Here is a 55,302-nt window from a genome sequence, read left to right as displayed (position 1 = left end):
GAGCTGGCGGATGGGGGCATAGGCTTCCCGGGTCGAAATCTCGGCGATAAAGGCCCACTCGGTATCGAATACCTTCACCTGGGTGTAGGCGGCCAGCACCTCGTCTTCATGGTAGGAGAGAAACTGGCCAACCCCCTGCTCGCCGGAGAGGGCCTTGGTGACAAGGGGGGTCTGCAGTGGCCGAAAGTGGGGGCTGAAGCTGTTCTCGACGCTGAACTCGGGGGCCAGCCAGGCATCGGCGCGCATCCGTTTGTCGGGGCCGATGAGGATGGTCTCACCGGTCTCCCCCAGCCCTTCCCGCTCCGCCATGATCTGGTTGAGCTTGTCCGGCAGCAGCTCGAAGATCACCACGCCGCGCACATAGTCGTACTGCATCACGGGGGCAGCCAGGTAGGCGACCACCTGGCCGGTCAGCTCGTTGCGACCAAAATCGGTGAACTCGAAGATCTGCTGCGGCTTCTGGCCGCCGTCGAGGCGACGCTTGATCTTGGCGAAGGTCTGGCCGAGGCCGCTGCCCTGATAGGGACCGGAGAGCAGATTGGTGGCGAAGTTGACCTGTTTGGTGACCGAATAGACCACATCACCATTGAGGTCCACCAGAAAGATGTCGCTGTAGTCGGATTTGCGCACCATGTCGGCATAGCCGCGGTGAAAGCGCTGGTGGACCCGGCCATACATCTCGTCGGCCAGGATCAGGGCGCTGATGGAGGGCTCGGTATTGACCTTGGGGTCCGGTTTTTGCAGTTGATCCCAGGATCCGGGCACATAACGGGACTGGGCCCGGGTACGCGCCTCCTGGGAGCTGGTGCCCAGCTTTTCGAAGGCGCCGGTAAAGCCGTAGAAACGGCCGATACTGTTGCCCGCGAAGTCCTGCTGGGAGAAGTTGATGATCTGCTCTTTGAGGTTTTTGAAGTAATCCTCGAGCTGACTCTTCTTGATGTTGCGAACGGAGACCAGATGGTTGGAGGTCTGGGTGGTGAGATCCTTGCCGTGGCTGTAGAGGAAGAAGAGAGTGATGACCAGGAAGGGCACCATGCCCAACATGAAAAAAGCCAGCATTAACCGCGGTCTGAGTCCACGCAGCGTGAAGATCCATTTCATCTTGTGATTTTCAATTGAGAATCCGGTTACTAAGCTGTGCCAGTCTCGAATGAAAGCATAATCATTTCAATGGCTTTATCCCAAATTCGCTTGTCTGGTCACAGCCTGACGGGGAAAATTTCAGCAACCCGTTTAAACCCTGAGCAAACAGTCGCGGGCGGGGTTAAAAGTGCGAAAAAAGGGTTGTGCTGACGCTCGGGGTACGTATAATGCGCCTCGTTGTCAGGCAACTGGCAAGAAAGCAGTGACGCGGGAATAGCTCAGTTGGTAGAGCACGACCTTGCCAAGGTCGGGGTCGCGAGTTCGAGTCTCGTTTCCCGCTCCAATTTTCCATCGCACCAACGGTGGATATCACTCTCAAGACAATCAGTCTTGTCAGCATGGCGCGTTAGCAAAGCGGTTATGCAGCGGATTGCAAATCCGTTTAGTCCGGTTCGACTCCGGAACGTGCCTCCATCTTCTTCCTGTCTTATCTTTATTGCACCATGCCGCGGTAATCGATCCAAGTTCAATACCCTTGTTGCATCAGCAGCTGTTCGCAGCCCATCTGCTTCCATTCGCGCTGCAGGTAGTGGGTCACCTCCGTCATATCCTGTCCCCGATATTGAAACTGTATGTCTGCCCTGTGCGCATCTATATCCGCCATTCGCTGTTTCAGGGTGCCGCATTGCCATACGCTGACGGCGGGGGCACCCTTGTAGGCGAGCTCGATGGCATCATCCCGGTTCAGTTGCCAGTCCTGCCACTCTGACCAGAGCAAGATGCCCATGATCCCAATCATCACCACTTCTGCGGGTTTCATCGTACCAACTCCATTTTGACGACCAGCATATTAACTCTGGTCAAGGGTGGCCGTTTTGTCAGCTTTTGTTGTTTTTAGGTTAAGCAATGTAACTTAATTTCAATTTGTCATTTATGGTGCATTAATTGAGAAAAAATGAACAAATTGATGTAGTAATCCTACAAATTGTGGAGTAATCTTTACCCAGTGGTCTTACCAGTGAGGCGTCATATCATGTTTCATCCTTATTCCCTGACTCAGATTATTCTTCGTCGCACCTTTGTGCTGCTGGTTGGCATCCTGGCGTTTCCCGTGATGTTGTTTCGTCGCGATCGTGCGCGCTTTTACAGCTATCTGCACCGGATCTGGAGCAAAACCAGCACCAAGCCGGTGTGGCTCAAGATGAGTGAGCGGGGCAACCGGATCTTCTACTAAGGCCCACCTTGATGACAAAAGAGACAGCTTCGGCTGTCTTTTTTGCATTTATGGCCTCTGGAAGCGCAAATCGTGCCCAAAAGGGGGGGAGGGGAGGTCTGTATGGCGCCCTTGAAGCGTTTGGATCGATACCAGTCAGAGGCGGGCGAGTGGCGCAGCGGTACAATCCGGCCTGCGGGATCCTGGGTAGAGTGGCGACTCATTCATCCGAGGAGCTTTTTATATGTCCGATATTTTCAAGGCCGCATTCATCTTCGTCGCCCCGGGGGCGGATCCTGCCGAGCACACCTCCTGGGTCAAGACGGATAAGGTCCATGTGAAGACGATCGCCGTGCCCGACTACCAACGAGGCTGTGAACTGCTCGATGAGCTCTATCGGGAGGGGATCCGGGCGGTGGAGCTGTGTGCCGGGTTCGGCCACCTGGGGGTTGCCGCCATGGTCGAGGCGGCGGCAGGGCGCATGGAGATCGGCGTGGTGCGCTTTGATCGCCATCCCTGTCTCAATCATGTCAGCGGTGATACCCTCTTCCTGTCCGCGTCTGAACCGAGCCAGTGAGAAACATCACCTTTCATCATGCAGTGCCGTAAATTTCAGCCCGCTCCCGATCTGGCTCCCTGGCTGGCGCAAGGTTGGGAGTGGCGCCTTGGCCAACATCAGCCGATGCCGGAGATCTTCCCCGGCACCGGAGCCGAGATCCTGTTCAATCTGGGGGATCCCCTCACCATCACGAGCCTCTCGCCGTCAAGCTTGCCCCGCACCGTTGTCGTGGCCACGGGGGCGGCCGTGTTGCTCTGCCCACGGCATGTGCGCCTGCGCTTTGCCGCCCACGGTCAAATTCATCTGCTGGGGTTGCGGCTGCGCTCTTCGGCCTGCTTCGACCTGTTTGGCGTGCCTATGGAGCATCTTTGCGATCAGGTGCTGTCGCTCGATGAGCTGGGGATTGATGTCCCTGAGGTTGAGCCCTTGGTGGAGCAGGGGCATGGGGCTCTGGGCCACTGGCTACGCCAGCGAGTCGCAAGGCGCTTGGAGCGGGATCTTGCGTTGGTGCGAGCCATAGAGCGGCTCTATTACGGCACGCCGGCGACCGAGTTGCAGCAGCAACTGGGGATGAGTCCGCGCACCTTTCAGCGGCGCTTGCGCAACCATGTCGGGGTGGATGCCCGCTATTTTCTGCGCACCGCCCGCTTTCAAAGAGCGCTGCGCCAGCTGTTATCGGGCGCTCCGTCGCTCGATACCCTGCTGGAGCAGGGGTATTGCGATCAGTCCCATTTCATCAAGAGCTGTCACTTCTTTACCGGTCGCTCGCCCGGGCAACTGCTCACCCCGGAGCACAAGCGTCTTAACCACTACAACCCACAGGTAAACCGGCTGGCTGGTTATCTTTAATGAGCGCTGATCGTTCGGCGCTTTCTCGTATGTTTCATCTTGCCCGTTCGTTTTACCTTGTGACCTTGTCACCTCTATTCGCACTGCGCTTGCCAGGATGTGCTGGCAGACCCGTTTTGGGATGGCCGGGGATGCCGTCCTATTTACCTTCCCGGTGGTAATGCCAGCACCTTGGGTGTCGTCTGCTTGTTAACGGCCCAGAGTAATCAAAAATCAGCATATTCCTTTTAAAACAGCGTGTTGCTTATTGTGTTTTTTGTAGATGTCTTCGTTTTGCATTTTTTTTGAAATCTTTTGCCCGCCACGCCGGTTCTATTGCAGGTAACCGGTCACGACAGGCTGGAGACATCACACTCAACAACAAGGAATAGCAACATGAACGTTAAAAAAAGCACTGCCATTGCCTCTGCCATGACTGGCTTGCTGGTACTCGGAACCCAGTTCATCGCGGCCCCGGCGATGGCGGCCGAGGCAAAGGAGAAATGCTACGGCGTGGTCAAGGCCAGCAAGAATGATTGCGCCACCAAGACCAGCTCTTGCGCCGGCACGGCCAAGGAAGACGCCATGGGTGATGCCTTCGTGGTGATGCCAAAAGGGCTGTGCGAGAAGCTGGTCGGCGGTTCGCTGCAACCCAAGTAAGCGCCATGCGGCAGGGGGCTTCGGCCCCCTGCGTTTTCTCTGGCAGGTGAAAGCGAGTGTTGCCATGAATCCTTTGATTGGAATCGGATTGAGAACCCCCCATTACGACGGGATCCGGCAGACACTGCCGGCGGTCGGCTGGTTGGAGGTTCACAGTGAAAACTACTTCGAACGCCACAGCCACGGCTTTCAGGTACTAAGCGAGCTGGCCAGGCACTATCCCGTCAGTCTGCATGGGGTCGGTATGTCCCTGGGCTCGGCCGACCCGCTCGACCGACGCCACCTTGAGCAGCTTGCGGAGCTGGTTTCGGCCATCAAGCCGGTCAGGGTGTCCGAGCATCTGAGTTGGGGCAGCATAGACGGGCGTTATTTCAATGACTTGCTGCCAGTGCCCTATACCCGGGAAGCGCTGGCCAGGATGAGCGACAAGATCCAGCAGGTGCAGCAGACCCTGGGTTGCCAACTACTCATCGAGAACCCTTCTTCCTACCTGCAACTGGCGGGCGAGATGAGCGAATGGACGTTTCTGGCCGAGCTGCAGCAGCGCAGCGGCTGTGGCATCCTGCTCGATCTCAACAATCTCTACGTCAGTGCCTTCAACCACGGTTTTTCCTGTGACGACTACCTGGCGGCCATCGATCTCGACACAGTTGGCGAGATCCACCTGGCCGGGTTTACCGAGAAAAAGCTGCCCGAGGGCTCTCTTTACATAGATACCCACAGCGCCCCCGTGGTTGCCCCGGTCTGGGAACTTTACCGCGATATCTGCCGCCAGCGGGCCATTCCCACCCTGATCGAATGGGATCTGGCAATCCCGCCGCTGCCGCAATTGTTGGCAGAGGCCCAACGGGCCAGCGACATACTGGCGCAGGCGCAAACCGTGACGGCCGCCCGGGAGGTGTGTCATGGCTGAGCTGGCGCAGGTGCAACAGCTGTTCGCCGAGGGCCTGCTGGGGGAGGCGGAGGGGATTGCGCCCCATATCTCGTCGCGGCTCTTTTCGGCCGAGTCGGTACTGCAGGTTTATCGCAACCACTTCATCCTGAGCCTTGGCGAGGTGCTCGCCAGCAGCTACCCCGCGGTCAAGGCCATGGTGGGGGAGGAGTTCTTTGCCGCCGCTGCCCGCGGTTTCGTGCTGGCCGAGCCGCTGGAGGAGGGAAGCGTGATGCACTATGGCGCCGGTTTTGCCGACTGGCTGGCCGCCCTGCCGACCACAGCGGCCCTGCCCTGGCTCGGGGAACTGGCCCGTTTCGAGCGGTTGCTGGAGCGGGGGAGTCTGCTCCCGCTCGACTTCCGCAGCTGGCCCGCCGACCGTATCGCCAGCCTGAGTGAGCATGACTGGGAGAGGCTGGTGTGCCTGCCCGCCAGTGATCTGCTGCTGATGGCGAGCGATTATCCGGTGCTGGATCTCTGGCAGATGGCCATTCATGAGGGGGCCGAGGTGACTGCGCTCGATGCGCCGGCCTGGCTGGCGCTCAAGAAGCAGCCTGACTGCCGGGTGATGCCGCTGTTGCTGGCCGCCGGTGAGTGGTCCCTGCTGCAGGGCTGCCTCACGGGCCGGCGGCTGATTGAGCTGCTCGAAGACGATCCCGGGGCGAGCGAACATCTGGCTCGCCTGATCACCCTTGGTTTGCTGGTCGATGTGGAGGTGTTGCCATGATGGCAAACAAATGGATGCCGATCGCGCTGGGCGATCGGGAGTTACCCGGCTGGCTGATCGGTGTCGTGTTGTTGCTGGCCAGATGCTGGGTGGCCCTGGTGTTTTTCAATGCCGGCTGGCTCAAGCTGACGAGCTGGGACTCCACCCTCTATCTGTTCGAATTCGAGTACCAGGTGCCTCTGCTGCCCTGGTTGTGGGCGGCCTGGCTGGGCACGGCGGCGGAGCTGGTGCTGCCGCTGTTTCTGCTGGCCGGCCTGCTGACTCGTCCGGTTGCCCTGCTGCTGTCTGGCTTCAACATCATGGCGGTGATCTCCTATCCGACCTTGTGGGCCGGGGGCTTTCACGATCACCAGTTGTGGGGCTGGATGTTGCTGACGCTGGTGATCTGGGGGGGCGGCAGCCTGAGCCTGGATAGCTGGCTGAGCAGACGCAGGGGGTGACCCTTCTCACAATTCTGCCATGACAAAGGGCGCCATCAGGCGCTCTTTGTCATGATGGCGCGGGCGCAAGAGGCGGCAGGCAAGATCGGGTGGCAAGGAGAAAGAGATGAACATTCGTCAGGCAAGAGCGGCGGACATTCCCGCCCTGGTGAGGCTGCGCATGGCGCTGTTTTGCGAGGTGGGGGAGCTCATCTCACCCGACGCGGATCCTTCTCTCTTTCACGCCACCCTGGATTATTTCACCCGTGTCAGTGAGGAGGGGAGCGCCCTCTCCTGGGTAGCGGAGTTCGATCATCAGATAGTGGCCGCCGGCACCCTGGCGCTGTTTGTGCGCCCGCCCTATCCCGGCAATCTGGTGGGCAGGGAGGCTTATCTGCTCAACATGTACACCCTGCCGGCGTGGCGAGCGCGGGGGAGCGCCACCGCTCTGCTCGACGCCATGACGGCCCATGCCCGGGCAATGGGACTTGGCAAGGTGTGGCTGCATGCCAGCGATGCCGGGCGTCCTCTCTACGAGCGGATCGGTTTTGTTGCCAATCCGGCCTATATGGAGTGGCAATCGCCCGCAATATGAGGTATCAAGCTCCCCCTTGTTTCCCGTGGCGCTGACGGTTGGCACGACCTCGCAGGCAAGGTATCGGATAAGCGGGCGACTATGCTGATGGAACAAACTGCCACCCTCTCAACTATCGATTGCGATATCCACTGAGAGGTTTGGCCGGGTGGGGCCAGTCTGGAGGATAATTTTCGATGTTCAATAGAAAACTGAAAGCCGAGCTGCTGCAGTGCCGGGAGCAGCAGCTGGAGCAGCAGGGATTTTTCGAGGCGGTGCATGACAGCGTGGCCACCATCACCTTCACGCCGGAGGGCACTGTGCTGGCGGCCAACGATCTCTTCCTCGACGTGATGGGCTTTGCCGAGTCAGAAGTGGTCGGTCAGCATCACAAGATGTTTTGCGATAGTCACTATGTCCAGAGTACCGAATACCAGCAGTTCTGGGCCGATCTCAAGCAGGGGCGTACCCGCTCCGGGGTGTTTATGCGCCTCAACCGGCGGGGTGAGCCGGTGTGGCTGGAGGCGACCTATTTTCCGATGAAGCTGCGGGGTGTGGTGACCCGGGTGATCAAGATAGCCAGCGACGTGACCGATCAGCATCAAAAGTTGCAGAGTCAGCAGGCAGTGGCTGCGGCCCTGGAGCTTTCTTTGGCAGTCATCGAGTTTACCCCGCAAGGGGAGGTGCTGACCGCCAACAGCAACTTCCTGAACACCATGGGCTATACCCTGGCGCAGATCAAGGGCAAGCATCACAGCCTCTTTTGTGACGATGCGTTCTTGCACGAGCATCCCCACTTCTGGGATGAGCTGGGGCGTGGCCAGTTCAAGTCCGGCCTCTTCTGCCGCCTCAACAGCCAGGGTGACAAGGTGTGGCTGGAGGCGACCTACAACCCGATCCTGGATGAGCAGGGCAAGGTGGTGAAGGTGATCAAGTTTGCCAGCGACGTCACCGAGCGGATCAACCAGAGCCACGCCGTGCGCGAGGCCACCATGCTGGCCCACGAGGCGGCGCACGAGACCCTGAGTCGTGCCGAGCGGGGAGCGAGCCTGCTCTCTGGGGTAGTCGATACCTCCAACCTGATCGCCAGCCAGCTGGCCCACAGCATAGAGCTCATCAACCGGCTCAACGAGCAGTCACGCAGCATAGAGGCTATCGTCGCCACCATCAGCAGCATTGCCGATCAGACCAATCTGCTGGCCCTCAACGCGGCCATCGAGGCGGCCCGTGCCGGGGATCAGGGGCGAGGCTTTGCCGTGGTGGCAGACGAGGTTCGCCAGTTGGCGGCGCGCACCTCTCTCTCGACCGACGAGATTGCCAAGGTGGTACAGAACAACCGCGATCTGACCAGCCGGGTCACCGCCGAGATGAGCGGGGTGGCCGACAGCGCCGAACTTGGCAAGCAGCAAGTCGGCGAGGTCAACCAGGTGATGAGCGAGATCCGCCGGGAGGCGAACAACGTCTCCCGCACCGTCTCGGATCTCGCCATCTGATCCCGTCTCCGGATTAAGGGCTGACCAAAAAAACATCGGTCAGCCCCTCAATCTGAACGCCTCCTGTATCGCCTCCTGATTGAGAATTGTCCTCCTGCCATGGCTTGATTAGGCTTGCGTCCTCATTAATCCGGAGCAGGAGAAGAACAAGATGGCGTTACAACGCAAAGGGCGGGCAATGGCCCTGTTGGCAGTGGTTGCAACCATGGGGCTGAGTGGCTGCATGGGGCAGATGGGTCTATCCAGTATGGTGACCAAGGGCAACCTGAGCGTGGTGGATAACCGCTACGGCCGCGCCGGCGTCTTCATCCTGCTCTCCCCTGTCTATGGTCTGGCGGCCACCGCCGATCTGTTCGTGTTCAACACCATCGAATTCTGGACTGGCAAGAACCCCATCACCGGCAAGTCGCCGGCCCTGGTGGATCAGAAGCTGGATGCGGTGATCAAGGTGAACCAGCATCTGGACTCATCCCTCAAGACGGTGCCGCTGGCCATGCTGCCGCAAGGGGTGAGCGAGGTGGAGATAAGCTACCTGGACGAGACCACCGCCCAGATGGAGGTTCACTATCTGGATGGTCGCAGCAGCATGATGCGCGGTGAAAAGCGCGGCGAGCAGCTGGATATCTACTTCGATGGCCGTCTGGTGTCGACCCTGAGCCAGGCCGAGCTGGAGAAGATGAGCGCCGCCCAGAAAGCCGCCGCCTGATCCCGGCGCTAGCCGACAAGCGGGCACCTGGCCCGACAAAAAAACGCCCCGCTGTTGCGGGGCGTTTTGCATGGTGACTAGCGGGTATGCTTGCGGTGGGGCGGGGTGAGGATCAGCCCCAGCAGGCGGCGCAGATGGGTGAGCTGTTCGGTCAGCTGGACATTGAGCCAGAGGTAGCCATTGATGGCTGCTTCGTCGTTGGCGGGCAGGGCTATCTCGCGAGCCACCTGGTGCAGCCGGGCGATGGCGGCCTCGGCGCCGCGGCCATCGCCGCTTTTCACCATCAAGGATAGCTGGTGGAGCACCTCCTCGGTGGCCTGGTGACAGGCCTGCAACTGGGCCGTGCTCTGCATCAGAAAGTGGCTCTGGCGATCGTTCCAGTAGGTGTTGGCCAGCATTTCCAGGGTGCAGAGCAAGTTGCGCATGCTGGTCTGCACCGCCTCGAACAGCGGGGCGCCGAGGCGGGTCTCCTTGGCCGCAGGGGCCAGCAGGGGGCGCAGCCCGACCATGGTGGCCAGCAGTTTGGAGTGACTCTGCTTGAGCCTGGGTCGCTCCAGCACGTTGGGAGAGAGGTGGGTGTGATAGAGGCGACCGGATTGCTGCAGGATCTGGTGCATCTGCAGTCGCCAGTGGCTGTAGGCGCGCTGGGGGTAGATGCTGCAAAACAGCAGCGCCAGCAGGGAGCCGAGCACCACGTCGCCGCTGCGCCACAGGGCGGTCTGGATCTCCCCCGGCTGGGCCCCGATGGTGACAGCCAGGGTGATGCCGATGAGCAGCCCCACATAGGGGCGCTTGCCAAGCGCCAGATAACCGCACAGGAACATGATGGCGCCGCACCAGGCCAGGGTCAGCGGCAGGGAGTAGATCTCCAGATAGAGCGCCACCACACCGCAGCTGGCGCCGAAGATGGTGCCGATGACCCGCTGCAGGGCGCGGGCCAGCACATTGCCCCAAAAGGAGATGGGTCCCATCACCACCACCAGGGTGATAAGGGGCCAAGTGCTTTCGGGCAGTTCCAGCTCGCGGGTCAGCAGGAAGGTGAGCATGAAGGCGAGCGCGATGCGCAGGCCGTGGACGATGCGATAGTGGCCATAGACAAGGATGTCGAGGCGGGAGAGGGGAGTATCAAGACGCACTGTCAGTCTCGTATCAGGTTGATGGCGGGGCCCGGCTCCTCCCTGCTGCGGGCCCCGCAATTGTTCAGGCCAGCCGGCCCTGGAGCGGGTGGATCCAGACCCGCTCCCCGATGGCGATCCCGGGTTGGGAAGGCACGATTTCGATGAGGCAGTTGGCATCGCTCATGGAGCTCAGGATGCCTGAGCCCTGGGGCCCTGTGGTGCGTACCCGAAGCTCTCCATTGCCATCCTGATGGAAGACGCCGCGCAGAAACTCGGTGCGCCCCGGTCGGCTCTTCATCCGCTCGCAGGCGAGGGCCGACAGGCGCAGCGGTTGCCAGCTGCGCCCCTGCAGGCGGGCGATGGCGGGCTCGACAAACTGCAGGAAGCAGATCATGGCCGCTACCGGGTTGCCCGGCAGGCCGAAGAAGGGGGTATCCCCCAGCTTGCCAAAGGCCAGCGGGCGGCCGGGGCGCATCTGGATGCGCCAAAAATCAATGTGGCCGAGCTCTACCAGCACCCCCTTGATGTAGTCGGCGTTGCCCACCGAGACACCCCCCGAGCTCAGCACCAGATCGGCGCTGGCGGCCGCCTCGGCCAGCCGCTGGCGCAGCACGGCCTGATCATCGGGGATGATGCCAAGATCCATCACCTCACAGCCGGCGCCGCGGATCTGTGCCATCAGGGTGAAGCGGTTGCTGTCAAAGATGTGGCCGGGGGCGAGCGTTTCGCCCGGGGCCTGTACCTCGTCCCCGGTACTGAACAGGGCGACCTTGAGAGGCGAGCGCACCGGCAGGGCGGCCTGACCCAGGGAGGCCGCGAGCCCGAGCTGGGGAGCGCCGAGGCGGGTACCGGCCGGGATGGCGACGGCCCCTTTGGCCAGATCCTCTCCGGCCTGGCGTACGTTCTGCCCCGCCTTGATGGGGGCCTGAATGGTGACCCAGCCATCGGCCATCACCGTCTCTTCGCGCATCACCACGGTGTCGACTCCGGGAGGCACGGGGGCGCCGGTCATGATCTGCACCGCCTGACCCGCCAACACAGGTTCGTGGTGCTGCTGGCCTGCCAGCACTTCCCCCACCAGTTGCCAGCGGCCGGCGGCGAGATCGTCACTGCGCAGCCCCACCCCGTCCATCGCCGAGTTGGCGTGGGGCGGTACATTGATGGGGCTCACCAGATCGGTGGCCAACACGGCACCGTGGCACTGCGCCAGCGGCGTGAGGGTGCAGCCACTGCTCGGCGTCAGGGCCGCCAGTATGGTGTCGCGGGCGGCCTCGACCGACAGGAAGCCGTTGCCGGCACCCTGCTCCCGGGTCTGGCAGCCTGCCAGGTAGTCGCAGACGAAGTCGGCGATGGCATCGAGATCATTGATGTCGAGCCTGGGCAGGGTGGTGTCTGTCGGTTGATCGCTTGCCACGGCGATGATGTCCCTGTCCTCGGGGAACAGCAGAGGCTTGCCGATCGCCGCCCGATGCAGCTCTATCTTGGGGAAGTGCTCGTGTTTGAACCCTTCCACCAGCAGCAGATCGAGGCTGGTCTGATCGAAGCTGGCCAGCAGCTCGCGAAAATCGGCCTCTGCCAGCTCGGTCTCAATGATGCGTGCATGACGGCGGCGGGAGGCGACCATCATCTGGTTGGCCCCTGCCTTGCGCAGGCGATGGCTGTCCTTGCCCGGCTGATCGATATCGAAGTCGTGGTGGGCGTGCTTGAGCACTCCGAGGCGCAGGCCCCGTGCCACCAGCAGGGGGATCAGCTGTTCCAGCAAGGTGGTCTTGCCGGTCCCGCTCCAGGCGGCGAAGCCAAGCAGGGGGAGGGTCGGGGCTGGGGTCATTGGGCGGCTCCTTGTTGGGATTCGGTGGCCGGGGTCAGCAGGCGCGTCTCGTAGGCGGCCAGTTCGGCCGGGCTGTTGAGGTTGATGAAGGCATCCGGCTGATCGGCAAAGCTCACCACTGCCATCTGGTGGCGGGCGAACCAGATATCTATCTTGCGCTCCCCCTCGGCCAGGGCCTGGCTGAGGGAGGGGAGCAGGGATTTGTGCAGCAGCGCCACCACGGGTTGCAGCCAGTCGCCGTCATGGGCCACTACGAGTTCGGTGGTCGGGGTGAGGGCGGCGCGAAAGCGGCTCATCAGATCAAGGGGCAGAGCGGGGCCATCGCAGGGGACGAACAGCACCCAGTCGTGGCGGGCGGCGGCAAGGCCCACCTGCATGCCCGCCAGCGGGCCCAGATAGTCGTCGTTGTCATCGCTGATGACGGGGGCCAGCGCCTGGTAGCGGGGCTGGTTGCGGTTGGCGTTGATCAGGATCTCGTCGACCTGGGGGCGCAGCCGGCACAACACGTGGTCGATGAGGGGACGGCCCGCCAGCTGGACCCATCCCTTGTCTTCGCCCCCCATGCGGGTGGCGCGGCCACCGGCCAGGATCACGGCCGAAACGGGGAAGGGGTCAGAGTGGGGTTCGCTTCTTGAAGTCATGTCGCTCGATGATTTTTAAAGGGGTGGTCTCTTGCAGTTGACCGCGAGCGAGAGTCCACTCTCGCTCGCACAGATCGGTGAGGGCGTTGCTCTGGTGGCTGATGACCACCAGGCCGCAGCCATGTTCCCGCAGATCTTGCGCCAATGCGGCCATCAGGGCAACCGAATGTGTGTCAAGGTTGGCGGTGGGTTCATCCATCAGCAAGAAGGCGGGTTGCAGCGCCCAGGCCCGCGCCATGGCCAGACGCTGGCGCTCACCGCCGGAGAGAATGCTGATGTGCTCCCGGGCCAGCCCTTCCAGCTCGACCCGGCGCAATGCCTCGAACACCCGGATCTCGCTCTCCGCCTGCTTGCCAAGCGCCCAGGCGATGTTGTCGTGCACGCTGCGATCGAACATGTAGGGGGTCTGGTGCAGATAGGTGACCCGGCCGGGGCCCGCATCGCGCTTGAGCAGCTGGTTGAGCCGGCGTTGCCAGCGGCCGGGCAGATTGGTGTGGCCCCGGGTGGGGCGCAGCAGGCCGGCCAGGATCTTGAGCAAGGTGGTCTTGCCCACGCCATTGGCGCCGTGCAGCCAGATGGTGTCCCCGCGGGCGATGGAAAGCCGCTCGATCTCGAACAGCTGGCGTTCGCCAAAGCACATGGAAAGGTGATGGGCGATCAGGGCCATGGATGGGCTCCGTCAGCGGTCAGCAACAAGGGGAACCTCTTTCTCAATTCTTCAGATAGCTGTGGCCGCGACAGGCGGTCAGCAGCAGGTTGAGCAACAGCGCCAGACTGAGCAGCACTATGCCGAGCGCCACCCCCTGGGTAAAGGCGCCCTTCTGGGTCTCCAGCGCGATGGCGGTGGGGATGTTGCGGGTAAAGTGGAGAATATTGCCCCCCACCATCATGGAGCAGCCCACCTCGGTGACGATGCGGCTGAAGGCGCCGATCACCGCCGCCAGCAGGCCAAAGCGGCACTCGTGCATCAGGCCGAGCAGCGCCTTGGGCCAGGAGACCCCCAGGGTGAGGGCGGTTTCCCAGGCACGGCGATCGCTCTGGATAAAGGCGGCGTGGGCCATGGTGGCGATGACGGGGAAGGCGATCAGCATCTGGCCCACCACCATCGCCTGCTGGGTGAACAGCATCTTCCAGTCGCCGAAGGGGCCGGCCCGCGACAGCAGCATGTAGAGCAAGAGGCCTATCACCACGGTCGGTACCGATTGCAGGGTATTGATGCAGGAGAGCCAGAGCCAGCGGCCGGGCAGCGGCAGGTAGGCCAGCGCGAAGCCCAGCAGCAGGGCCGGCAGCAGCACCAGCAACAGGGCGAGCCCGGAGACGGAAAACGAGACCCCCACCACCTGCCACAGTTCGCTATCACCGCTGAACAGCAGGGCGAGGGCCGCCAGAGTCGTGTCGAGGAGCGTCGGCATCAGCGCGCTCCCCGACAGGGGAGCAGAGCCCCCCTCATATCACACAGGGAGGTCATCACTTCCCGTTGGCATCGGCCACGAACAGGGCCTGACCGGCCACCTTGAAGTCACCGATCAGCTTCTGGCCGTGGTCGGAGACCAGCCAGTTCTGCAGGGCACGGGCGCCGTCGGTGTTGAGGTCGGGATAACGGGTCGGGTTGACCAGGATCACCTGATAGGGGTTGAACAGACGCTTGTCCCCTTCCAGCAGCACGGCGAGATCCAGCTTGCTCTGGTAGGCGAGCCAGGTACCGCGGTCGGTCAGGGTGTAGGCGCCAAGCTCGGAGGCCATGGTGAGGGTCGGGCCCATGCCCTGGCCGATGGATTTGTAACCGGCAAACTCGGGTTTGACGTCAGCGGCCTGCCACAGGGTCTTCTCCTTGATGTGGGTGCCGGACTCGTCACCGCGGGAGATGAAGGTCTGGCCCTTCTCCTTGATGGCCTGCAGTCCCTTGGCGGCATCCTTGAGCTGGCCCAGACCCGCCGGATCCTTGACCGGACCCACGATGACGAAGTCGTTGTACATCAGAGGGGTTGGATTGATGCCAAAGCCGGCATCGACGAAGGCCTTCTCGGCGGAAGGGGCGTGGGTCATCACCAGATCGGCGTCGCCGTTTTCCCCCATCTTCAGGCTCTGGCCGGTACCGGCGGCCATCACCTGCACCGGGTAGCCGGTCTCGGCGGTGAATTTGGGTAGCAGCCAGCCCAGCAGGCCGGACTGTTCGGTGCTGGTGGTGGTGGCGAGGCGAACCGGCGGTTTCGGGCTCTCGGCTTGGGCGGCCGTAGTCAGCAGCAGGGCGGCGCAGAGGGAGAGTGCGGCGCGTTTCAAATTGGCATTCAGGGTCATGGTGATGCAACTCGTTCGGGTGAATGGGAGGCCTCTGACTAGCAAACAGGGTGCCAAACATGTTCCACGCCCCCCTTTTTTCATCTTTTGCTGAGTGAAAACAGCAGTTTATTGTATCTTTTCAGATTATCTGACGGGCGTTATTTACTAATTGGTATTGGTGCTTCGTTCCGGGTAGGACAAAATGTCTCACTCGCGTTCCGACTATCGGGACATTCTCCGACCTTGAGTGCATTTGAGGAATTTTTTTCATGACAGCCCCGCTCAACCGCTGGTCCGCCCTCTCCCTGCTCATCGTGGACGATGAACCCGGCATGCGCAGCTTTCTGGCCAAGGCACTGGCCAAGCGCTTCGCTCAAATCGAGACGGCCGCCAGCGTGGAAGAGGCCGAAGCCCTGCGCAGCCGCCTCCATTTCGATCTCATCATCGCCGATATCCGATTGCCGGGCCGCTCCGGCATTGAGTGGCACGAGGCGGTCGATCCCGGTACCCGCCGCAGCGACATCATCTTCATGACCGGCTTTGGCGACATGGAGACCGCCCTCAAGGCGCTGCGTCTCGGCGCCAGCGATTTCATCCTCAAGCCGTTCAATCTGGAACAGATGATCCAGGCGGTGGACCGGGTGATCGAGCGCCGCCAGATGGAGCGGGAGAACCTGCTGCTGCGCCGGGAGGTGAGCAAGCTCTTTCCCCCCACCCTGATCGGCGATAGCGCCAAGACCTGCGAGCTCAAGACGCTCATTGCCAGAGTGGCCCCCTCCAACGCCGCCGTACTGGTGGAGGGGGAGTCCGGCACCGGCAAGGAGCTGGTGGCCAGGGCCCTGCACCAGCTATCCGGCCGCATGGGGGCCTTCGTGCCCCTCAACTGCGCCGCCATCGCCCCCGAGCTGCTCGAAAGCGAGCTGTTTGGCCATGTGCAGGGGGCCTTCACCGGTGCCCGCAAGGGGCGCGACGGCCTGTTTAGGGTTGCCCATCAGGGCACTCTCTTTCTCGATGAAATCGGCGAGATGCCGCTCGCCATGCAGGCCTCCCTGCTGCGGGCGCTGGAGCAGAAGGCCATTCGTCCGGTCGGCGCCGAGCGGGAGCTCGCGGTGGATGTACGCATCGTGGCAGCCACCAACCGCAACCTCAAAACAGAGGTGGATGCCGGGCGGTTTCGCGAGGATCTCTTCTACCGCCTCAACGTGGTCGCCCTGCAGGTGGCGCCCCTGCGCGAGCGGATCGACGACATCCCGGCCCTGGTACACCACTTCACTCGCCAGCTCACCGCCGAGATGGGGATGGGGTCGCTGAACTGGACCCACGAGGATGTGGTGGCCATGCAGGCTTATCCCTGGCCCGGCAACGTGCGCGAGCTGCGCAACCTCATCGAACGCTGCCTGTTGCTGGGCAAGCCTCCCGCCGAGTATTGGCGCAGCAGCCAGCCTGACAGTGCCGCCGGCAAGGGGGAAGAGGGGTATCCGCTGGAGTGGCCGCTGGCTGAGGTGGAAAAAGCCCACATCCTGCAGGTGGTGGCAAGCTTTGATGGCAACAAGTCGGCCGCTTCCCGGGTACTGGGGGTGGCGCGCAAGACCCTGGAGCGCAAGTTCAAGGAGTGGGCCATCGAATGATCCCCAAGAGCCGCTGGTGGCTGCCATGAGTTGGTCCCGACTCCCGCGCTGGCTGCGTACCAAGGTGCGCTGGCGCCTGCTGCTGCTTACCTCGGTGCCCATCATGCTCACCCTGGTGGGCCTGATGGGGCTCACCCTCTACTGGACTCTCACCTACAGCTGGCAGAACCTGCTCACCAATGTGCGCGGCGATCTCGGGGTGGCCCATCATGCGGTGCGCGTGCAGCAACAGCGCCAGGCCGAGCACCTGGAGCACCTGCGCGATGCCTGGACTTTCCAGACCAAGCTGCGCCAGAACCCGGCAGAGCTGCAATCCTGGGTGATGCCGCTGGCGGCCAACTACGACCTCGATTTTCTGCACCTGCGCACGGGGGCCGAGCTGGATCAGCTGGCCCCGAAACAGCGGGCCACCCTGAGCACAGGGCGCAGCATCAGCCACTTCGTGGTCTGGTCGCGGGAGCAGTTGCTGGCCCACTCGCCGGCCCTGGCCAGCCGCGCCGTGCTGGACAGGGAGTACAGCGCCGCCAACGGCCAGGAGACCCGGGGGCTGGTCAGCCTGACCCTGACGCCCGTGATGGCGCGGGACGGCTCACTCTGGGCCGTGCTGGAGGGGGGCGAGCTTATCAACGGCAGCACCCGGCTGGTGGACGAGCTCAAGAGCCAGGTGTTTGCCAAAAATACCCTGCCGGAGGGGAGCATAGGCACGGTTACCCTGTTTCTCGGCGATCTGCGGGTCAGCACCAATGTGCCCGCCAGCAGCAGTCGCCAGATAGGGCGGGCGCTCGGCACCCGGGTCTCGGCCCCGGTGCGCGAACAGGTGCTGGAGCGGGGGGAGGTGTGGATCGATCGCGCCTTCGTGCACGACGCCTGGTATGTCTCTGGCTATGAGCCGCTGCTGGGGGCCAATGGCGAGCGGATCGGCATGCTCTATGTCGGCTTTCTCGAGTGGCCCTTTATCCGCACCTACCTCACCAACCTGCTGGAGCTCGGCTCCGGCGTGGTGTTGCTGTTGCTTATCTCGGGCCTGTTGGTCTATCGCGGCGCACGGGATCTCTTCACCCCCATCGAGCGGATGCACCGGGTGGTGCGCCAGGTGCAATATGGCAAGTCGGCCCGGGTGGGGCCTCTGGCGCTCGATCCCGATCACGAGCTGGCCCAGCTGGGGCGCCAGTTTGACGCCATGCTGGACCGCCAGGAGGCTCATCAGCAGCAGATGGCCCGCAGTGCCGACGAGCTGGAGCAGAAGGTGGCCGAGCGTACCCGGAGCCTCGAGCAGAAGACCGCCGAGCTGGAGGAGCACATCCATATGCTGACCCAGGCGCGCCAGCAGCTGCTTATCAGCGAGAAGCTGGCGGCTCTCGGCGAGCTGTGCGCCGGGGTGGCCCACGAGATCAACAACCCGCTCGCGGTGATCCTTGGCAACGTGGAGTTGATGAAGCTGGAGCTGGGGGAGGCGGCCGAGCCCGTCAGCGAGGAGTTGGCCCTGGTGCTGACCCAGATCGAGCGCATTCGCGCCATCACCCGCAGCCTGTTGCAATACTCCCGCCCCGGCGATTACGAGACGGCGCCGGTGTGGCAGCACCTCAATCCCATTATCGAGGAGAGCCTGACCCTGGTGCGCTCCGCCCTGCGCCAGCAACAGGTGGAGCTGGTGGCCGATCTGCAGGCCCAGCAACCCATAGAGGCGGATCGCCAGCAGCTGCTGCAGGTGTTGATAAACCTGCTGGTCAACGCCAGCCACGCCCTGGGTGAGCGGGGCCAGATCCGGGTCGAGAGCCGCGACTGGCACAGTGAAACGGGCCAGTTGCTGGGGGCCGAGGTGCGAGTCATCGACAACGGCAGCGGCATCGAGGCTGCCATCATGGACAAGATCTTCGATCCCTTCTTCACCACCCGCGCCACCGGCACGGGCCTCGGGCTCGCCCTGAGCCACCGCATCATCAGCCGTTGGGGCGGCGAGCTGTTGGTGGACTCCACGCCGGGGGAGGGGAGCTGCTTTACCATCCGACTGCATAGCCATGCCCTGCTGCCCGCCGGCCGCGAACCGGCCCAGCTGGAGGGGTGGCGCATCGCGCTGGGAGCGGAAGGGCGTGAGCCCGATATCGCCGGGGACGAGCCAGCCGCAGGGCAGATGGATTCGCCAGAAGGCGGGACAAGGGAAGGGCCAAAGGAAGGGTAAGCGTCTTCCCCCCCTCAAACAGACGGGCCTGCCAATCTGGCAGGCCCGTTTTCATGGTGGAGGCAAGGGATGACGAAAGCGGATTGCCCTATTGCGGGCTCCACACCAGCTTGCCAGTCTGGGTCAGATCGTAGCCGCCAAGGCGGGAGGCCAGCTCGCGCCCCTCGGGGGATTGCAGCCAGCCGATGAGTTGTTGCAACAGGTTGCGAAAGAAGACCCCCTGCGGCATCACCAGATCGAAACACTCCTGGGAGAGCGGCATAAACTCCAGGCCAAACTCGGTCGCCGTGCTCTGGGCCCCCGGCCCCACGTCGGCATCACCGCGGCTGATGGCGGCGGCCAGCTCCCGCTCGCTGTTGACCTGTACCGTGCTCTCAATTCGGGTCAGGGACTCCCCCTGGGTTTGCAGCCACTCAAACAGGGCCCGCTGGCTGCCGGCCCCCTCTTGACGCAGCGCCCAGCGCCACTCCAGGGTTTCTCGGGCCTCCCTCGGTCTGGCTCCGCGTCGCAGCACCAGTCCCTGGGCGCGGCGAAATCCATGAACGATCACCCATTGGCGATGGCCCTGATACTGCTGCACCAGCGCCGGGTGGCGCAGGTGGGCCTCTTCGGCCTGACCCCAGTGGATGGCGCACAGGTCCACATGGCCGCGGGCCAGCATCGCCAGCCCCTGGCGAGTGCCGCAGGGGGTGTACCCCACCAGCGCCTGGGTGCCAAGCTGCTGGGCCAGCCGGCTGCTGGCGTAGTGCAGCAGCACGTCGTCCGAGCCTGCCAGCAGCAGCCGGTCGTTCATCACCCCCTCATGGCAGCTGCCGAGCAGCCAGCGATCCAGCAGGGATCGCGGAAACAGCCACTTGCCGGTGGCCTTGGTGGCGGGGATGCGCGCCTCGTTGGCCAGCTGATAGACCTTCTTCTCGTTGAGATCGAGGTATTCGGCCACCTGCTTGACGTTCATAAACTCATTCATGGTTCAGTCCATCAGCCTGTTCATGGCGGGTAGAAAAGAGGATGTCGCTCATGGTCAGCCGGGCTCAATCTCGCTGGCCACGGCCGGACGGCCCCTGGGGCAGCACCGGCGGTTTGTCATCCAGCACCAGATGCTGCTGGCCGGTAAAGACCTGGAAGTGGCGCCCCTTGGCGCGGGCAATCATGGTGATGCCGAGCTGGCGGGCGAGATCCAGCCCCATCTGGGTGACGCCGGAGCGTGACAGCAGCACAGGAATGCCCATCTGCGCCACCTTGATCACCATCTCGGAGGTGAGCCGCCCCGTGGTGTAGAAGATCTTGTCGGCGCCGCTATCGCCTGACATCCAGAGCTCCCCGGCCAGGGTATCCACTGCATTGTGGCGGCCCACGTCCTCGACAAAGGAGAGGATCTCGGCGCCGCGGCAGAGGGCGCAGCCGTGCACGGCACCGGCCATCTTGTAGGTTTCGTTATGGGCGGAGAGCGCCTTGAGCAGGGCGTAGAGGGTGCTCTGTTTGAGCTCGGGGGCGGGAAGCACCACCCCTTCGAGCTTCTTCATCACGCTGCCATACATGGTGCCCTGGCCGCAGCCCGAGGTGACCGTCTTCTTCTCGAGAGACTTGTCCAGATCCTCGGCCTGCTGGCTGCTGACCACGGCGGCGGCCTCGCTATCCCAGTCGACGATGACCGATTCGATGGCCGAAATATCCTCGATAAAGCCCTGGTTCTTGAGATAGCCAAGCACCAGCGCCTCGGGGCGGGCCCCCAGCGTCATCAGGGTCACTATCTCCTTCCAGTTGAGGTAGACGGTGAGTGGGCGCTCACAGGCGATCTGCTGGGTCTGCAACTCCCCCTGCTCATTCATCACCTCGACGGCCATGGTGAGCTGGGCGGCGGCATTGCTTTTGATAAAGGTCGGTGTCATGGGGCCCTCGTGACCGGTTGACAGGATCAGGATGGAGGGACACAGCAAGTTTTGTTCCAAGTTAATGCAGGTGAATTGGGATGATATAAACATGTGCATATTTCGGAGATGAGAGTTTATGTGTGCAAATCGTCATTTCTCTGAAAAAGTAAGTAGACATTCTTTTCATATAAAATCGATAGGGTTAGACTCGACTTAAAAAATTAATTTTAAATTCTAATAGCGTTATGATCTTCAATTAAAACTGTTAGGCATAAAATATGAGCTTTGATCTTGTTTTAATAAAACCGTGTAATAATTCAATAGCAAATCTTTCAGAGGTTGAAGACGTCATGCCCCTTGGAAGTAAAGAGTTGATTTCTACAAAAGTAACTCAATACTTCCCCAATGCAATAGAGGGTGTTTGGATATCTGATGAATTCTCTGTAGAGGCTTTTGTTAGTGGTGAGCCTGTAACATCAGTTCATATCACTATACACTTTGGTAATGGATGGTCAAAAAACAGTGAGGCTAAACTATTAAGTATGATTGCAGCAATCTGTCGAAGTATAGATGCTTCAACCTTTTCATTATCTGATAATACAAAGTTAGCTCCATAATGTAGAATTTGGATATTGAATCAACCTGTAGCAGTGGGAAGGATTGGTATGGAAGTTTTTAACGAAATACTTGATGATTACAGCGAATATTGTCACCAGAGACTCCAAGCAGAGTTTGGATTGTATTCGCCAGAGACGTACGATCCTATCTATTTGTATCAGCGTTACAAATGTAGAATTATTGAAAAAAGAGCTCGCTTAGTATTTGAATCAAAGGAACTGTCTATCCCTAAGGAGCACAAAATTGCATACGAAGGTATTATTGAATCGATAAAAGTTGGTGAGTGTCTCAAGAAGTATCTATTCACCAGGACGGGGTTGACGGCATCAGTTCTGCCGGGATGGGATAATCTGTCTTCTCGATGCACGCCCTGACCACGGCCCTCAACCACTCCTGTGGGCAGCGGCCCAATCGCTTGCCGGTCTCCACCAACGACAGGATGCGCTGGCGAAACAGCTCGCCCCGGTGAGACCACACGCCGTAGCTACCCTTGCGCCAGAGCACATAGCCACGCAGCGCCCGCTCCGCCTCGTTGTTGGTCAGCGCTATTTCGTCGTCAGTCATAAACCGCCACAGCATCTCGTCATCCCGCAGCAGCAACTGGCATCGTCCACGGTAGCGTTTGCTGCACAACAGGGCGCCGCGCTCCAACTGGCTTCGCCAGCTTTGCCGGTAACGCGCGAGCCTGCGCAGGTATTTCTGCTTGCTCAACGCACCGCTTTCCCAACGGTGCCGGGTACGAAACACCGCATCCGCCAGCAAGACCAACCGGGCACCGATGGGCTGGTTGCACTGCTCGCTACTCTCGGCGATGGCCACGAGATTGCGGGCCACGTGGGCCCAGCACAGTTGCCGCTGGTCGGCGTCGATAAACCGGTAGCCGGCGTACTGGTCGGTCACCAGCACCCCGTCAAACTCGGGTATCTATTCACCAGGACGGGGTTGACGGCATCAGTTCTGCCGGGATGGGATAATCTGTCTTCTCGATGCACGCCCTGACCACGGCCCTCAACCACTCCTGTGGGCAGCGGCCCAATCGCTTGCCGGTCTCCACCAACGACAGGATGCGCTGGCGAAACAGCTCGCCCCGGTGAGACCACACGCCGTAGCTACCCTTGCGCCAGAGCACATAGCCACGCAGCGCCCGCTCCGCCTCGTTGTTGGTCAGCGCTATTTCGTCGTCAGTCATAAACCGCCACAGCATCTCGTCATCCCGCAGCAGCAACTGGCATCGTCCACGGTAGCGTTTGCTGCACAACAGGGCGCCGCGCTCCAACTGGCTTCGCCAGCTTTGCCGGTAACGCGCGAGCCTGCGCAGGTATTTCTGCTTGCTCAACGCACCGCTTTCCCAACGGTGCCGGGTACGAAACACCGCATCCGCCAGCAAGACCAACCGGGCACCGATGGGCTGGTTGCACTGCTCGCTACTCTCGGCGATGGCCACGAGATTGCGGGCCACGTGGGCCCAGCACAGTTGCCGCTGGTCGGCGTCGATAAACCGGTAGCCGGCGTACTGGTCGGTCACCAGCACCCCGTCAAACTCGGCGCCCAGCAGCCGCTTGGCCGCCTCCTGACCACGGCCATAGGCCGTCATGAAGCAGACGGCTATCTTGCTCAGCGCCAGCCACATCCAGCGGCGCTCTCCACCCCGCTGATGCCGGGTCTCATCGGCATGAACGTGGGTGGCCGTCTGCACCTGCTGCTTGATGGCCTGGTAGGTCGGGGTGAGCATGGCACTCACCCGCCCCTGCGCCTCACTGATGGCGCCCCGGCTAAAACTCAGGCCGAAATGCTGTTTGAGCTGCTGCTGTATCTGGCTGACGCTCTGGTGAAACTGGCCGCTTTGCAGCGCGATGTAGCTGAGCAGATTGGCCCCCATCTGGCTGCTGCTGACGTTGTCTGGCAGTGCGGCCTGGGTCGTGCCGATACACCGTGAGCAGGTCGCACGATACAGTTGGTGTTCGGTGACGAGATAGCTCACCTCGGGCAGCTCGAACACCTGATGAACCTGATAGGGTTTGGCATGGGCCACCATGTCCCCGCCACAGCAAGCGCAATCGGCGGCAGGGTAATGCGGGACCAGGGTCAGGCGGGCATCAAGCGGATGCCGCTCGCGGCGATGTCCCTTGTGACCGGGCTGCGCCCCCCGTTGCTTGCCGGACGCCGGACGCTTGCGGGCCGGCGGCGGTGCACCGGGGCCGTCGCTGGAAGGCGGCTTGGAGGAGTTGCCGCTGTGCTGATTGAGGCGGTCCTCCAGCTCGGCGATGCGGTCGAGGAGCTTATAAATCAGCTCGTTGGCCTGCTCCAGAGTGGTGGGCATTCCCGCGGAATGCATGGTGTTTTTGCTCATGGGGGGAGCGTATCTAAGGAGCAGGATCAAGCAAGCAGGAAAGTGGGATCAAGAGACGATCGTCTCATTTTTCCTGTGTCAATACTGTTCCGGTGAATACTTACCTCAAGAAATATCAAAGTAGAAAGCTAAAAAATCTGCACTACGATGATGACATGTTATCTCATTGGGGAATTCAGCACTTTCATCTGAGCCTAGGTGTGGAGAGAGATGGTTTTGTAACCAGAACTGGAGAACTTCTATTTATTCATTTCTCTGCTCATGAAGCTCATATATTAGGTGTTTTTGACCATAGTTCATGGTGTGACTTGAGCCTTATACAGATTATGCATGATAATTGGCCTAATCAATTAGCTATTTTTAAAATAAATAGTAATGTCACACCTCTAACAATATCAGACTACAAAACTTTACGTAAAAAGCACTACAATGTAAACGTGACTGTTAGTGATGGTACTGAATACCTTTGTCCTGGTATGGGGGTGACAGCTAATGGAGCTCCACTTCATGCTGTGTTTAATTCAGATAAAGTTATATTTATGTTCAATCAATATTTTGAATTTATAAAAGCAAATATAGAGCATATTTTGGAGTCCGACCCAAGTAAAAGGAATAGTGAAACTGTAACTATTGGTATGGAGTTTTTGCATGATAAAAATATCATCGCATACAAGGTCAAAGAAACAGGGTTTATATTTACACTATGTGAACAATAAGTTACTGTTAGTTTGGTTTCAATATGTTATCTCGTCTATTTTATTTGATCGTATTTTGTATGTTGGGCGAAATCGTAGGTTGGTGCTGAACGAAGTGAAGCCCAACGTTTACCGCGGAATATTTCAAAAGCAATCATCGGATAATTCTGTCTTATTTGATTATTGCCATTCCCTCGAACAAGCACTGGCGGATTGGTTTTACGCCGCATGTTGGGCTTCGCTGCGCTTAGCACCAACCTACGCCCGCGCCAACCTACGTCCTGCACGACGTCTGACCAGCATCAAAGCCCCAATCAACCACCAGACCTGCCTTGGCCCCACTCTTGCTATGTTTTCTCCCATTAAGGCCGTGGCCGCCCTGAACTGACCGCTGTGATTGCCCCAAGCAAGGGCGAAACAAGGGGGGAGGGCGGCCCGGCAGAGACCTTCTGATGGGAGTCGTTACCGTGCAAGACACTATAAATACCCTGTCCCACCAGCGCTGGCTGCGGGTCGAATTGCAGGCCATCGACAGCCAGGTTGGCCGCTGGCAGAGCCGCCGTTTCGAGATTGCGGCGCTCCACCCCGCCGAGCCCGAGGCTGCCGGGGCCTTGCCCCTCACCCTGTTTCGCGACGAGCGGGGGGATTATCGCTTCAACCTGAGCTCGGGCGCGCCGCGCCTCTTTGTCACCGGAACCCGCGTCGATAATGACTTTGTCGCCGATGGCCTCACCTTGAGTCAGACCGTGGCCGCCGCCTATATGGATGGCGAGCGCCAGGTGCTCTCCTGCCCGCTGCCAGAGGCGCTACAGGCCTGGACCGAAGCCTTTATCGGCCGCCACGGCGAGCTGCTGGAGGCCCGTCGCAAAGGCAAGAAGGGCAAGGGACGAGCTCAGGATCAGCTGGGGGTCGATGGCGCGCCTCAGGGCAACTGCGGCGCCGTCGAGGCCATCGGCCCCGATGGCCGCGAGCATGGCAGCGACGTCGGAAGCCGCTCCCATGAGTGAGTTTTTCAAGCGCTGGTCGGCCCGCAAACGGGAGGCGCAGCAGGCCGCAAACGAACAGCCACAGCCGCTCGATATGGAAGGTGTATCTGCGTCCCAATCAGACCTTGTCGAGCCGAATACATCAGAGAATACGCCACCTTCAGCTGAAGTAAGCACTGACAAGGGGAGAGCCCCTTGCATCGGTTCCAATCCCGCCGCCGAGCCTTCTACCGCCGTATCGGACAAGCCAGCCCTGCCGGACAGAGAGGCGCTGCGCGCCATGTTTCGCAGCCATCAGCCCGATGGTCTCGATGACTACACCCAGGATTTCAGCCAGCCCGAGCTGTTGCCTGCCGCCCTGACTGCGGGGCTGCGCAACTGGCTGGTGGCCCCCGTCTCTGAGCAAGATGCCGACCAGACTGAACCCTCGCCAACCACGCCAGGTGAAGAGGCGGATGACGCAGCTTCACCCGCAGCGGCGTTGCCACAAGACCATGACAAGGGTCGGGACATTTTGGCTAACGAGGTGGGACAAAATGTCTCTGCTGATAAGACGGGAATGGAACCTCTGGGATCCTGACTCCCTGTCAGTCACTTTTTTTCCGGGGGAGTTGGCTCGTCTCTTGCTCTCCCATGAGACCAACAAGCACACCATCCCATGAGGTGGTGCGCACAGGAGTGCATGTGAGCATCGAACAATACAACTCAAGCCTGAGCCCCGCCAGCGCTGCGGGGAGCAATGAGCGAGCGCGCGCCTATGCCTTGCGCCACACGGTCAAGACCGACAACCTGATCCCGGCCACTGTCTCCTACCAGAGTCAGGGCCGCTTGCTGCTGGTCGGGCCGGAGGATCGCATCCGCCGCGCCGCCAGCCTCTTGCCGCAAGGGGCGATGCCGACCTTGCTGGTGAGCGAACAGGTCCATGACGCCGGGGCGGCGGATCTGGAGGCCATCTTCGCCGCCACCGCCTCCCTCGAGGCGCTGACCCTGCGCGAGCCGGCGCTCAAGGGGTATCTGGGCCAGTTTCAGTTAACCGGTCTCAACGGTCAGGGGGCGCGTATCTCTTTGGCCGAGCTCTGCTTCCCGGCCCAGGCCGCCGGTGGCCACGCCAGCTTCGATTTGGTGGCCGATCTGGGAGCGACTCCGCTGTTTGCCCTGGAGCGGCCGCCCGTGGGTTATCAGCATCTGGCAGATGATGCGGGTCTGGCGGAGCAGCTTGGCGAGCTGTGCGCCCTCACCGGGGTGTTCGACAAGCCGCGTTATTTTCGCCTCGACCCGGAGGCGTGTGCCTTCACCGCCCGTGGCGTGCCCGGTTGCAGTCGCTGCCTCGATGTCTGCCCGACCGATGCCCTCAAGCCCATCAATGGGCGCATCCAGATCGATCCGCATCTTTGTCAGGGCTTTGGCAGCTGCGCCTCCGCGTGCCCGACCGGGGCGATCGCCTATCACCAGCCCGATGCCAATACCAGCGGCGACTATCTGTTTCGCCTGCTCAAGCACTATCGGGAGGCGGGCGGCGAGCATCCCGTGCTCTTGATCGCAGGGGAGAGCGAGCGCAGCGACGTCGAGGCGAGCCTTGCCGCCCTGCCCAGCCACTGGCTGCCGGTCTGGGTGGAGGAAGTGGCGAGCCTCGGGCTCGAGAGCTGGCTGGCGGCCCTGGCCTATGGCGCCAGCGCGGTGCGCATTGCGCTCGGTGACGATACTCCGGCCAGCGTGCACGCCCTGGTGGAGCGGGAGCTGGCCAGTGCCGCCGTGCTGCTGGCCGGCGCCGGATTGAGCGGGGATCGCATCGCCATCCACTCTCTGCAGGCGGTGGTGCAGGCGAGCGACCAGGGGGCGGCCAATGTGGCCGGCTCCTTGCTGGACAAGCCGCTCAAGGGGGAGAAGCGGGAGACCCTGTTTGCCGCCTTCGACGCCCTCTGGCTGGCCAGCGAAGGGGGCCGCAAGCCCCTGGCGGTGCCCCACGGCGCCCCTTATGGCGCAGTGGCACTGAAAGAGGCGGATTGCACCCTCTGCATGGGCTGCGTGGCGGTCTGTCCGACCCGCGCCCTGCATGCGGTGGGTCACGAGCCCGGCCTCAACTTTATCGAGCAGGACTGTATCCAGTGCGGCATGTGCGAGAAGGCGTGCCCCGAGCAAGCCATCGCGCTTGTGCCGCGTCTGCAGCCTGTGCCCGAGGCGCGCCGCGCCGTGCAACACCTCAAGGCGGAAGAGCCGGCCTGCTGCATTCGCTGCGGCAAGCCGTTTGCTCCTGCCTCCCTCATTCGCCGCATCCAGCAAAAACTGGCCGGTCACTCCCACTTCCAGAACGAGGCCGCCAAGCGCCTGCTGATGTGCGAGGACTGCCGGGTCAAGGATGTGTTTGAAGCCATGGCGGCGGATCCCGCCGCCCAGCTCAAACTGTGAGGGCCAATATGTATCAGCAACAAGATGACAACCAGAGCACCCTGCCCATGACAGATGCCATGACCCCTCTCGAGAGCAACAGCGCCGAGCTCTATGCCCTGCTGGCAAGCCTGTGGCGCGCCGCCCCCAAGGGCGAGCAGTTGCAGTGGCTGCGTGACCTTGAGCCGTTTCCCGGTCCCTTTGCCCGGGGCCTCGGGCTGGTGCAGCTCGCCGCCAGCAGCCACGACGAGGGCGCTCTGGCCGAGGAGTACCAGGATCTCTTTATCGGTATCGGCCGGGGGGAAATCGTCCCCTTCGCCTCCTGGTATCTCACCGGCTCCCTGATGGAGCTGCCGCTCGCGGTGCTGCGCGCCGATCTGCAGTCCCTGGGCTTCGAGCGCCAGAGCGGGGTGTGCGAGCCCGAAGATCACCTGGCGGCCCTGTGCGAGGTGATGGCGGTGCTGGTCAGCGAACAGCACCCGGAGCGCAACCGCTTCTATGAGCGCCACCTCGCTCCCTGGGTGATTAAGTGCTGCCACGATCAGCAAAAGGCCAAGGGAGGCTGTTTCTACCGTGCGGTGGGGCTACTTGCCGAAGATTTCTTCAAGCTGGAAAACGAATTGCGCCTGCCGTTTGGCGCCCGGGTGGTTACTCGCCCATAACCATATGACAGATACCGTTCGTAGCAATGTCGGCCCCCGGGCCGGCCATAACAAAAACAAGAGTCGGAGAGAACAAGATGAGCGATGACAAGCTGCAAGATCCGTCACGACGCAACCTGATCAAGGGTGTCGGCGTGGTCGCCACCATAGGGGTATTGGCCGGTGCCACCGGCCGGGTGGTGGGTAAAGAGGTGCTCACCCACGACACCGAGCCGGACAAGGGCTATCGGGAGACCCCCCATGTTCACGACTTTTATCGCACCCTGCGCGGCACCGACTGAGCCGGCTCAGTGAAGGAGATCTTATGAAACTGACGAAACGTGCCGAGCCGGCAACTTCCGCCGACCAATCCAGTGCCGCCACCTCCCGTGGTCAGGGGCTGACTCGCCGCGCCTTTATGGTCAACTCCGGCCTGGTGGCCGGTGGTGCCGTGGCCGCTGGCTGGCTGGCACCGGCCATGATGCAGCGAGCCGAGGCCAAAACCGTGGCCGCCGACGTACCGGTCGAGGTGAAACGCACCATCTGCTCCCACTGCTCGGTGGGCTGCGGCGTTTACGCCGAGGTGCAAAATGGGGTCTGGACCGGTCAGGAGCCGGCTTTCGATCACCCCTTCAACCTCGGTGGCCACTGCGCCAAGGGGGCGGCCCTGCGCGAGCATGGCCACGGTGAGCGTCGCCTCAAGTACCCGATGAAGCTGGTGGGCGGCAAGTGGCAGCGCATCAGCTGGGATCAGGCCATCGAAGAGGTGGGCAACGAGGTGTTGCGTCTTCGCAAGGAGTCCGGCCCCGACAGCATCTTCTGGCTCGGCTCCGCCAAGCACTCCAACGAGCAGGCCTACCTGTTTCGCAAGATGGCGTCCCTGTGGGGCACCAACAACGTGGATCACCAGGCGCGCATCTGCCACTCCACCACGGTCGCCGGTGTGGCCAACACCTGGGGCTATGGCGCCATGACCAACAGCCTGAACGACATGCACAACAGCAAGTCGATCATGTTTATCGGTTCCAACCCGGCGGAGGCCCACCCGGTCGCCATGCAACACATCCTGCTGGCGAAAGAGCGCAACGGCTGCAAGATCCTGGTGGTGGATCCGCGCCGCACCCGCACCGCCGCCAAGGCGGACATGTACCTCTCCCTGCGCCCGGGCACCGACGTGGCCTTCATCTGGGGCATGTTGTGGCACATCTTCAAGAACGGCTGGGAAGACAAAGAGTTCATCCGCACCCGTGTCTTTGGCATGGACGAGGTGCAAAAAGAGGTAGCGCGCTGGACCCCGGCGGAAGTGGAGCGGGTGACTGGCCTCAGTGAAAAAGAGGTCTACGGCGCCGCCAAGCTGCTCTCCGACAACCGTCCGGGCTGCGTGGTCTGGTGTATGGGCGGTACCCAGCACACCACTGGCAACAACAACACCCGTGCCTACTGCATCCTCGAGCTGGCCCTTGGCAACGTGGGCAAGAGCGGTGCCGGTACCAACATCTTCCGCGGTCACGACAACGTGCAGGGCGCCACCGACTTTGGCGTCACCTCCGACTCCCTGCCCGGCTACTACGGCCTGGAAGAGGGGGCCTGGAAGCACTGGGCCCGGGTGTGGGATGTGGACTTCGAGTGGCTCAAATCCCGTTTTGACAACAAGGCCTACAACGGCAAGCTGCCGATGAACAACAACGGCATTCCGGTCTCCCGCTGGGTGGACGGTGTGCTGGAGAACGCCGACCTTATCGAGCAGGGCACCAACATTCGCGCCATGTTCTACTGGGGTCATGCGGTCAACTCCCAGACCCGCGGTCCCGAGATGAAGAAGGCGATGCAAAAGCTCGACATGATGGTGATCGTCGACCCGTACCCGACCGTGGCGGCGGTGATGAACGATCGCACCGACGGCGTCTACCTGCTGCCGGCCACCACCCAGTTCGAGACCTATGGTTCCGTCACCGCCACCAACCGTTCCATGCAGTGGCGCGACAAGGTGATCGAGCCCCTGTTCGAGTCCAAGGTCGACCACGAGATCATGTATCTGTTGAGCAAGAAGCTGGGCTTTGCCGATGAGCTGTTCAAGCACATCAAGGTGGAGAACAACCAGCCGCTGCTCGAAGACATCACCCGCGAGTACAACCGTGGCATGTGGACTGTCGGTTACACCGGCCAGAGCCCGGAGCGCCTCAAGGAACACCAGCAGAACTGGCACACCTTCCACAAGACCAGCCTCAAGGCCGAAGGTGGCCCGGTCAGCGGCGAGATCTACGGTCTGCCCTGGCCCTGCTGGGGTACCCCGGAGATGAAGCACCCCGGCAGCCACATCCTCTATGACACCAGCATTCCGGTGTCAGAAGGGGGCGGCGGTTTCCGTGCCCGTTTCGGTCTCGAATATCAGGGCGTCTCCTTGCTCGCCGAAGACTCCTGGCCCAAGGGCAGCGAGGTGGAGGATGGTTACCCCGAGATCACCGCCGATCTGATGAAGCAACTGGGCTGGTGGGATGAGCTGACCGAGGCCGAGAAGAAAGAGGCCGAGGGCAAGAACTGGAAGACCGACCTTTCTGGTGGCATCCAGCGCGTCGCCATCAAGCACGGCTTCGTGCCCTATGGCAACGCCAAGGCGCGCTGCGTGGTGTGGACCTTCCCGGATCAGGTGCCCAAGCACCGCGAACCGCTCTACACCCCGCGCCGGGATCTGTTGGCCGACTACGCCACCTGGCCCGATGCCAAGAGCCTGTGGCGCCTGCCGACCCAGTACGCCTCGGTGCAGGAAAAAGATGTCAGCAAGGAGTTCCCCATCATCCTCACCTCCGGCCGTCTGGTCGAATACGAGGGGGGCGGTGACGAGACCCGTTCCAACCCTTGGCTGGCGGAGCTGCAGCAGGAGATGTTCGTCGAGATGAACCCGGCGGATGCCAACGATGTCGGCGTGCGCGACGGTCAGGATGTCTGGGTCGAGGGGCCGGAAGGTGGCCGCGTCAAGGTGAAAGCCCTGATCACGCCGCGGGTGAAGCCGGGCCTTGCCTTTATGCCGTTCCACTTCGGCGGTCATTTCGAGGGCAAGGATCTGAGATCCAAATATCCGGAAGGGTCAGACCCTTACGTACTGGGCGAGTCGGTCAACATAGTCACCACCTATGGTTATGACCCGGTTACCCAGATGCAGGAGACCAAGGTCACCCTGTGCCGTTTTCGTAAAGTAGGAGCCTGATCCCATGGCCAGAATGAAATTCATGTGTGACACCAAGCGCTGCATCGAGTGCAACGGCTGTGTGACGGCGTGCAAGAACGAGAACGATGATGCCCTCGAGTGGGGCATCCAGCGTCGCCGGGTAGTGACCCTCAACGATGGCCTGCCGGGAGAAACTTCCATCTCGGTGGCGTGCATGCACTGCACCGACGCCCCCTGCATGGCGGTCTGCCCGGCGGACTGCTTCTACCACACAGACGACGGCATAGTGCTGCACAACAAGGATCTCTGTATCGGTTGCGGCTACTGCCTGTTCGCCTGCCCGTTCGGGGCGCCCCAGTTCCCGAAGACCGCTGCCTTTGGCGATCGCGGCAAGATGGACAAGTGCACCTTCTGCGCCGGTGGCCCGGAGGAGGATCACAGCGAGGCGGAGCGCCAGAAGTACGGTGCCAACCGCATCGCTGAGGGCAAGCTGCCCATGTGTGCCGAGCTCTGCTCCACCAAGGCGCTGCTGGCGGGGGATGCGCAGGTCATCTCCGACATCTTCCGCGAGCGGGTTGCCTATCGCGGCGCCCCTCACGCGGCCTGGGGCGGGGATGAGCAGGATCTGTTCCACGACGCCAGCAAGCCCCGCGATGGCAGAGGCAAGGGGCTCAAGCTTGGCAAGCAGGAGGGCGGCCAATGAGACACTGGCTGACAGCGCTGCTGACAGCCTTGCTGCTGTTCAGCGCGCCTGGCTTCGCCGATGCCCAGAAGGAGACGATCGGCTTTGCCGGCGCCGACTACTGGCGCGCGGTGAAGGACGGGCAGGAGGGAACCACCACCTCCCGCTCGCCGGAGCACGGGGTACTCATCTCGGTGCCGGGTCAGCTCTGGTTCGAGGTGAAGACCAAGTGGGTATCGCCGTTGGGGGCCATCGCCATTTTCGGGTCGCTCGCCATGTGTGGCCTGATGTATTGGGTGGTGGGGCCGACCAAGCTCTCCAAACCCAGAACCGGGCGCAAGCTCAAACGCTGGAGCAGGATGGACAGGGCCCTACACTGGACCACGGCTGCCATGTTCCTGACCCTCTCGGGGTCGGGGCTGGCCATCATCTACGGCAAGTACTTCATCAAGCCGGTGGTGAGCATGGGAGTGTGGGAGAACTGGATCTGGTTCGCCAAGGTGTTCCACAACTACGTGGGCCCGCTCTTCTTCCTCTGCCTGCTCGGGGTGCTCATCAAGTGGTTCCGCCACAACATAGTCAACATGGTGGATGTGCAGTGGTTCCTGAAATTTGGCGGCATGCTGGGCAAGCACAAGGGGAGCCACCCCTCGGCAGGCTTCTCCAACGGCGGCGAGAAGGCGATCTTCTGGCTGCTGATCTGGTTTGGCGGCATCGTGGTGGCGACCGGGCTGTTTCTGGACTTCCCCATCTTCGGCCAGCTGCGCCGCCAGATGGAGTGGGCCAGCTTCATCCACATCGTCGGGGCCCTGATCCTCATCTGCGGCTTCATCTTCCATATCTATATGGGCCTGTTCCAGCTGGAAGGGGCGCTGGAGGGGATGGTGACTGGCGAGGTGGACGAGACCTGGGCCAGGGAGCACCACGATCTCTGGTATGAAGAGGTCAAGCACAAGCTGGATGAGCCCAAAGAGGGCAAATCCAGTTAAACAGACGTTGTTTAAACAGGGGCGCTGCGGCGCCCCTTCTTTTGCTCTCCATCCGGGGAACAAGGCTATGTCGGTCTGCTGGTTGGATAGTTCGGCACAACTTTCTCGCCTTGGCCCCTGGCAGGAGGGCAGGGGTATGCCCAAGCTCACAAAATCGAATTGATAAACGTCATATGATTGATTTCATTATGTGTCTCGCTCTCCTGCCGAACGGCAACTTCATGTAAATCAACGAGAATGACTATGGCTACCGGACAATATCTGCTGTGGAAAGATGCACAGGGACAAGATTTTCGCCCCGTTGCACTGACAGGCACCGATCTGCTCAACGATCGCAATCTCAACAAGGGCACCGCCTTTACCGAACAGGAGCGGGCCGACTTCGAGCTCGACGGCTTGCTGCCACCCCAGGTACAAACGTTTGAAGCCCAGCTGGAGCGGGTCTATCAGGGCTTTCTGAGCGCCTGCAACGATATCGAGAAATACCAGAACCTGCGGGCATTGCAGGATCGCAACGAGACCCTTTTCTATGCCCTGCTGTCGCGCCATGTGGAGGAGATGACCCCCTACATCTATACCCCGACCGTGGGCAAGGCGTGCCAGGAGTTCAGCCACCGCTTCCAGAAGCCGCGCGGCCTCTATATCACCCCGAAAAACGTCGAGGACATGGGCTCTCTGGCCCGCCATCTCGATGCCAAATCGGTGCGCATTATCGTAGTGACCGACAGCCAGGGGATCCTGGGGATCGGCGATCAGGGGGTGGGCGGCATGGGCATTCCCATTGGCAAGCTCTCCCTCTACACCCTGGGCGCCGGGATCCATCCTGCCTGCTGCCTGCCCATCGCGCTGGATGTGGGTACCGACAACCAGGCGCTGCTCGATGACCCCATGTATCTGGGTCAGCCTCACAAGCGCATTCGCGGCAAGGAGTATGACGACTTCATCGACAAGTTTGTGGCCGGGGTCAAGCGCCACTTCCCCAATGCCGTGCTGCAGTGGGAAGACTTCAGCAAGTCCAACGCCTTCAACAATCTTTCCCGTTACCAGCAGTCGCTGCCCTCCTTCAATGACGATATCCAGGGCACGGGGGCCGTGGTGCTGGCCGGCATCATAGGGGCGGTCAAGGCCAAGGGCGAAAGCCTGGGTCAGCAGAACTATCTGGTCTATGGCGCCGGTGCCGGCGGGGTCGGGGTGGCGGATCAGATCTGCGCCGGCCTCATCCGCGAGGGCATGGATCCCCAGGCGGCGCGGGATCGCATCTATATCCTGGATACCCAGGGGCTGGTGTGTGACAACCGTGAGGGGCTTGACGAGTACAAGCGCCGCTATGCCAAGCCGGGCCTGTTGCTGTCGGGCTGGGACACCGAAGTCCCCGGCAAGGCCAACCTGACCGATGTGCTGCGCCATGTGCCCATCACTGTGTTGCTGGGCACCAGCGGTGCCGGTGGTGCCTTCAAGGAGCAGCATATCCAGCTGATGCTGACCCATTGCGAACGCCCAATGGTGTTCCCGCTCTCCAATCCGACCGCCAACTGCGAGGCGCTGCCGGAGGACATCTATCGCTGGAGCAAGGGCAAGGCTATCGTCGCCACCGGCAGCCCGTTCAAGGATGTGCACTACGAGGGGCAGGATTACCGGGTGGGGCAGGGCAACAACGTCTTCATCTTCCCGGGGGTGGGGTTGGCGGCCATCGTCAGCCAGATCCGCGAGATAAGCCCCGACATCTTCACCACCGCCGCCTTTGCGCTGGCGGAGTGCGTGAGCGAGGTAGATCTGGCGCAGGGGGCAGTTTATCCGCGCATTCGCGAGCTGCGCAGCATCTCGGTGCACGTGGCGACCGCCGTGCTGAAAGACATAGTACGCAAGGATCCCGGCCATCCGCTGATCGGCCAGGATCTGCAGCAGCACATCCTGAGCCACATGTGGGAGCCGGTCTACTTGCCCTATCGCCGGGTGTGATCCGGGCAAGCTTGAAATGAAAGGGGGTGGCCATGGCCACCCCCTTTGTTTTGTTACCCAGGCTGTCACCGGCGCGGTCAGCTGCGCAGTGGCAGCCAGTGCCCTGCCTTGCTGCGGCAAGCGGTGTCCTGCCACTGCTGGCTGGCTTGGCCTATGTAGAGCTGCTCGCGGTAGTCGCGGCACCAGAGGCCATTGGGATGGCGAAAAGTGCGCAGCGGCGTGACGCTGCCCGAGTGGTGGTTGGCGGGGTTGAACCAGGTGAGACTCTGGCCCTTGGGGCGGGTTTGCAACGCCTCGGCCAGTGCCTGGTTGGCCAGCGCTACGTCCTGCTGGTCCATCTGGTGGTAGAGCGGGGCCGACTGCTGGGCGGCACAGCCGAATAGCCACAAGGAGAGGCAGATCAACAGATAACGGCTCATGGCTGCTCCTTGGTGCTAAAGCCCTGTTGGATCAGCGCTTGCTCCTGCGCATCGGTCAGGGTCTGGTCGCGATCGTCGACCGTACCGTCTCCCTGCAGCTTGTTGCCGTCAGCATCGACGGCGTCTACTCCGTTGTCGTCGACCGTGCCGTCGCCCCGGATCTCGTTGCCATTGGCATCGACGGCGTCCACTCCGTTGTCGTCGACCGTGCCGTCGCCCCGGATCTCGTTGCCGTTGGCATCGACGGCGTCCATGCCGTTGTCGTCGAGGCCATTACCCAAGCCACGCCCGCCACCGTGACGATCTCCGCCGGCGTGACGTTCCCCGCCGCCATGCTGTTCACCACCGGCATGGCGATCTCCTCCTGCATGTTGTTCGCCACCGGCGTGTTCACCCTGACCATGGTCATCGCCGCCATGGCTACTGCCGCCGCTGTCGCTGCTTCCACCGCTGTCGCTGCCTCCACCGCTGTCGCTGCCTCCGCCGCTGTCGCTGCCTCCGCCGCTATCGCTGCCTCCGCCGCTATCGCTGCCTCCGCCGCTGTCGCTGTCACTGCCGCCACTACCACTGCTGCTGTTTCCACCACCACCTCCGCTTCCACCCCCACCGCTATTGCCATCGCCATCCTTGTTGTGAACGATCAACTCATTGGCGATATAGCTGTGGCTGTCATCGAGGATCAGGTTGAACAGTGCCGTGGTGGGCGGGGCGTCAATCCAGCAGAGGGACTCCACCAGCAGCAGGGCGGGCTGCGGGGCCAGCGCCAGGTTGCCTGCGCTGCCGTGCTCCGACCAGCCCAGCAGGTGCATGCCGGTAAAGAGCGGCAGCACGGCGAGGGTCGGGTTTTCGGTGCGGGTCATGGACGGCGTGATGGCCGCCCAGCCGCGGGTGGTCAGGAAGGGGTGTTCGGCGGTGAAGAAGGGGGTCAGCTGGTTGATCCCGTAGAGCCGGCGCTCCCCCAGCAGTACCCGCTCGACCGCCAGGATGCGGTTGCTGCGGCCATATTGATCCCGCACCCGTTCACCGGCCTGCAGGGTTTCGATGGGACGCACCTCCCCGTCGGCCATCAGGATGCGGGTGCCGGCCACGAAACAGGACTTGGCATAGGCCTGATTCACCTGCCACTGATGGTGGCTGAAGTCATAGCTGTACGGGGTGGCAAACAGGGCCAGGGCGATGGCCGAACCCACCAGCAGTCTGCGCTGGCTGGGTTTGAAAGTGGGCAGTGACATGGGGGACTCCTTGTCCGGCTGGGTTCACGTCATCAAGTATAGGGCGGGCTGATGGAGGGGTAGGGGAGCCATTGACAAACAAAACAGCATGGAAAAACGATTGGCGCCGGCCATAAAAGTGCGTAAAATCGCTTCCTCGATGCTTGTAGCAACGAATCCCGCCTAAAAAGCCAGTTTCATGCCCTCCCCAAGCAGTAAAAGGTAACAAATGACGCCATCTGGCTCATTCAGTGCCTTGAAAAAGTCTTGTGATAACTGAAAAGTGCCAAATATCCCTGTCAGTTATCAAAAAATTAAGGACATCCATGTTTTCCTTAGTCAAGCAAAGCGTCGCCGGGCTGCAAATCCTGTTTGTCGCCTTCGGTGCCATGGTTCTGGTGCCCCTGCTCACCGGACTTAACCCCGCCATGGCCCTGCTTGGCGCCGGTGTGGGAACCCTGCTGTTCCAGCTCTGCACCCGCCGTCAGGTTCCGATCTTCCTCGGTTCCAGTTTCGCCTTTATCGCTCCCATCATCTATGCCACCCAGACCTGGGGTCTGCCATCCACCATGTTCGGCCTGTTTGCCGCCGGTTTCATGTATTTCATCCTGGCTGCCATCATCCGGGCTCGCGGCATGGGGTTTGTGCACAAATTGTTGCCGCCGGTGGTGATTGGCCCGGTGATCATGGTGATAGGCCTCTCTGTCGCCCAGGTTGCCTGCAACATGGCGATGGGCCGTGCCGGTGGTGAACAGGTAGTGCCTGCCACCACGGCGCTGACGCTGGCGGGCATCTCGCTGGCGGTGACCCTGATTGCAGCCGTGTTCTGCAAGGGCTGGATCAAGCTGATCCCCATCCTGTGCGGTGTGATTGCCGGCTATGTCTCTGCCGTGCTGATGGGCCAGGTGAGCTTCGATGGCATGGCCAATGCCCCCTGGCTGGCGTTGCCCCACTTCGAAACTCCCGAGATCAACTGGGCTGCTGCGCTGTTCATGCTGCCGGTGGCCATCGCCCCCTGCATCGAACATATCGGTGGCGTGCTGGCCATCGGCGGGGTGACTGGCAAGGATTACACCAAGAATCCGGGTCTGCACCGCACCCTGGCCGGTGACGGTATCGGGGTCTGCTTCGCCGGCCTTATCGGTGGTCCTCCCGTCACCACCTACGCGGAAGTGACCGGCGCCGTGATGATCACCCGCAACTTCAACCCGGTCACCATGACCTGGGCCGCCGTGTTCGCCATCATTCTGGCCTTCTTCGGCAAGTTCAACGCCCTGCTCACCTCCATCCCCATGCCGGTGATGGGCGGTATCATGCTGCTGCTGTTCGGATCCATCGCCGCCATCGGTCTCAAGACCCTGGTGGAGTCCAAGGTGGACCTGGGTATGTCGCGCAACATCGCCATCGTGGCCGTGACCCTGACCGTGGGTGTCGGCGCGCTGGAGATGAAGATCGGTGACTTCGCCCTGGCTGGCGTGGGCCTGGCGTCCGTTGCCGCCATCCTGCTCAACCTCATCCTGCCCCAGCACTCCGAAGAGGGTGCCATGGAGTCCGCCAAGGATTGAGTGGCAACTTGATTGTTCGCATTGAAGGCCACCCTTGGGTGGCCTTCTTTATTGATATGCTCCGGGGAATAATCAGGAGCGCCATAAAAGATGAGAGGCAAGAAGGCGTCGGGTAGTCAGGCTTGCAGAGTATCTTCTGACCAGGGGGCGACCAGTTTGCACCAGGGGCCGGTTATCTCGCAGTATCCGGTCTCTTCAGTCGTCTGCCACCCCAGGCGATGATAAAACGCCACGGCTGCAGTATTGCGGGTCGCCACCTTGAGAGTGGGTTGGCGCCGCGCACTGGCCAGGCCCTGTTCGAGCAGGGCTCGCCCTATCCCCTGGCCGTGCCAGTCTGCGCTGACATAGAGATGATGCACAAAGTCATCGGGTTGCCAGATGGCAATGAAGCCACACAGAAATCCCCCTCGCTCTGCCACCCAGATGGTTTCTCCCTGGGTCTGGGTTGCAAAATCGTCGGCTCTGAAGCAGGCTGGATCGACCCAGTGAAAGGTGTCCCGACGGCTCTTGAGAAACAGGTTGGCAAGATGATGCCTGTCTTCTGGTGCCATGAGTCGGATCATGATGATCTCCCTGTTGAGGTGGTTGAGCGCTGGCAATACTTTGCAGCACGAGGCAGATAAGAAGGGTGTGATTAAGCGCTGTCCATTGTCTTTGCCCTGAGGCTATACTGCCGGAGTCCCCTGTATGGATGGCTTGAGGATCGCTGATTTATGGAAAATAAACAGATAGAAGGCAACATTTTTGTTCCTGCTCACATCGACGATGTCTGGCATGCCTGGACAACCGAGAGCGGTCTGCGCAGTTTTCTTGCTCCCGAGTGCCTGATGGTGGCGGAACCGAATGGTCCTTTCGAGATCTATTTCAGGCCAGATGCTCCGCTGGGAGAAAGAGGCAGCGAAGGGTGCAGGGTGATGGCGGTCATGCCCTATGACCTGCTCAGTTTCAGCTGGAATTTTCCACCTTTTCTGTCTCATATCCGCCAGCAAAAAACCCAGGTCAGCCTGCGTTTCGTGCCCGAAGGGCAGGGGACCCGGCTCTATTTCCTGCAAACCGGCTGGGCCAATGATCCTGATTGGGAGCAGGGCTATGCCTATTTCAGGGAGGAGTGGCTGGAACTCAGCCTGCCAAGGTTGCAGTACCGGTTTACCCACGGGCCCATCGACTGGAACAATCCCCCCGACAAATCCCAGCTCAAATCCCTGGCCCAGTAAGCCGAACATAAAAAAAACCGGCCAAAAGGCCGGTTGAAACAGTTCAGGCTTGTCAGGTGACAAACGTAACCAGTGGATGAGAGAGGTTTCCACTCCATGTGAAGTCCTGCCCTCTTGATTACGTGACGTCACTTTATGTCATGGTCACTGAATCGAGGCTGAACCATGGCATGATCCTTGCGGTGACAGGCTTTGCTCAGATCTTGAGTCCCATCGACTGGCGCAAATAAGCTCCCGCGCCGAGTAGTCCCGGACCCTCATGGGTGATCAGAAATACCGGGATATCCTTGAGGTAGGATTTGAAACGCCCCTTGTCTTCAAACGCCACCCGAAAACCCGAGCCGGTAAAAAACTCCTGGAAGCGCGGCACTATGCCGCCCGCAATATAGACGCCGCCAAAGGTGCCCATGTTGAGTGCCAGGTTGCCGGCAAAACGGCCCATCAGCACGCAGAACAGGCTCAAGGTGCGGCGACAGTCCAGGCATGAGTTGGCCAGGGCGCGCTCGGTAATGTCTTTCGGCGCCAGTGCTTCGGGTTCGCGACCATCGGATTTCACCAGGCCGCGATAGAGATTGACCAGCCCTGGGCCAGAGAGGAAGCGCTCGGCCGAGACATGACCCAGTTCGCCACGCATCACCTGCAAAACGGCGTCTTCCTCTTCGCTGTTGGCGGCAAAATCCACATGCCCCCCTTCGCCCGGCAGGCTCAGCCACTGCTCACCGGCCTTGACCAGATGGGCCACGCCAAGGCCGGTACCAGCTCCATAGATGGCGATGGGTTTGCCTGCCACGGGGGCACCTCCGCCCAGCTGGATGCGATCTTCTTCCGGCAGCACGGGAACAGCCATGGAGACGGCGGTAAAGTCGTTGATCACCAGCAGGCGCTCAAGACCGAGATTGGCCTGCATCTCCTTGATGGAGAATTCCCAGCTGTGGTTGGTCATGGCGACCCAGTCACCATTGATGGGGCAGGCGATGGCGATGCAAGCCTCGCTTACTTTTGCTGCGTGCTCATCCAGATAGAGGCGTACGACGGCTTCGAGAGAGGGGTGGGCAAGACCTGAATAGGTTTTTGCCTGGGAGATAGTGCCGGTGGCCAGCTCACACAGGGCCAGACGCGCATTGGTACCGCCGACATCGCCGACCAGCGCATGGGTATGCTGCATAACAACTCCTTCGTTACAGGCTTCGGACGACCGTTGGCGTCCCGAGATTATTGTTGGATTGTGACGGACCATTCTATCCGAGCTCGGCCCCGCTCACCCACCGGAACGGCACAAACGTGCGCCTGCTCACAGTGTTGTTGCTTTGCAACATTTGTAAGCGCTTTCAGGGCAAGGTGACGTTTTGTAACGAAAAGTACGAAATAATTAGAGATGAGTCATACTTTGTATGGCAGGTGTTAGTTGCGATAACCACTTGTCTTGTATAGTCATCAGGTTGATTGGAAACCTGCTTAGCCGTAAGTTGAGTGCAAAGACACTGAAGCTAAATTACAAAAAATGCCTGGTGGTGATGATGAATACCCTTGATAAAATTACAAACAACTTGGAAAGTTTCAGTAAATCAGAACGCAAGGTCGCCGAGGTGATCCTGGCGTCTCCCCAAACTGCCATTCACTCCAGCATCGCCGCCCTGGCCAAAATGGCCGACGTCAGTGAACCGACCGTCAACCGTTTTTGTCGTCGTCTCGATACCAAGGGTTTTCCCGATTTCAAACTGCACCTGGCCCAGAGCCTGGCCAATGGTACACCCTATGTGAACCGTCACGTAGAGGCGGAAGACGGCCCCGATACCTATACCGCCAAGATCTTCGAATCCACCATGGCCTGCCTGGATGCGGCCAAAAACAGCCTGGATATCTCAGCCATCAATCGCTGCGTCGATATCCTGACCCAGTCCAAGAAGATCAGCTTCTTCGGCCTTGGCGCCTCTTCGGCCGTCGCCCGCGATGCCCAGAACAAATTCTTCCGCTTCAACATCCCGGTAGTGAGCTTCGATGACATCGTCATGATGCGCATGAGCTGCATCAACAGCTCAGAGGGGGATGTGGTGGTGCTCATCTCCCACACCGGCCGTACCAAGGCGCTGGTCGAGATTGCCGCGCTGGCCCGCGAAAACGATGCCACCGTCATCGGCATGACCGCCAAGGATTCGCCGCTGGCCCGCGAGTGCAACCTGGTGCTCTCCATGGATGTGCCGGAAGACACCGATGTCTATATGCCGATGGCCTCCCGTATCGCCCAGCTGGCGCTGGTGGATGTGCTGGCGACCGGTTTCACCCTGCGCCGGGGGATGAAGTTTCGCGAAAACCTGAAAAAAGTGAAAGAGGGACTGCGCGAATCCCGCTTCGATACACCGCACTCTTCCTGAGTCGTCGGGGGGTGACCCCCGGCTGTCTATGCCACCCTGCTTTGGTGTAGTATTGTAATTTAATAACAAAAGCCACCCAGATGGCTGGCAAACGGATGCCTGTCGGCATCCGCTTGATGGGGCAGAATTTCAAGTCATATCAACTTCATATTGGAGTCTTTCATGCCTAGACGTACAAAGATTGTAACCACACTCGGTCCGGCTACCGACCGCGAAGGGATCCTGGAAGGGATCATCCGCGCCGGCGCCGACATGGTGCGGATGAATTTCTCTCACGGCACTCCTGAAGATCATATCCAGCGCGCCAACCAGGTGCGTGACATTGCTGCCAAACTCGGCCGCCACGTGGCCATCATGGGTGACCTGCAGGGCCCGAAAATCCGAGTTTCCACTTTCAAGGATGGCAAGATCTACCTGGCCATCGGTGACAAGTTCGTATTGGACGCCGCCCTCGGCAAGGGTGAAGGTTGCCAGGAGCAGGTGGGGATCGACTACAAGAGCCTGCCCAATGACGTGGTGCCGGGCGACATCCTGCTGCTGGACGACGGTCGTGTGCAACTGAAGGTAGAGCGTGTCGAAGGTACTCGCATTCACACCACAGTGACTGTTGCCGGCCCGCTCTCCAACAACAAGGGCATCAACAAGAAGGGGGGGGGCCTCTCCGCGCCGGCCCTGACCGAGAAAGACAAGGAAGACATCAAGACCGCCGCCCGCATGAACGTGGACTACCTGGCCGTCTCCTTCCCCCGCTGCGGCGATGATCTACGCTACGCCCGCGAACTGGCCCGCGAAGCCGGCTCCAATGCCAAGATCGTGGCCAAGGTCGAGCGCGCCGAAACCGTCGCCACCGATGAGGCGATGGAAGACATCATTCTTGGCTCCGATGCCGTCATGGTGGCTCGTGGCGATCTGGGCGTCGAGATTGGCGATCCCGAGCTGGTGGGGGTGCAGAAGAAGCTGATCCGCTACTCCCGTCGTCTGAACCGGGTGGTGATCACCGCGACCCAGATGATGGAATCCATGATCAATGCGCCGCTGCCGACCCGTGCCGAGGTGATGGACGTCGCCAACGCCGTGCTGGATGGTACCGATGCGGTGATGCTCTCCGCCGAAACCGCCGCCGGCCAGTTCCCCATCGAGACAGTGACCTCCATGGCCAGCGTCTGCGTGGGCGCCGAGAAGCATCCGAGCCTGAACGTCTCCAACCACCGCATGAGTTACACCTTCACCTCCGTGGAGGAAGCCGTCGCCATGTCCACCATGTATGCGGCCAACCACCTGGAAGGGGTCAAGGCGATCGTGGCGCTGACCGAATCTGGTACTACCCCGCTGCTGATGTCCCGCATCAGCTCCGGTCTGCCGATCTTCGCCCTGTCACCGCACAACAAGACCCTGGCCTGGACCAACCTCTACCGCGGTGTGACCCCGGTGCTGTTTGACGGCGACGAGACCAAGCCGGTCTACGAAGTGTGCCGCGACGCGCTGGACGTGCTCAAGGCCAAGGGATTGCTGCAAAGCGGCGACATGGTACTGCTCACTCACGGCGACAAGATGGAAACCGTCGGTAGTACCAACACCTGCAAGGTGATGATGGTCGAATAAGGCCTTTCATCCGCCAAGGCAACCAGAAAGCTGTTCACCGCGAGGTGAGCAGCTTTTTTTATATTCGTCTGCCGTACCGGTTACGAGGACCCATTGGCGAAGAGGCCGGGGATATAATGTGGCTCTCTGGCCTAAGCGGCATCCCACGGCTAAAACATGGTATGGTTTGCTGTCACAGCTGAAGACAGATTGCTTGTTACACCGCGAAGCATACGAGGAGATCTGGCATGAATCTGGGTAAAAAATGGGTGATGGCACTGTCGCTGGGGCTGGTGTTGTCACCGGCTCACGCGGACTGGGCCAAGTTGAAAGAGGCGGCGTCCGATCTCGGCACTGCGGTCAGCGAGACCAGCAAGGAGGTCTGGCAGGATGTCAGCGATTTCTCCAAAAAGAGCTGGGCCTCCGTCTCCGCCTGGGGCGAGGATGCGTTCAATACCGCCGGGGTCTGGACCGACAAGAGCATCGCCACCGGCAAGGAGTGGCTGGCGGTCGCCGACAAGAAGCTCGACGAGATGCTCGAACCCGAGACCCCGGAAGAGGCGCGTCTCGCCCTCAACACCATGGCCGATACCGCGCTGGTGAGGTTGTTCAACGAGCAACCTTCGGCCAAGTTGCTGTTTGACAAGGCATATGGTTATGCGGTGTTCGATTCGCGCAAGTTCTCCCTGATGCTCCATACCAATCAGGGGGCCGGGGTGGCAATCGATCGCACCACGGGCAAGCACACCTACATGAAGATGTTTGGCGCGGGTATTGCCGCGGGTCTGGGAGGCAAGTTTTACCAGCAGGTGATCCTGTTTGAAGACAAGGCGCGGTTTGATGCCTTCGTCACCCAGGGATGGGAAGCGACCTCGGAAGTGGGGGCCGTCGCTGGCAAGGAGAGCGCCGAGCTCACCGCCAAGTACAACGGTGGCATGGCCATCTACCAGATCGGCGAGAAGGGGTTGCTGCTGGATGCCAATATTTCCGGCTCCAAATACTGGATAGACAAGGATCTGACCCAGTGATTGCGCAGGCTTTGAGCAACCGCATCTTTTTCTTCGCTCACAGTGAATTGTTGTCTGTTTAAATGACGCAACTTGCAGTAAAAAGAGGGCCATTGGCCCTCTTTTTCATGGGCGCAAGCACGATTTGTCAGCAGAACAAGGAGAGTGGCATGACACAAGCAGCAGAACAGGGCGGGATGGACACGGCCCCGAGTTGGGACAAGCAGAGCGTCTATCTGCGTCTGCATGATGGGATCCCCATGGCCTTCTGGGTCAAGGGGGAGCAGGTCTCTCCCCTCGAGCCCAGCCCTGAAGGATCGCAATATCGCGGGCATTTCGGCTGGGGGCGTGCCGATGAGGCGACCATGGCCCTGGCGGATGCCATCGTTGCTAGGCTGGTGCTGGAGAGACTGATCCCTCCCGAGCTGGCGGCGAGCCGCGCGGGTTACCTTCACAACGAAGTGCTGGTCAAGCTGCCTGCCGGGGAACACTACGATCTGCATCTGAGCTATCTGAGGTTGTTGTTGGGCGAGGGGGCCGTGCCGCGGCCGTGACTGGCACCGGTTCGTCATCGCCTTCTGCGACCACCCAATCCCTTGGCCTGAGGAGATTTTTCCTAATTGGCACTCTTATTGCTTGGAGCCTGTCAGCGTCAATGATTTGTCTGGGGATGAAAAATGGAAATTAGTGCAAGCAGCCTGATGCAAGAGATGCAGGCCCTCAAGATTGAGGCAGGCGCCACACCGCTGACACAACCCGGTCGCCAGGTGACTTCCGATTTTGGCCAGTTGCTGCAGCAAGCACTTGGCAACGTCAACGAATTGCAAGGGGCAGCCAACGATCTGCGCACCCGTTTCGATATGGGTGACAAGTCGGTGGATCTGTCGGAAGTCATGATCGCAGGCCAGAAGTCCTCCATTGCCTTCGAGGCAACGGTACAGGTCCGCAACAAGATGGTCGATGCCTACAAGACCATCATGAACATGCCAGTGTAAGGATTTGAATCGTGGCTACTGACCAAAACGGCGAACTGCTGATGAACGATGAGGGCACTGCCGCCCTCGATGAAAATGAGCAGAAGAGTTCGGCGCTGGGCTTTCTGTCCAACACCGACGTGCTGCGGCAAATCACCCTGATCCTGGGGCTGGCCATCTGCCTGGCCATCGCCGTCTTCATCCTGTTGTGGGGCAAGGAGCCGGACATGCGTCCCCTCGGCACCTACACCACCCAGGAACTGGTCAAGACCCTCGATTTTCTCGATCAGCAGAAGATCCCCTATCAGGTAGACGGCAAGAGCGTGCTGGTCAGCGCCGAAAACTACCCCGGCATCAAGCTGGCCCTGACCCGTGCCGGTCTGGTCAATGCGAGCGACATGACCAATGACGGCGAAGATATTCTGCTCAAGGATTCCAGCTTCGGCGTCAGCCAGCGGATGGAGAGCGAGCGTCTCAAGCTGAGCCGCGAGCGCCAGCTGGCCAGCGCCATCGAGCAGTTCCAGAGCGTGGCCAGTGCCCAGGTGCTGCTGGCCATCCCCAAAGAGAACGTGTTTGCCCGCAACGAGCGCAAACCCAGCGCGACCGTGGTACTCAAGCTCAAGGGCGCCGCCCTCAATCAAGGGGAGGTGGACTCCATCGTCGACATGGTCGCCTCCGCCGTGCACGGCCTGGTGCCGACCCGCGTCACAGTGACCGATCAGAACGGCCGTTTGCTCAACTCCGGTTCCCAGGATCCCGTCTCTGCCCAGACTCGCAAGGAGTTTGCGATGCAGCAGAAGCAGGAACTGGAATACAAACAAAAAATTGACGCCATCCTGATCCCGGTGCTTGGCGCCGACAATTATACGGCGGAGGTCGATCTCTCCCTCGACTTCTCCCAGCAGGAGCAGACCCGCAAGACCTACAATCCTGACTTGCCGGCGGTGCGCTCCGAAATGACCCTGGAGGAGAACAGCTCCAGCGGCAGCAATGGCGGCATCCCAGGGGCCCTCTCCAACCAGCCCCCCGCCGCCTCCAACATTCCCGAGCAGGCGACCGGTGGCGAGTCCGGCTCCGCCGCCTCGGGCCGCTCCCGCAAGGAGGCGACCCGCAACTTCGAACTCGATACCACCGTCAGCCACACCCGTCGCCAGATGGGGGGCATTCGCCGCATGACCGTCTCGGTCGCGGTGGATTACAAGTCGGTGACCGGTGCCGATGGCAAGGTAACTCGCGAGGCGCGCACCCAGGCCGAGCTCGATACCCTGCGCCGTCTGCTCGGCGGTGGCCTTGGCTTTGACGTGACCCGGGGTGACACTCTGGAAGTGGTCGCCATTCCGTTCAACCGTCCCGAGCTGGAAGTGGTGGGTGAGCCGCCGCTCTACGAACAGCCCTGGTTCTGGCGCGCAGTGCGCATCGCTGCCTCCGTGCTGGTCATCATCGTCCTTATCGTCACCGTGGTGCGCCCCATGCTCAAGCGCCTGCTCTACCCGGATGCCAAGCCAGAAGGGGAGCTGGATTTCGACAACCACACCGTGCTGGGTGGCGACGACGAACTGAGCCTGTTGGCAGCCCAGGCAGAAGCCGAGCCCGTGTTTGGACTGCGCGATGGCCAGCTCAAGCTGCCTGATCTGCACCGGGATGAAGACTTGCTCAAGGCGGTCCGTGCGCTGGTGGCGAACGAACCGGATCTGGCCGCTCAGGTCATTAAAGAATGGGTAACCAAAGATGCCTGAAGAGAATAAAAGCCAGGTCACCGGCAACGATATCACCGAAAGCCAGCGTCTGATCCTGGATCAGATGTCCGGCATGGAGATGGCGGCGGTGCTGATGCTGAGCCTCAATGAGGAGGATGCCGCCCAGATCTTCCGCCACCTCGAGCCCAAGCAGGTGCAGCGGCTCGGCATGTCTATGGCCTCCATGTCCGACTTCAGCCACGATCGGGTGGCGGCGGTGCACCGCCAGTTTATCGACGACATCCAGAAGTACACCAATATCGGTATCGGCAGCGAAGACTTCGTGCGCAAGGCCCTGGTGGCGGCCCTTGGCGAAGACAAGGCTAGCAACCTGGTGGATCAGATCATTCTGGGCTCCGGTGCCCGCGGCCTCGATTCCCTCAAATGGATGGATGCCCGCCAGGTGGCGAGCATCATCCAGAACGAGCACCCGCAGATCCAGACTATCGTGCTCTCCTATCTCGAGCCCGAGCAGTCCGCCGAGATCCTGAGCCAGTTCCCGGAGCAGGTGCGCCTGGATCTGGTGATGCGTATCGCCAACCTGGAAGAGGTGCAACCGGCGGCACTGCAAGAGTTGAACGACATCATGGAGAAACAGTTCGCCGGTGCCGCGGGCGCCCAGGCAGCCAAGATGGGCGGCCTGAAGGCGGCGGCCAACATCATGAACTACCTGGACACCAACATCGAAGGCCAGCTGATGGACTCCATCCGCGAGTCGGACGAGGAGATGAGCCAGCAGATCCAGGATCTGATGTTCGTGTTCGAAAATCTGATCGATGTGGACGATCGCGGCATCCAGACCATGCTGCGGGAAGTGCCCGGCGATCTGCTGCAACGGGCCCTCAAGGGCTCCGACGATCAGATGCGCGAGAAGATCTTCAAGAACATGTCCAAACGGGCCGCCGAGATGCTGGCGGACGATCTGGAGGCCATGGGCCCGATCCGGGTCTCCGAAGTGGAGGCCGCCCAGAAGGAGATCCTCTCCATCGCCCGCCGTCTGGCGGATGCCGGCGAGATCATGCTGGGCTCCGGTGGCGGCGACGAGTTCCTCTAAGCCATGATCAACAAGTGGTATGGTGATGGCGGGCCAGCAACTGGCCGCGACGAGGAGCGCTGCTGAAAGATGAACAACAAACTGCGTGGCTATGTGCGCCCGGACAACGATAACACCCAGGTAGAGACCTGGGGCTGGCCCGAGATGGAGGTCGAGTCCGAAGTCGAGACCAATGCGCTGGGACTCTCCCCTGACTGGTACCAGCAGGAAGAGGAGGTGGTGGAGCCGGAGCCCGAACAGGAGCCGACTCCCAGCATCACCGCCGAGGAGCTGGAGGCCATTCGCCAGGCCGCCTGGGAAGAGGGGATGGCCGAAGGCCGTGAGGCGGGATTTGCCAAGGGGCTGGAAGAGGGCAAGCTGGAGGGCTTGCAGCAGGGGCATGCCGCCGGCCTCGAGCAGGGACGTGAGGAGGGACTGGCCATGGGCCGCGAGCTGGTGGAGCAGGAGATTGCCCACTGGCAGGAACTGGCCTCCCGATTGGCCAATCCCCTGAATGAGCTGGATCAGGCCGTGGAGCAGCAGCTCATCGCCCTGGTACAACAGCTGGCCCGTGCGCTTATTCGCCATGAGGCCGAGACCTCGCCCCGCCTGCTGCTGGAGGCGCTCAAAGAGGGGCTGACCCTGCTGCCCGCCGCCGAGCAGGGGGTCACCCTGATGCTGCATCCCGACGATCTGGCCCGGGTCGAGCAGGCGTTCGGGGCCGAAGAGTGCGCCAAGCGCCACTGGCGACTGCAAAGCGATCCCACCCTCTCCCCCGGCGATCTGCAGCTTGCGACCGAACTCTCCAGCATCGATCTGACCCTGGCGGGGCGTATCGATCAGCTGCTGCGCAACTTTCTGCGGGACAACGCATCCCGGGATCCCCATTCATGACAGCGTCCGGGTTGGCTGAGGCCGACCCGGGCGTTTTTTCGTTTCAGAGGAGGCCAGATGAGCGGCTCGTTGCTCAACCGGTTGCAAGGGTATAGGGTTCGCGATAGCGCGCCCAAACCGCCCGTCGCCGGAAAATTGACCCGGGTGGTGGGGCTGACCTTGGAAGCCATAGGTTGCCGCGCCGCCATCGGTGCCCTCTGTCACATCGATACCCTGGATGGCACTCTGGAAGCGGAAGTGGTCGGCTTTTCCGGCGATCGCCTCTACCTGATGCCGAGCGAGCAGCTCAAGGGGGTGATCCCGGGAGCACGTGTGGTGCCCATCACCGAGGAGCACGGCATTCCGGTCGGCATGAACCTGCTCGGCCGGGTCATCGATGGCATCGGCCAGCCCCTCGACGGCCTCGGTCCCATCCTCTCCTCCCACTCGGTGCAGTTCGCCCAGCATCGCATCAACCCGCTCTCCCGCCGTCCCATTCATCAGCCGATGGATGTGGGGGTGCGCGCCATCAACGCCGTGCTGACCGTGGGTCAAGGCCAGCGGATGGGGCTGTTCGCCGGCTCCGGCGTCGGCAAATCCGTGCTGCTCGGCATGATGACCCGCGGCTCGGTGGCGGACGTGGTGGTGGTGGGCCTCATCGGTGAACGGGGCCGGGAGGTGAAAGAGTTTATCGAAGAGATCCTGGGGGAGGAGGGGCGTGCCCGCTCCGTGGTGGTGGCGGCCCCTGCCGATGCCTCGCCCCTGATGCGTCTCAAGGGGTGCGAGACGGCGCTCGCCATCGCCGAGTATTTTCGCGATCAGGGGCTCAACGTGCTGCTGCTGATGGATTCGCTCACCCGCTACGCCCAGGCCCAGCGCGAGATCGCGCTGGCGGTGGGTGAGCCCCCGGCGACTAAAGGGTATCCACCCTCTGTGTTCGCCAAATTGCCGGCGCTGGTGGAGAGGGCGGGCAATGGCAGCGACGGCCAGGGCTCCATCACGGCGTTTTTTACCGTGCTGACGGAAGGGGACGATCTGCAGGATCCCATCGCCGATGCGGCGCGAGCCATCCTCGATGGCCACATAGTGCTGTCGCGCGAACTCGCCGATTCGGGCCACTATCCGGCCATCGACATCGAGAAATCCATCAGTCGGGTCATGCCCATGGTCACCTCGCCGGAGCACATGGAGCTGGCGCGCACCCTCAAGCAGTTTTACTCCCTCTATCAGCAGAACCGGGATCTCATCACCATCGGTGCCTACAGCCAGGGCTCGGATCCCCGCATCGACCGCGCCATCATCCAGAAACCCTATCTGGATCAGTTCTTGCAGCAGGGCATGCGCGAGGTCATCCACTATGACGATGGCCTGCAAGCCTTGCAGATGGTGGCCATGCCGCTGATGCGCTGACGACGGATGATGGGAGAGAGCGGCGATGAGTAAAGGGTTGGTGTTGCTGGCCGAACGGCTGGTCGAGGCCGAACAGCAGTGTGCGCTGGCGCTGGTCAAGGCGCAGCAGGATCTGAAGTTGTTCATGGATCAGCAAAACGCCCTCAACCAGTACCGCCAGATCTATCACCAGCAGTGGACCGATCGTGGCCTGCAGGGGATCAGCGCCCAGCAAAATACCCAGTATCACGCCTTCATCAACAAGCTCGAACAGGCCGCCACCCAACAGAGCGAAGGGGTGCAGCAGGTGCGCCAGGCGCTGGAGCAGCGGCAGGAAGCCTGGCTGGCGGCCCAGCAGCGGCGCAAGGCGGTGGAGCTGCTGCTGGAGAAGCAGGCCAGCCGCGAGCAGCAGAAGGCCCAGCGTCAGGAGCAGAAGATGCTGGATGAGTACGCCATACTGAGGCGTTTCCATCAATCTGGCCTGTAACTTGCTTTGAACTGAACATTGCCGGTAGCCCTGACGTGGGCACCTCCAGAATTCAGGGATCCCATCATGATGCAGACAGTGTTGACACAGGCGCCTTCGACTCTGACGAATGGCTTGGAAAATGCCTCCCTGAACGGCGTGGCGGAAACCGGCGGCAGCGATGGCGGCAACCCGTCCGGACAAAGAGGGGATTTCGCCACCGAGATCGCCAAGGTTCAGGGGACGGGCTCGGCGCCAGAGCGCGTAAAGAGTGCCCCCGAGGCTTCTTCTTCCCAGACAGCCAAATCTTTGGCGACCGATGAGGTGTCGTCCGAGGTGGAGGCTGCCGGCTCTGACAAACCCGCCAAATCCGATAAATCCGACACGAAAGCAGAGGATCTCCCCGCCAGCGACTTTCTGCTCCGTCTGCAAGACTCCCTCAAGCTCGACACCACCCTGGTCACGGCGCCGGCGGTGCCCTCGCCTGCACAAGTGGTGGCGGAACAAGACGCGGCCATCGACCCCGCTTTTGTGGCGAACGGCAATCTCTTGCCGCAAGAGGGGGAGGGTGACGTGCTGGCCGATAACGACGGGCTCTCGTCATCAGCGGGCAAGCTGGCCCATACCCTGGCTGCCAAAGGCGGCGAGACGGCCCAGTCGGCTTCAAACGCCATGCCTTCCTTGTCGTCAGCCCTGACGGAGGGAAGCCAGCCCACCGCGTCCCTGGTGGATGAAGCCGAGGCCGTGCAGTCCAGGATGGTCCCGGCAGATGAAGGAAAAGGCGTATTGGCCGATGCCGTATTGGAGGGGGAAGATGACAAGGTCTCTCTCAAGGATGATCCGCGACTGTCTGGTGCCGTGAAAGGGGACAAGCCCCTCTCTGCCCAAGATCGTCTGGCCCAGCTGGCTGGTCGCCTGCCCGGTGAGGAGCAGACGCCTTCCCTGAAGCAGGGTGAGGCGGTGCAGGGGAAAGAGGGGGAAGAGAGCAAGAGTAAACCCGACATCCCCCCCATGGCGAGCAAGGTGTCACCTGGCCAGGGCGCGCCCCTGCAGGGGCCGGCTGCGGCGGCCAGGGCGTTCGGTGAAGGCATCAAGCAACCTGATGCCAGCGTGCAGGCCAGCGCCTCCGAGGCTCGGAGCAAGGGAGAAGAACCCGCGCAGAGTGGCCAGCAGGCCGCACCCGCCAATTCAGCCAGCAGTGATGCCAGCGCGGCCAAGGCGGCCAGCGCCAATGCCGCGGTACAGAGCAGCCCGGTGGCCGCCGGCGATGCGGGCACCACACCTCCTGTGATGACGGCGCCGCAACAGGCACTGGCCCAGGCCCAACCCCAGGGGCCCCAGGCTCCGCTGTCGACCATCTCGGCCGGTATCCAGCAGATGGAGGTGACAGGTAGCAGCGAGCTGCGCAAGGCGATGGCCCAGGAGGTGAAGCAGAAGGTCGCCGAGGCGAGCAAGAGCCGGTCGGGCGCCGCCTCCGCCAGCACTGGCAATGACGCCCAGAGCGTGCAGCCGGGGCAGGGTAGCCAGCCGCAACCCCAGGTAACGGAGAGCAAGGGGCCAACCATGCCGGAGGCCGGCGTGCGCCGTGAGCCGCAATCCTTGCCCCATCTGAACCTGGCCAGCAAGGATGCTCCCGCCGAGCTGCACCAGAAGGTCAATGTGATGCTGGCGGACAAGCTGCAGCAGGCTGAGATCCAGCTCGACCCCCTCGGCCTTGGCAAGATGAAGATTCAGATCCAGATCGGGGCCGACAGCCAGGCCAACGTCCATTTTGTGGTACAACATGGTCAGACCCGCGAGATGCTGGAGCAGACCATTCCCCGGCTGCGCGAAATGCTGGCCGGTCAGGGTATCCAGCTCGGTCAGACCCAGGTGCAGCAGCAGGCGCCCCAGCAGGGTCAACAGGGGCAGCAAGGCTTCAGTGGACAGGGTCAACAGGGCCAGCAGGGTGGCCAGTCAGGCGCTTCCGAGGGACAAGGTGGCGTCGAGGTGGCGAGTTCCGGCCGAAGTTTGCTGGCGGAATCGACAAACGGTTCCGGAATTGATTTCTATGCTTGATGCAATCCCGAGTAAGTTTATGATACCGAACAAGTTTGAGACTAGGGTGGACAAGGGATGGCTGACGATAACGAACTGACGCTAAAAGACCCCGCTGCGGGCAAGAAAAAAAAGCTGATCATTATCATTGCCCTGGCCGTCATCTTGCTGGCCGGTGGCGGTGCAGGGGCCTGGTTTATGCTCTCCGGCTCTGACAAACCGGCAGAGGGTGAGCAGAGTGAGCAGGCCGATGGCGCAGCGGCGAAGGATGCGGCGCCCCAACCGTCACTCTATGTCGGTATGCCCCGCCCCTTCGTGTTCAACGTGGCGGGGGCGCAGCGGGATCGACTGGTGCAGATCAAGATCCAGCTGATGGTGCGCGGCACCGCCGACGAGGCCTTGGCCAAGCAACATATTCCACTGATCGAAGGGACCCTGCTGCGGGTCTTCAGTGCCGCACCCGCCGAGCAGTTGATGACCTTCGAGGGCAAGGAGAAGCTGCGCAAGGATTCACTGGAAGAGTGCCGTCGGGTGCTCAATGACCTGGTCTCTTCCCCCGTTATCGAACAAGTGCTGTTTACCGGCTTTGTAATGCAATAGGTGAAGCGTGAGCGATCTGTTAAGTCAGGACGAAATTGATGCCCTCTTGCACGGTGTCGATGATGTCGAAGAGGAAGAGATAGGGGCGGCGGGGGATCCCGGTGTCGCCCAGTTTGACTTCTCCTCCCAGGACCGCATCGTCCGTGGCCGGATGCCGACCCTTGAGCTGGTGAACGAGCGTTTTGCCCGCCATATGCGCATCAGCCTGTTCAACATGATGCGCCGCACCGCCGAGGTCTCCATCAACGGCGTGCAGATGCTGAAATTCGGCGAGTATGTCCACACCCTGTTCGTGCCGACCAGTCTCAACATGGTGCGTTTTCGTCCCCTCAAGGGCACGGCGCTCATCACCATGGAGGCTCGTCTGGTCTTTATCCTGGTGGAGAACTTCTTCGGCGGCGATGGTCGTTACCATGCCAAGATCGAGGGGCGCGAGTTCACCCCGACCGAGCGACGCATCATCCAGATGTTGCTCAAGCTGGTCTTTGAGGATTACAAGGATGCCTGGGCGCCAGTGATGGACGTGGGCTTCGAGTACCTCGACTCCGAGGTGAACCCGGCCATGGCCAACATCGTCAGTCCCACCGAGGTGATCGTGGTGAGCTCGTTCCACATCGAGCTGGACGGCGGTGGTGGCGACTTCCACGTCGCCATGCCCTACTCCATGCTGGAGCCCATCCGCGAGCTGCTCGATGCCGGTGTCCAGAGCGACAAGGGCGACACCGACGTGCGCTGGAGCAAGGCCCTGCGCGACGAGATCATGGACGTCAAGGTGGAGCTGAGGGCCAAGCTGCTGGAGACAGAGCTCACCCTGCGCGAGCTGATGGAGCTGCAGCCCGGAGACATCATTCCGGTGGACATGCCGGAGAACCTGCTGGTGTTTGTGGAGGATCTGCCCACCTTCCACGCCAAGATGGGTCGCACCAAGGACAACGTGGCGCTCAAGATCACCGACAAGCTCAAACGCCCGGAAGGGGTCAAGACAGAGATGCATCTGGTGACCCGGGGCGGTGTACGCATCGATGGCGAAGCCGAGCTGGAAGAGCTCGAGCGCAGCATCGAAGATCAACAGCCATAATCGGCCCCTGAAGCCATTCAGGGGTCACGAAGTAGCATAAGGAACCAAGATGAGCGGAACTGATGAAGAGGATCTGATGGCGGATGCCTGGGCTGCCGCGCTGGAGGAGCAGGTAACGGCGGAAGCCAAACCGGCCCCCCTCGAGGAGCTGAAGGACGATGCGCCAATCAGTGCCGAGGAGCGGCGCAAGCTCGACACCATTCTGGATATTCCGGTCACCATCGCCATGGAGGTGGGCCGCAGCCAGATCAGCATTCGCAACCTGCTGCAACTCAACCAGGGCTCCGTAGTGGAGCTGGATCGCGTGGCGGGCGAGCCGCTGGACGTGCTGGTCAACGGTACCCTGATCGCCCACGGTGAGGTGGTGGTGGTGAACGACAAGTTCGGTATCCGTCTGACCGATGTCATCAGCCAGATAGAAAGGATCAAGAAGCTCAAATGACAAGATTCATAGTGTCGCCGATATGGGCTCCCCGGATGCTGACCAAGAAGTTCGGCATCCCTTCTGTGTTGGCCGATGCCATCAGCCAGATTGAAC

The 55,302-nt window shown here is 61.2% G+C and carries 55 protein-coding genes, 2 tRNA genes and 1 pseudogene (1 of these 58 running past the window's edge); 42 read left to right on the top strand and 16 right to left on the bottom strand.

The genetic code is table 11. From position 1 onward, the window contains the following. Positions 1-1,101, bottom strand: partial view of an ATP-binding protein gene (locus I6L37_RS20390; RefSeq protein WP_216992820.1) — the 5' end (the start) only. The gene continues 2,331 nt to the left of window position 1, outside the view; only the first 1,101 of its 3,432 coding nucleotides appear in the window; its start codon is at positions 1,099-1,101; the stop codon falls past the left edge of the window. A 249-nt stretch (positions 1,102-1,350) separates the two neighbouring features. Here I6L37_RS20390 and I6L37_RS20385 point away from each other — a divergent pair. Continuing rightward, positions 1,351-1,426 (top strand) — tRNA-Gly (locus I6L37_RS20385). 57 nt (positions 1,427-1,483) lie between these two features. Continuing rightward, positions 1,484-1,557: transfer RNA gene (locus I6L37_RS20380), tRNA-Cys, on the top strand. Positions 1,558-1,609: 52 nt separating this feature from the next. Here I6L37_RS20380 and I6L37_RS20375 read toward each other — a convergent pair. Further along, entirely contained in the window at positions 1,610-1,903 is a 294-nt protein-coding gene (locus tag I6L37_RS20375; protein ID WP_026457176.1) for a hypothetical protein, read from the bottom strand. A 213-nt stretch (positions 1,904-2,116) separates the two neighbouring features. Between I6L37_RS20375 and I6L37_RS20370 the strand changes: the two genes are divergently transcribed. From I6L37_RS20370 to I6L37_RS20325, 10 genes are all read left to right on the top strand, one after another. Next, positions 2,117-2,317, top strand: a complete 201-nt coding sequence (locus I6L37_RS20370) for a YbfA family protein (RefSeq protein ID WP_042024786.1) — start codon at positions 2,117-2,119, stop codon at positions 2,315-2,317. A 223-nt stretch (positions 2,318-2,540) separates the two neighbouring features. Then, positions 2,541-2,873 (top strand): DUF6506 family protein, encoded by a 333-nt coding sequence (locus I6L37_RS20365; RefSeq protein ID WP_216992819.1) that lies wholly within the window; start codon positions 2,541-2,543, stop codon positions 2,871-2,873. 18 nt (positions 2,874-2,891) lie between these two features. Further along, on the top strand, positions 2,892-3,704 hold the full coding sequence (locus I6L37_RS20360; protein ID WP_254203519.1) for a helix-turn-helix domain-containing protein: 813 nt from the start codon (positions 2,892-2,894) through the stop codon (positions 3,702-3,704). A 375-nt stretch (positions 3,705-4,079) separates the two neighbouring features. Beyond that, complete coding sequence (locus tag I6L37_RS20355; RefSeq protein WP_026457179.1) at positions 4,080-4,343, top strand: DUF2282 domain-containing protein; 264 nt, start codon at positions 4,080-4,082, stop codon at positions 4,341-4,343. Positions 4,344-4,407: 64 nt separating this feature from the next. Next, the gene (locus I6L37_RS20350) at positions 4,408-5,256 is read left to right on the top strand and encodes a DUF692 domain-containing protein (protein ID WP_216992818.1); all 849 of its coding nucleotides are present in this window, start codon (positions 4,408-4,410) and stop codon (positions 5,254-5,256) included. Beyond that, the gene (locus I6L37_RS20345; RefSeq protein WP_216992817.1) at positions 5,249-6,001 is read left to right on the top strand and encodes a DNA-binding domain-containing protein; all 753 of its coding nucleotides are present in this window, start codon (positions 5,249-5,251) and stop codon (positions 5,999-6,001) included. Before I6L37_RS20350 ends, I6L37_RS20345 begins: the two co-directional genes overlap by 8 nt. Then, complete coding sequence (locus I6L37_RS20340) at positions 5,998-6,441, top strand: DoxX family protein (protein ID WP_216992816.1); 444 nt, start codon at positions 5,998-6,000, stop codon at positions 6,439-6,441. The genes I6L37_RS20345 and I6L37_RS20340 overlap by 4 nt, the downstream gene beginning before the upstream one ends. 106 nt (positions 6,442-6,547) lie before the next feature. Continuing rightward, positions 6,548-7,015: a GNAT family N-acetyltransferase gene (locus I6L37_RS20335; protein WP_216992815.1), complete on the top strand. Its 468-nt coding sequence runs from the start codon at positions 6,548-6,550 to the stop codon at positions 7,013-7,015. 176 nt (positions 7,016-7,191) lie between these two features. After that, complete coding sequence (locus tag I6L37_RS22195) at positions 7,192-8,487, top strand: PAS domain-containing methyl-accepting chemotaxis protein (RefSeq protein WP_216992814.1); 1,296 nt, start codon at positions 7,192-7,194, stop codon at positions 8,485-8,487. Positions 8,488-8,638: 151 nt separating this feature from the next. Then, a complete protein-coding gene (locus tag I6L37_RS20325) occupies positions 8,639-9,193 on the top strand; it encodes a DUF3332 domain-containing protein (RefSeq protein WP_216992813.1) in 555 nt (184 codons plus the stop codon). Positions 9,194-9,270: 77 nt separating this feature from the next. On the opposite strand, the gene I6L37_RS20320 is transcribed toward I6L37_RS20325, so the two are convergent. From I6L37_RS20320 to I6L37_RS20295, 6 genes are all read right to left on the bottom strand, one after another. Beyond that, positions 9,271-10,329, bottom strand: a complete 1,059-nt coding sequence (locus tag I6L37_RS20320) for an FUSC family protein (RefSeq protein WP_216992812.1) — start codon at positions 10,327-10,329, stop codon at positions 9,271-9,273. 64 nt (positions 10,330-10,393) lie between these two features. Beyond that, on the bottom strand, positions 10,394-12,139 hold the full coding sequence (locus I6L37_RS20315) for a bifunctional molybdopterin-guanine dinucleotide biosynthesis adaptor protein MobB/molybdopterin molybdotransferase MoeA (protein WP_216992811.1): 1,746 nt from the start codon (positions 12,137-12,139) through the stop codon (positions 10,394-10,396). Beyond that, positions 12,136-12,780 carry a molybdenum cofactor guanylyltransferase MobA gene (gene mobA, locus I6L37_RS20310; RefSeq protein WP_026458233.1) on the bottom strand — a complete coding sequence of 215 codons (645 nt, stop codon included), beginning with the start codon at positions 12,778-12,780 and terminating at the stop codon, positions 12,136-12,138. The genes I6L37_RS20315 and mobA overlap by 4 nt, the downstream gene beginning before the upstream one ends. After that, positions 12,752-13,447: an energy-coupling factor ABC transporter ATP-binding protein gene (locus I6L37_RS20305; RefSeq protein ID WP_216992810.1), complete on the bottom strand. Its 696-nt coding sequence runs from the start codon at positions 13,445-13,447 to the stop codon at positions 12,752-12,754. The genes mobA and I6L37_RS20305 overlap by 29 nt, the downstream gene beginning before the upstream one ends. Positions 13,448-13,490: 43 nt before the next feature. After that, positions 13,491-14,192, bottom strand: a complete 702-nt coding sequence (locus I6L37_RS20300) for an ABC transporter permease (RefSeq protein ID WP_042024799.1) — start codon at positions 14,190-14,192, stop codon at positions 13,491-13,493. 55 nt (positions 14,193-14,247) lie between these two features. Then, on the bottom strand, positions 14,248-15,078 hold the full coding sequence (locus tag I6L37_RS20295; RefSeq protein WP_216992809.1) for a substrate-binding domain-containing protein: 831 nt from the start codon (positions 15,076-15,078) through the stop codon (positions 14,248-14,250). Between the two features lie 251 nt (positions 15,079-15,329). Here I6L37_RS20295 and I6L37_RS20290 point away from each other — a divergent pair, with 251 nt between their 5' ends. Beyond that, positions 15,330-16,688, top strand: coding sequence for a sigma-54 dependent transcriptional regulator (locus tag I6L37_RS20290; protein ID WP_026457779.1), 1,359 nt, complete (start codon positions 15,330-15,332; stop codon positions 16,686-16,688). 25 nt (positions 16,689-16,713) lie between these two features. Next, positions 16,714-18,867: a cache domain-containing protein gene (locus I6L37_RS20285; RefSeq protein WP_216992808.1), complete on the top strand. Its 2,154-nt coding sequence runs from the start codon at positions 16,714-16,716 to the stop codon at positions 18,865-18,867. 88 nt (positions 18,868-18,955) lie between these two features. On the opposite strand, the gene I6L37_RS20280 is transcribed toward I6L37_RS20285, so the two are convergent. Together I6L37_RS20280 and I6L37_RS20275 are read right to left on the bottom strand one after the other, a co-directional pair. Next, on the bottom strand, positions 18,956-19,822 hold the full coding sequence (locus tag I6L37_RS20280) for a helix-turn-helix transcriptional regulator (protein WP_026458090.1): 867 nt from the start codon (positions 19,820-19,822) through the stop codon (positions 18,956-18,958). Positions 19,823-19,898: 76 nt separating this feature from the next. Beyond that, positions 19,899-20,756, bottom strand: coding sequence for a formate dehydrogenase accessory sulfurtransferase FdhD (locus I6L37_RS20275; protein WP_216992807.1), 858 nt, complete (start codon positions 20,754-20,756; stop codon positions 19,899-19,901). 260 nt (positions 20,757-21,016) lie between these two features. Between I6L37_RS20275 and I6L37_RS20270 the strand changes: the two genes are divergently transcribed. Beyond that, positions 21,017-21,355: a hypothetical protein gene (locus tag I6L37_RS20270; protein WP_156141111.1), complete on the top strand. Its 339-nt coding sequence runs from the start codon at positions 21,017-21,019 to the stop codon at positions 21,353-21,355. 304 nt (positions 21,356-21,659) lie between these two features. Here the strand turns inward: I6L37_RS20270 and I6L37_RS20265 are convergent. Further along, positions 21,660-22,268 (bottom strand): annotated as a pseudogene (locus I6L37_RS20265) (IS66-like element ISKpn15 family transposase); the annotation flags it as partial. A gap of 16 nt (positions 22,269-22,284) precedes the next feature. Continuing rightward, positions 22,285-23,706 carry an IS66-like element ISKpn15 family transposase gene (locus I6L37_RS20260; protein WP_032495448.1) on the bottom strand — a complete coding sequence of 474 codons (1,422 nt, stop codon included), beginning with the start codon at positions 23,704-23,706 and terminating at the stop codon, positions 22,285-22,287. Between the two features lie 155 nt (positions 23,707-23,861). On the opposite strand from I6L37_RS20260, the gene I6L37_RS20255 reads away from it, so the two are divergent. From I6L37_RS20255 to I6L37_RS20205, 11 genes are all read left to right on the top strand, one after another. Beyond that, a complete protein-coding gene (locus I6L37_RS20255) occupies positions 23,862-24,422 on the top strand; it encodes a hypothetical protein (protein WP_216992806.1) in 561 nt (186 codons plus the stop codon). Then, positions 24,412-24,789 carry a hypothetical protein gene (locus I6L37_RS20250; RefSeq protein WP_156141109.1) on the top strand — a complete coding sequence of 126 codons (378 nt, stop codon included), beginning with the start codon at positions 24,412-24,414 and terminating at the stop codon, positions 24,787-24,789. The genes I6L37_RS20255 and I6L37_RS20250 overlap by 11 nt, the downstream gene beginning before the upstream one ends. 64 nt (positions 24,790-24,853) lie before the next feature. Next, positions 24,854-25,408: a DUF3305 domain-containing protein gene (locus I6L37_RS20245; RefSeq protein ID WP_216992805.1), complete on the top strand. Its 555-nt coding sequence runs from the start codon at positions 24,854-24,856 to the stop codon at positions 25,406-25,408. Then, complete coding sequence (locus tag I6L37_RS20240) at positions 25,401-25,967, top strand: DUF3306 domain-containing protein (protein ID WP_216992804.1); 567 nt, start codon at positions 25,401-25,403, stop codon at positions 25,965-25,967. Before I6L37_RS20245 ends, I6L37_RS20240 begins: the two co-directional genes overlap by 8 nt. Before the next feature lie 104 nt (positions 25,968-26,071). Then, on the top strand, positions 26,072-27,793 hold the full coding sequence (locus I6L37_RS20235; RefSeq protein ID WP_254203518.1) for a 4Fe-4S dicluster domain-containing protein: 1,722 nt from the start codon (positions 26,072-26,074) through the stop codon (positions 27,791-27,793). A gap of 8 nt (positions 27,794-27,801) precedes the next feature. Next, on the top strand, positions 27,802-28,434 hold the full coding sequence (locus tag I6L37_RS20230) for a molecular chaperone (RefSeq protein ID WP_216992802.1): 633 nt from the start codon (positions 27,802-27,804) through the stop codon (positions 28,432-28,434). A gap of 77 nt (positions 28,435-28,511) precedes the next feature. Next, positions 28,512-28,715, top strand: coding sequence for a transcriptional initiation protein Tat (locus tag I6L37_RS20225; protein ID WP_026457913.1), 204 nt, complete (start codon positions 28,512-28,514; stop codon positions 28,713-28,715). A gap of 23 nt (positions 28,716-28,738) precedes the next feature. Beyond that, the gene (locus I6L37_RS20220) at positions 28,739-31,618 is read left to right on the top strand and encodes a formate dehydrogenase subunit alpha (RefSeq protein ID WP_216992801.1); all 2,880 of its coding nucleotides are present in this window, start codon (positions 28,739-28,741) and stop codon (positions 31,616-31,618) included. Positions 31,619-31,622: 4 nt separating this feature from the next. Beyond that, on the top strand, positions 31,623-32,282 hold the full coding sequence (gene fdh3B / locus I6L37_RS20215; protein ID WP_026457829.1) for a formate dehydrogenase FDH3 subunit beta: 660 nt from the start codon (positions 31,623-31,625) through the stop codon (positions 32,280-32,282). Continuing rightward, positions 32,279-33,250, top strand: a complete 972-nt coding sequence (locus I6L37_RS20210; RefSeq protein ID WP_026457830.1) for a formate dehydrogenase subunit gamma — start codon at positions 32,279-32,281, stop codon at positions 33,248-33,250. Before fdh3B ends, I6L37_RS20210 begins: the two co-directional genes overlap by 4 nt. A 243-nt stretch (positions 33,251-33,493) precedes the next feature. Continuing rightward, positions 33,494-35,209, top strand: a complete 1,716-nt coding sequence (locus I6L37_RS20205; protein ID WP_042024810.1) for an NAD-dependent malic enzyme — start codon at positions 33,494-33,496, stop codon at positions 35,207-35,209. A 77-nt stretch (positions 35,210-35,286) separates the two neighbouring features. On the opposite strand, the gene I6L37_RS20200 is transcribed toward I6L37_RS20205, so the two are convergent. Beyond that, on the bottom strand, positions 35,287-35,628 hold the full coding sequence (locus I6L37_RS20200) for an RT0821/Lpp0805 family surface protein (RefSeq protein WP_216992800.1): 342 nt from the start codon (positions 35,626-35,628) through the stop codon (positions 35,287-35,289). Next, positions 35,625-36,860, bottom strand: a complete 1,236-nt coding sequence (locus tag I6L37_RS20195) for a hypothetical protein (RefSeq protein ID WP_216992799.1) — start codon at positions 36,858-36,860, stop codon at positions 35,625-35,627. Before I6L37_RS20195 ends, I6L37_RS20200 begins: the two co-directional genes overlap by 4 nt. 305 nt (positions 36,861-37,165) lie before the next feature. Between I6L37_RS20195 and I6L37_RS20190 the strand changes: the two genes are divergently transcribed. Then, positions 37,166-38,404: a uracil-xanthine permease family protein gene (locus tag I6L37_RS20190; protein ID WP_061475577.1), complete on the top strand. Its 1,239-nt coding sequence runs from the start codon at positions 37,166-37,168 to the stop codon at positions 38,402-38,404. Between the two features lie 116 nt (positions 38,405-38,520). Here I6L37_RS20190 and I6L37_RS20185 read toward each other — a convergent pair whose 3' ends face one another. Continuing rightward, entirely contained in the window at positions 38,521-38,967 is a 447-nt protein-coding gene (locus I6L37_RS20185; protein WP_216992798.1) for a GNAT family N-acetyltransferase, read from the bottom strand. Positions 38,968-39,117: 150 nt separating this feature from the next. Here I6L37_RS20185 and I6L37_RS20180 point away from each other — a divergent pair, with 150 nt between their 5' ends. Continuing rightward, a complete protein-coding gene (locus I6L37_RS20180) occupies positions 39,118-39,618 on the top strand; it encodes an SRPBCC domain-containing protein (protein ID WP_042024815.1) in 501 nt (166 codons plus the stop codon). Between the two features lie 196 nt (positions 39,619-39,814). Here the strand turns inward: I6L37_RS20180 and glk are convergent, their stop codons facing one another. Then, complete coding sequence (glk, locus tag I6L37_RS20175; protein WP_223380160.1) at positions 39,815-40,855, bottom strand: glucokinase; 1,041 nt, start codon at positions 40,853-40,855, stop codon at positions 39,815-39,817. A gap of 280 nt (positions 40,856-41,135) precedes the next feature. Here glk and I6L37_RS20170 point away from each other — a divergent pair, with 280 nt between their 5' ends. The 14 genes from I6L37_RS20170 (at position 41,136) to fliN (ending at position 55,206) form a co-directional block, all read left to right on the top strand. After that, entirely contained in the window at positions 41,136-41,990 is an 855-nt protein-coding gene (locus tag I6L37_RS20170) for a MurR/RpiR family transcriptional regulator (protein WP_167334817.1), read from the top strand. Positions 41,991-42,152: 162 nt separating this feature from the next. Continuing rightward, on the top strand, positions 42,153-43,592 hold the full coding sequence (gene pyk / locus I6L37_RS20165; RefSeq protein WP_026456067.1) for a pyruvate kinase: 1,440 nt from the start codon (positions 42,153-42,155) through the stop codon (positions 43,590-43,592). 227 nt (positions 43,593-43,819) lie between these two features. Next, entirely contained in the window at positions 43,820-44,599 is a 780-nt protein-coding gene (locus I6L37_RS20160; RefSeq protein WP_201940288.1) for a hypothetical protein, read from the top strand. Positions 44,600-44,748: 149 nt separating this feature from the next. Beyond that, positions 44,749-45,132 carry a hypothetical protein gene (locus I6L37_RS20155; RefSeq protein ID WP_216992797.1) on the top strand — a complete coding sequence of 128 codons (384 nt, stop codon included), beginning with the start codon at positions 44,749-44,751 and terminating at the stop codon, positions 45,130-45,132. 123 nt (positions 45,133-45,255) lie between these two features. Continuing rightward, entirely contained in the window at positions 45,256-45,573 is a 318-nt protein-coding gene (fliE, locus tag I6L37_RS20150) for a flagellar hook-basal body complex protein FliE (protein WP_026456070.1), read from the top strand. Between the two features lie 11 nt (positions 45,574-45,584). Further along, on the top strand, positions 45,585-47,288 hold the full coding sequence (gene fliF / locus I6L37_RS20145; RefSeq protein ID WP_216992796.1) for a flagellar basal-body MS-ring/collar protein FliF: 1,704 nt from the start codon (positions 45,585-45,587) through the stop codon (positions 47,286-47,288). Then, on the top strand, positions 47,281-48,342 hold the full coding sequence (gene fliG, locus I6L37_RS20140) for a flagellar motor switch protein FliG (RefSeq protein ID WP_026456071.1): 1,062 nt from the start codon (positions 47,281-47,283) through the stop codon (positions 48,340-48,342). The genes fliF and fliG overlap by 8 nt, the downstream gene beginning before the upstream one ends. 69 nt (positions 48,343-48,411) lie before the next feature. Further along, entirely contained in the window at positions 48,412-49,215 is an 804-nt protein-coding gene (fliH, locus tag I6L37_RS20135) for a flagellar assembly protein FliH (RefSeq protein WP_216992795.1), read from the top strand. 57 nt (positions 49,216-49,272) lie between these two features. After that, entirely contained in the window at positions 49,273-50,604 is a 1,332-nt protein-coding gene (gene fliI, locus I6L37_RS20130) for a flagellar protein export ATPase FliI (protein ID WP_216992794.1), read from the top strand. A gap of 25 nt (positions 50,605-50,629) precedes the next feature. Next, the gene (fliJ, locus tag I6L37_RS20125) at positions 50,630-51,070 is read left to right on the top strand and encodes a flagellar export protein FliJ (protein ID WP_216992793.1); all 441 of its coding nucleotides are present in this window, start codon (positions 50,630-50,632) and stop codon (positions 51,068-51,070) included. A 66-nt stretch (positions 51,071-51,136) separates the two neighbouring features. Further along, positions 51,137-53,107 carry a flagellar hook-length control protein FliK gene (locus tag I6L37_RS20120; protein WP_216992792.1) on the top strand — a complete coding sequence of 657 codons (1,971 nt, stop codon included), beginning with the start codon at positions 51,137-51,139 and terminating at the stop codon, positions 53,105-53,107. Positions 53,108-53,164: 57 nt separating this feature from the next. Then, complete coding sequence (fliL, locus tag I6L37_RS20115) at positions 53,165-53,686, top strand: flagellar basal body-associated protein FliL (protein ID WP_042072164.1); 522 nt, start codon at positions 53,165-53,167, stop codon at positions 53,684-53,686. A 7-nt stretch (positions 53,687-53,693) separates the two neighbouring features. Continuing rightward, positions 53,694-54,764: a flagellar motor switch protein FliM gene (fliM, locus tag I6L37_RS20110; protein WP_216992791.1), complete on the top strand. Its 1,071-nt coding sequence runs from the start codon at positions 53,694-53,696 to the stop codon at positions 54,762-54,764. 49 nt (positions 54,765-54,813) lie between these two features. Continuing rightward, positions 54,814-55,206, top strand: coding sequence for a flagellar motor switch protein FliN (fliN, locus tag I6L37_RS20105; RefSeq protein ID WP_011705280.1), 393 nt, complete (start codon positions 54,814-54,816; stop codon positions 55,204-55,206). The last annotated feature ends 96 nt before the right edge of the window (positions 55,207-55,302 follow it).

This window comes from Aeromonas sp. FDAARGOS 1407 (assembly GCF_019048725.1).
Classification (GTDB): domain Bacteria; phylum Pseudomonadota; class Gammaproteobacteria; order Enterobacterales; family Aeromonadaceae; genus Aeromonas; species Aeromonas enteropelogenes.
The sequence above is the reverse complement of the archived record's forward strand: the minus strand, read 5'-3'. Positions and strand labels throughout refer to the sequence as shown.

What these genes read in the sequence shown, in the direction of transcription:
- I6L37_RS20375 (WP_026457176.1), bottom strand. Translation starts at nt 1,903, where the DNA reads ATGAAACCCGCAGAAGTGGTGATGATTGGGATCATGGGCATCTTGCTC.
- I6L37_RS20370 (WP_042024786.1), top strand. Translation starts at nt 2,117, where the DNA reads ATGTTTCATCCTTATTCCCTGACTCAGATTATTCTTCGTCGCACCTTT.
- I6L37_RS20365 (WP_216992819.1), top strand. Translation starts at nt 2,541, where the DNA reads ATGTCCGATATTTTCAAGGCCGCATTCATCTTCGTCGCCCCGGGGGCG.
- I6L37_RS20360 (WP_254203519.1), top strand. Translation starts at nt 2,892, where the DNA reads ATGCAGTGCCGTAAATTTCAGCCCGCTCCCGATCTGGCTCCCTGGCTG.
- I6L37_RS20355 (WP_026457179.1), top strand. Translation starts at nt 4,080, where the DNA reads ATGAACGTTAAAAAAAGCACTGCCATTGCCTCTGCCATGACTGGCTTG.
- I6L37_RS20350 (WP_216992818.1), top strand. Translation starts at nt 4,408, where the DNA reads ATGAATCCTTTGATTGGAATCGGATTGAGAACCCCCCATTACGACGGG.
- I6L37_RS20345 (WP_216992817.1), top strand. Translation starts at nt 5,249, where the DNA reads ATGGCTGAGCTGGCGCAGGTGCAACAGCTGTTCGCCGAGGGCCTGCTG.
- I6L37_RS20340 (WP_216992816.1), top strand. Translation starts at nt 5,998, where the DNA reads ATGATGGCAAACAAATGGATGCCGATCGCGCTGGGCGATCGGGAGTTA.
- I6L37_RS20335 (WP_216992815.1), top strand. Translation starts at nt 6,548, where the DNA reads ATGAACATTCGTCAGGCAAGAGCGGCGGACATTCCCGCCCTGGTGAGG.
- I6L37_RS22195 (WP_216992814.1), top strand. Translation starts at nt 7,192, where the DNA reads ATGTTCAATAGAAAACTGAAAGCCGAGCTGCTGCAGTGCCGGGAGCAG.
- I6L37_RS20325 (WP_216992813.1), top strand. Translation starts at nt 8,639, where the DNA reads ATGGCGTTACAACGCAAAGGGCGGGCAATGGCCCTGTTGGCAGTGGTT.
- I6L37_RS20315 (WP_216992811.1), bottom strand. Translation starts at nt 12,139, where the DNA reads ATGACCCCAGCCCCGACCCTCCCCCTGCTTGGCTTCGCCGCCTGGAGC.
- mobA (WP_026458233.1), bottom strand. Translation starts at nt 12,780, where the DNA reads ATGACTTCAAGAAGCGAACCCCACTCTGACCCCTTCCCCGTTTCGGCC.
- I6L37_RS20305 (WP_216992810.1), bottom strand. Translation starts at nt 13,447, where the DNA reads ATGGCCCTGATCGCCCATCACCTTTCCATGTGCTTTGGCGAACGCCAG.
- I6L37_RS20300 (WP_042024799.1), bottom strand. Translation starts at nt 14,192, where the DNA reads ATGCCGACGCTCCTCGACACGACTCTGGCGGCCCTCGCCCTGCTGTTC.
- I6L37_RS20295 (WP_216992809.1), bottom strand. Translation starts at nt 15,078, where the DNA reads ATGACCCTGAATGCCAATTTGAAACGCGCCGCACTCTCCCTCTGCGCC.
- I6L37_RS20290 (WP_026457779.1), top strand. Translation starts at nt 15,330, where the DNA reads ATGACAGCCCCGCTCAACCGCTGGTCCGCCCTCTCCCTGCTCATCGTG.
- I6L37_RS20285 (WP_216992808.1), top strand. Translation starts at nt 16,714, where the DNA reads ATGAGTTGGTCCCGACTCCCGCGCTGGCTGCGTACCAAGGTGCGCTGG.
- I6L37_RS20280 (WP_026458090.1), bottom strand. Translation starts at nt 19,822, where the DNA reads ATGAACGTCAAGCAGGTGGCCGAATACCTCGATCTCAACGAGAAGAAG.
- I6L37_RS20275 (WP_216992807.1), bottom strand. Translation starts at nt 20,756, where the DNA reads ATGACACCGACCTTTATCAAAAGCAATGCCGCCGCCCAGCTCACCATG.
- I6L37_RS20270 (WP_156141111.1), top strand. Translation starts at nt 21,017, where the DNA reads ATGAGCTTTGATCTTGTTTTAATAAAACCGTGTAATAATTCAATAGCA.
- I6L37_RS20260 (WP_032495448.1), bottom strand. Translation starts at nt 23,706, where the DNA reads ATGAGCAAAAACACCATGCATTCCGCGGGAATGCCCACCACTCTGGAG.
- I6L37_RS20255 (WP_216992806.1), top strand. Translation starts at nt 23,862, where the DNA reads ATGTTATCTCATTGGGGAATTCAGCACTTTCATCTGAGCCTAGGTGTG.
- I6L37_RS20245 (WP_216992805.1), top strand. Translation starts at nt 24,854, where the DNA reads ATGGGAGTCGTTACCGTGCAAGACACTATAAATACCCTGTCCCACCAG.
- I6L37_RS20240 (WP_216992804.1), top strand. Translation starts at nt 25,401, where the DNA reads ATGAGTGAGTTTTTCAAGCGCTGGTCGGCCCGCAAACGGGAGGCGCAG.
- I6L37_RS20230 (WP_216992802.1), top strand. Translation starts at nt 27,802, where the DNA reads ATGTATCAGCAACAAGATGACAACCAGAGCACCCTGCCCATGACAGAT.
- I6L37_RS20225 (WP_026457913.1), top strand. Translation starts at nt 28,512, where the DNA reads ATGAGCGATGACAAGCTGCAAGATCCGTCACGACGCAACCTGATCAAG.
- I6L37_RS20220 (WP_216992801.1), top strand. Translation starts at nt 28,739, where the DNA reads ATGAAACTGACGAAACGTGCCGAGCCGGCAACTTCCGCCGACCAATCC.
- fdh3B (WP_026457829.1), top strand. Translation starts at nt 31,623, where the DNA reads ATGGCCAGAATGAAATTCATGTGTGACACCAAGCGCTGCATCGAGTGC.
- I6L37_RS20210 (WP_026457830.1), top strand. Translation starts at nt 32,279, where the DNA reads ATGAGACACTGGCTGACAGCGCTGCTGACAGCCTTGCTGCTGTTCAGC.
- I6L37_RS20205 (WP_042024810.1), top strand. Translation starts at nt 33,494, where the DNA reads ATGGCTACCGGACAATATCTGCTGTGGAAAGATGCACAGGGACAAGAT.
- I6L37_RS20200 (WP_216992800.1), bottom strand. Translation starts at nt 35,628, where the DNA reads ATGAGCCGTTATCTGTTGATCTGCCTCTCCTTGTGGCTATTCGGCTGT.
- I6L37_RS20195 (WP_216992799.1), bottom strand. Translation starts at nt 36,860, where the DNA reads ATGTCACTGCCCACTTTCAAACCCAGCCAGCGCAGACTGCTGGTGGGT.
- I6L37_RS20190 (WP_061475577.1), top strand. Translation starts at nt 37,166, where the DNA reads ATGTTTTCCTTAGTCAAGCAAAGCGTCGCCGGGCTGCAAATCCTGTTT.
- I6L37_RS20185 (WP_216992798.1), bottom strand. Translation starts at nt 38,967, where the DNA reads ATGATCCGACTCATGGCACCAGAAGACAGGCATCATCTTGCCAACCTG.
- I6L37_RS20180 (WP_042024815.1), top strand. Translation starts at nt 39,118, where the DNA reads ATGGAAAATAAACAGATAGAAGGCAACATTTTTGTTCCTGCTCACATC.
- glk (WP_223380160.1), bottom strand. Translation starts at nt 40,855, where the DNA reads ATGGTCCGTCACAATCCAACAATAATCTCGGGACGCCAACGGTCGTCC.
- I6L37_RS20170 (WP_167334817.1), top strand. Translation starts at nt 41,136, where the DNA reads ATGAATACCCTTGATAAAATTACAAACAACTTGGAAAGTTTCAGTAAA.
- pyk (WP_026456067.1), top strand. Translation starts at nt 42,153, where the DNA reads ATGCCTAGACGTACAAAGATTGTAACCACACTCGGTCCGGCTACCGAC.
- I6L37_RS20160 (WP_201940288.1), top strand. Translation starts at nt 43,820, where the DNA reads ATGAATCTGGGTAAAAAATGGGTGATGGCACTGTCGCTGGGGCTGGTG.
- I6L37_RS20155 (WP_216992797.1), top strand. Translation starts at nt 44,749, where the DNA reads ATGACACAAGCAGCAGAACAGGGCGGGATGGACACGGCCCCGAGTTGG.
- fliE (WP_026456070.1), top strand. Translation starts at nt 45,256, where the DNA reads ATGGAAATTAGTGCAAGCAGCCTGATGCAAGAGATGCAGGCCCTCAAG.
- fliG (WP_026456071.1), top strand. Translation starts at nt 47,281, where the DNA reads ATGCCTGAAGAGAATAAAAGCCAGGTCACCGGCAACGATATCACCGAA.
- fliH (WP_216992795.1), top strand. Translation starts at nt 48,412, where the DNA reads ATGAACAACAAACTGCGTGGCTATGTGCGCCCGGACAACGATAACACC.
- fliI (WP_216992794.1), top strand. Translation starts at nt 49,273, where the DNA reads ATGAGCGGCTCGTTGCTCAACCGGTTGCAAGGGTATAGGGTTCGCGAT.
- fliJ (WP_216992793.1), top strand. Translation starts at nt 50,630, where the DNA reads ATGAGTAAAGGGTTGGTGTTGCTGGCCGAACGGCTGGTCGAGGCCGAA.
- I6L37_RS20120 (WP_216992792.1), top strand. Translation starts at nt 51,137, where the DNA reads ATGATGCAGACAGTGTTGACACAGGCGCCTTCGACTCTGACGAATGGC.
- fliL (WP_042072164.1), top strand. Translation starts at nt 53,165, where the DNA reads ATGGCTGACGATAACGAACTGACGCTAAAAGACCCCGCTGCGGGCAAG.
- fliN (WP_011705280.1), top strand. Translation starts at nt 54,814, where the DNA reads ATGAGCGGAACTGATGAAGAGGATCTGATGGCGGATGCCTGGGCTGCC.